At 67.7% G+C, this 52,650-nt stretch carries 35 protein-coding genes and 1 tRNA gene; 20 read left to right on the top strand and 16 right to left on the bottom strand.

The features are described 5' to 3' along the window. From VNF71_00995 to VNF71_00965, 7 genes are all read right to left on the bottom strand, one after another. A partial coding sequence (locus VNF71_00995; protein ID HVA73125.1) for a hypothetical protein occupies positions 1-691 on the bottom strand: 691 nt, incomplete at its 3' end. A 209-nt stretch (positions 692-900) separates the two neighbouring features. Continuing rightward, the gene (locus VNF71_00990) at positions 901-2,478 is read right to left on the bottom strand and encodes a phage major capsid protein (GenBank protein ID HVA73124.1); all 1,578 of its coding nucleotides are present in this window, start codon (positions 2,476-2,478) and stop codon (positions 901-903) included. A 183-nt stretch (positions 2,479-2,661) separates the two neighbouring features. Then, the gene (locus VNF71_00985) at positions 2,662-3,402 is read right to left on the bottom strand and encodes a glycosyltransferase family 2 protein (GenBank protein ID HVA73123.1); all 741 of its coding nucleotides are present in this window, start codon (positions 3,400-3,402) and stop codon (positions 2,662-2,664) included. Positions 3,403-3,964: 562 nt separating this feature from the next. After that, the gene (locus tag VNF71_00980) at positions 3,965-4,117 is read right to left on the bottom strand and encodes a hypothetical protein (GenBank protein ID HVA73122.1); all 153 of its coding nucleotides are present in this window, start codon (positions 4,115-4,117) and stop codon (positions 3,965-3,967) included. A gap of 219 nt (positions 4,118-4,336) precedes the next feature. Continuing rightward, positions 4,337-5,740 carry an AAA family ATPase gene (locus VNF71_00975; protein HVA73121.1) on the bottom strand — a complete coding sequence of 468 codons (1,404 nt, stop codon included), beginning with the start codon at positions 5,738-5,740 and terminating at the stop codon, positions 4,337-4,339. Positions 5,741-5,951: 211 nt separating this feature from the next. Continuing rightward, positions 5,952-6,233 carry a hypothetical protein gene (locus VNF71_00970; protein HVA73120.1) on the bottom strand — a complete coding sequence of 94 codons (282 nt, stop codon included), beginning with the start codon at positions 6,231-6,233 and terminating at the stop codon, positions 5,952-5,954. Continuing rightward, a complete protein-coding gene (locus VNF71_00965; GenBank protein HVA73119.1) occupies positions 6,230-6,445 on the bottom strand; it encodes a hypothetical protein in 216 nt (71 codons plus the stop codon). Before VNF71_00965 ends, VNF71_00970 begins: the two co-directional genes overlap by 4 nt. Positions 6,446-6,525: 80 nt before the next feature. On the opposite strand from VNF71_00965, the gene VNF71_00960 reads away from it, so the two are divergent. Continuing rightward, positions 6,526-7,086, top strand: coding sequence for a hypothetical protein (locus VNF71_00960; protein HVA73118.1), 561 nt, complete (start codon positions 6,526-6,528; stop codon positions 7,084-7,086). Position 7,087: 1 nt separating this feature from the next. Continuing rightward, positions 7,088-8,203, top strand: a complete 1,116-nt coding sequence (locus VNF71_00955) for a site-specific integrase (GenBank protein HVA73117.1) — start codon at positions 7,088-7,090, stop codon at positions 8,201-8,203. A gap of 49 nt (positions 8,204-8,252) precedes the next feature. On the opposite strand, the gene VNF71_00950 is transcribed toward VNF71_00955, so the two are convergent. Beyond that, a tRNA-Val gene (locus VNF71_00950) sits at positions 8,253-8,326 on the bottom strand. 101 nt (positions 8,327-8,427) lie between these two features. On the opposite strand from VNF71_00950, the gene gltB reads away from it, so the two are divergent. From gltB to VNF71_00905, 9 genes are all read left to right on the top strand, one after another. Then, the gene (gltB, locus tag VNF71_00945; GenBank protein HVA73116.1) at positions 8,428-13,038 is read left to right on the top strand and encodes a glutamate synthase large subunit; all 4,611 of its coding nucleotides are present in this window, start codon (positions 8,428-8,430) and stop codon (positions 13,036-13,038) included. Beyond that, positions 13,031-14,497 carry a glutamate synthase subunit beta gene (locus tag VNF71_00940; GenBank protein ID HVA73115.1) on the top strand — a complete coding sequence of 489 codons (1,467 nt, stop codon included), beginning with the start codon at positions 13,031-13,033 and terminating at the stop codon, positions 14,495-14,497. The genes gltB and VNF71_00940 overlap by 8 nt, the downstream gene beginning before the upstream one ends. 180 nt (positions 14,498-14,677) lie before the next feature. Continuing rightward, entirely contained in the window at positions 14,678-15,157 is a 480-nt protein-coding gene (locus VNF71_00935) for a hypothetical protein (GenBank protein ID HVA73114.1), read from the top strand. A 65-nt stretch (positions 15,158-15,222) separates the two neighbouring features. Continuing rightward, a complete protein-coding gene (locus tag VNF71_00930; protein ID HVA73113.1) occupies positions 15,223-15,708 on the top strand; it encodes a hypothetical protein in 486 nt (161 codons plus the stop codon). A gap of 90 nt (positions 15,709-15,798) precedes the next feature. Further along, the gene (locus VNF71_00925) at positions 15,799-17,334 is read left to right on the top strand and encodes a diguanylate cyclase (GenBank protein ID HVA73112.1); all 1,536 of its coding nucleotides are present in this window, start codon (positions 15,799-15,801) and stop codon (positions 17,332-17,334) included. Positions 17,335-17,453: 119 nt separating this feature from the next. Further along, positions 17,454-19,802, top strand: coding sequence for an HAD-IB family phosphatase (locus tag VNF71_00920; protein ID HVA73111.1), 2,349 nt, complete (start codon positions 17,454-17,456; stop codon positions 19,800-19,802). Next, positions 19,799-20,977 (top strand): zinc-binding dehydrogenase, encoded by a 1,179-nt coding sequence (locus tag VNF71_00915; protein HVA73110.1) that lies wholly within the window; start codon positions 19,799-19,801, stop codon positions 20,975-20,977. The genes VNF71_00920 and VNF71_00915 overlap by 4 nt, the downstream gene beginning before the upstream one ends. A gap of 13 nt (positions 20,978-20,990) precedes the next feature. Then, positions 20,991-22,580 (top strand): lactate racemase domain-containing protein, encoded by a 1,590-nt coding sequence (locus VNF71_00910; GenBank protein ID HVA73109.1) that lies wholly within the window; start codon positions 20,991-20,993, stop codon positions 22,578-22,580. Further along, on the top strand, positions 22,580-23,719 hold the full coding sequence (locus VNF71_00905; GenBank protein HVA73108.1) for a lysophospholipid acyltransferase family protein: 1,140 nt from the start codon (positions 22,580-22,582) through the stop codon (positions 23,717-23,719). Before VNF71_00910 ends, VNF71_00905 begins: the two co-directional genes overlap by 1 nt. Positions 23,720-24,122: 403 nt before the next feature. On the opposite strand, the gene VNF71_00900 is transcribed toward VNF71_00905, so the two are convergent. Both VNF71_00900 and VNF71_00895 read right to left on the bottom strand, forming a co-directional pair. Further along, complete coding sequence (locus VNF71_00900; GenBank protein ID HVA73107.1) at positions 24,123-24,779, bottom strand: hypothetical protein; 657 nt, start codon at positions 24,777-24,779, stop codon at positions 24,123-24,125. Positions 24,780-24,847: 68 nt separating this feature from the next. Next, a complete protein-coding gene (locus tag VNF71_00895) occupies positions 24,848-26,263 on the bottom strand; it encodes an HAD-IB family hydrolase (protein HVA73106.1) in 1,416 nt (471 codons plus the stop codon). A 92-nt stretch (positions 26,264-26,355) separates the two neighbouring features. On the opposite strand from VNF71_00895, the gene VNF71_00890 reads away from it, so the two are divergent. Then, positions 26,356-27,267, top strand: a complete 912-nt coding sequence (locus tag VNF71_00890) for a LysR family transcriptional regulator (GenBank protein ID HVA73105.1) — start codon at positions 26,356-26,358, stop codon at positions 27,265-27,267. A 21-nt stretch (positions 27,268-27,288) separates the two neighbouring features. Here VNF71_00890 and acnA read toward each other — a convergent pair whose 3' ends face one another. Beyond that, a complete protein-coding gene (gene acnA / locus VNF71_00885; protein HVA73104.1) occupies positions 27,289-29,964 on the bottom strand; it encodes an aconitate hydratase AcnA in 2,676 nt (891 codons plus the stop codon). A 268-nt stretch (positions 29,965-30,232) separates the two neighbouring features. Between acnA and VNF71_00880 the strand changes: the two genes are divergently transcribed. The 3 genes from VNF71_00880 to VNF71_00870 all read left to right on the top strand — a co-directional run bounded on the left by VNF71_00880 (position 30,233) and on the right by VNF71_00870 (position 35,090). Then, a complete protein-coding gene (locus VNF71_00880) occupies positions 30,233-31,963 on the top strand; it encodes a hypothetical protein (GenBank protein ID HVA73103.1) in 1,731 nt (576 codons plus the stop codon). A 49-nt stretch (positions 31,964-32,012) separates the two neighbouring features. Further along, complete coding sequence (gene aspS / locus VNF71_00875; protein HVA73102.1) at positions 32,013-33,821, top strand: aspartate--tRNA ligase; 1,809 nt, start codon at positions 32,013-32,015, stop codon at positions 33,819-33,821. Positions 33,822-34,169: 348 nt separating this feature from the next. Further along, positions 34,170-35,090 carry a hypothetical protein gene (locus VNF71_00870; protein ID HVA73101.1) on the top strand — a complete coding sequence of 307 codons (921 nt, stop codon included), beginning with the start codon at positions 34,170-34,172 and terminating at the stop codon, positions 35,088-35,090. A gap of 123 nt (positions 35,091-35,213) precedes the next feature. On the opposite strand, the gene VNF71_00865 is transcribed toward VNF71_00870, so the two are convergent. Together VNF71_00865 and VNF71_00860 are read right to left on the bottom strand one after the other, a co-directional pair. Continuing rightward, entirely contained in the window at positions 35,214-35,942 is a 729-nt protein-coding gene (locus VNF71_00865) for a DUF429 domain-containing protein (protein ID HVA73100.1), read from the bottom strand. After that, complete coding sequence (locus VNF71_00860; GenBank protein ID HVA73099.1) at positions 35,942-37,033, bottom strand: PilT/PilU family type 4a pilus ATPase; 1,092 nt, start codon at positions 37,031-37,033, stop codon at positions 35,942-35,944. The genes VNF71_00865 and VNF71_00860 overlap by 1 nt, the downstream gene beginning before the upstream one ends. 713 nt (positions 37,034-37,746) lie before the next feature. On the opposite strand from VNF71_00860, the gene VNF71_00855 reads away from it, so the two are divergent. Next, positions 37,747-38,817 (top strand): trypsin-like peptidase domain-containing protein, encoded by a 1,071-nt coding sequence (locus tag VNF71_00855; protein ID HVA73098.1) that lies wholly within the window; start codon positions 37,747-37,749, stop codon positions 38,815-38,817. Positions 38,818-38,847: 30 nt separating this feature from the next. Then, positions 38,848-39,873 (top strand): GNAT family N-acetyltransferase, encoded by a 1,026-nt coding sequence (locus tag VNF71_00850; GenBank protein ID HVA73097.1) that lies wholly within the window; start codon positions 38,848-38,850, stop codon positions 39,871-39,873. 12 nt (positions 39,874-39,885) lie between these two features. Here VNF71_00850 and VNF71_00845 read toward each other — a convergent pair whose 3' ends face one another. Further along, the gene (locus VNF71_00845) at positions 39,886-42,327 is read right to left on the bottom strand and encodes a sensor domain-containing phosphodiesterase (GenBank protein HVA73096.1); all 2,442 of its coding nucleotides are present in this window, start codon (positions 42,325-42,327) and stop codon (positions 39,886-39,888) included. A gap of 545 nt (positions 42,328-42,872) precedes the next feature. Between VNF71_00845 and VNF71_00840 the strand changes: the two genes are divergently transcribed. Together VNF71_00840 and VNF71_00835 are read left to right on the top strand one after the other, a co-directional pair. Next, positions 42,873-44,111, top strand: coding sequence for an MFS transporter (locus tag VNF71_00840; protein ID HVA73095.1), 1,239 nt, complete (start codon positions 42,873-42,875; stop codon positions 44,109-44,111). 453 nt (positions 44,112-44,564) lie between these two features. Further along, positions 44,565-45,476 (top strand): hypothetical protein, encoded by a 912-nt coding sequence (locus VNF71_00835; protein ID HVA73094.1) that lies wholly within the window; start codon positions 44,565-44,567, stop codon positions 45,474-45,476. A 101-nt stretch (positions 45,477-45,577) separates the two neighbouring features. On the opposite strand, the gene VNF71_00830 is transcribed toward VNF71_00835, so the two are convergent. Together VNF71_00830 and VNF71_00825 are read right to left on the bottom strand one after the other, a co-directional pair. Beyond that, positions 45,578-46,627 (bottom strand): alpha/beta hydrolase, encoded by a 1,050-nt coding sequence (locus VNF71_00830; GenBank protein HVA73093.1) that lies wholly within the window; start codon positions 46,625-46,627, stop codon positions 45,578-45,580. A 43-nt stretch (positions 46,628-46,670) separates the two neighbouring features. Further along, positions 46,671-48,440: an MFS transporter gene (locus VNF71_00825; GenBank protein ID HVA73092.1), complete on the bottom strand. Its 1,770-nt coding sequence runs from the start codon at positions 48,438-48,440 to the stop codon at positions 46,671-46,673. 148 nt (positions 48,441-48,588) lie between these two features. Between VNF71_00825 and VNF71_00820 the strand changes: the two genes are divergently transcribed. Then, positions 48,589-52,407 carry an adenylate/guanylate cyclase domain-containing protein gene (locus VNF71_00820; protein ID HVA73091.1) on the top strand — a complete coding sequence of 1,273 codons (3,819 nt, stop codon included), beginning with the start codon at positions 48,589-48,591 and terminating at the stop codon, positions 52,405-52,407. The last annotated feature ends 243 nt before the right edge of the window (positions 52,408-52,650 follow it).

The following is a 52,650-nucleotide window of genomic DNA, read 5'->3' as shown; positions in this document are numbered from 1 at the left end:
CTTGGGTGGACCCGATGGGGTCACCGAAACGCCAGTACGACGACGCGCCATCGGCGACTACCTGCACCGGGTAGCCGGTGGTCGTGATCTTCGCGCCCTGCAGGACCCGCTGCGCGTCGGTGGCGTGCAACTGCGCGAACGCCGTCACGGTGTCCGGCCACACCGTAGGCCACGCGTTCACGTGCCCGGTGAACCGGTTGTAGGTCACCCCGTCCCACGTAGCGCGGACCTGCACCGGTTTGCGGATCTTGAGCAGGCCGTAGTACGGGCCCGAGGTGCGTTGCGGGTTGAACCGGCCGTCCTCGTCGTTCAGGTCGAGTTCGATGGTGCCGGCCTCGAACTGCGAAAGCTCGTGCTGACGGCCGCGTCGCATCGAATAGCGCATCACCCACGGGGTGATGTCGGTCCACTCGTTCGCCGCGCCCAACGTCCCGGCAGGAGAAGCCACGGTCGTGATGTCCGCGGGGTCATCGAACGCACCGTTGGAAAACCCGACCAGAAACTGCAGGACCGGCGTCGCGACAACAGGGTTGGGCGGCGGACCGTCACCCGCGGCGAGAATCGACGCCACCAGATCCGGCGACAACGCCGGATTCAGACGGGACAGGCGCGCCCACCAATCCGGGAGCTTCTCCCCGCCGACACGGGACCTACCTGCCGCACCCGACTGGTCACCAACAAAGTCGCCCATCAATATCTCCTTTCAAGAAGAGGTTTGGTCGGGCGCGCGCAGCCGCGACAAGGAGACACGGCTACGCGGCCCGACCGGGGCGCCAAGGTCGCACGGGGCCATGCCTGAGCCCGTGCACGACCCGACGCCGTGATTGCCGGTGCGCCCCTTCGGCGCCTGCGCCCGCTGGCAGCCAAGAAGGCGACACCGGCAAACCGTGACCTTCTCAGCTAGCTGTTCGAGAGCAGCCTGAAGGCGTCGGTGTTGACAACGTCGCAACCGATGCGCGCGGTAGCAAGGAATCCCCGGTTACCGCTGGGGCGGCCGCCGTTGCTGAAGTCCGGCACGTTCGGAACGAGTTCGACCTGGAACCCGCCGAGCCTGTTCGCGATGACGAACCTCTTCATCGAGCCGACCACGCAGTAGTTCGCGTTGCCGGTCGTCGAGGTGAGCGCCGGCGCATCCGAAACCGACAAGATCGGCCTTCCGAACAGTCGCCGCTGCCCGCTGTTGGGGTCGACGGTGAAGTCCTGCGGGCCAAGCCCTGCCGTCTCGCTAGGTGCAGACAAGGCGCTGACCCGATCTTCGACGCTGGGGCTCATCACCCACGCGCACGACGGGTCGACGCGGTATCGCTCCGGCAACGCCGACCATGCGGCCCTGAGGTCGACAGCCCCCAACGTGCCGGAGGTCGTCACGGTGACATGAGCCGGCGAGGTGGTCGTGCCCGCCATGCGCGTAAAGACTCCGGTCGGGTCGCTCGAGCCGGAACCGACCGCCGCCCGGTTCGACACGAACTCGGCGTAGGAGTCGGCGAACATTGCCGCGGCGTGGGTCGCCCAATCCGGCTGATCCATGCCGAACTCAACCGAGAACGGCAACCAGTCGGACCCCAGCCAGATCGGGATGGTGTCCGCGCCGGGAGCGGCGAACGTCGGGTCGTCCTCGTCGGCCGCAGCACCTTCCGCTTTGGTCGTGAACCCGGTCGAACCCGCCGTCACACCGCGCCGTGCATTAGTGGTGGTCGTGACGACCTTCGCCAGGCTCAGGATCTGTGAGGTGGCGAGGCCCGAGGTCGGGATTATCGTCGGATCGAGGAAGTACGGCACCGCGTAGCCGCCGTCCGCGTCGGTCTCGCTCATCGCTCGAAGTTCTCCGGCGGCGAACCTTGCGGCCGCGTCCTGGCGGGACCGGTGGGCGAGCGAGGCCTGAAAATCTCTGTAGTCGGTAAGCGCGGCGACCGCCGGCGGACCGAACGCAGGTACGACGTCGGTCATCAGCGACCGCCACGCCTGGAAGTAACCGGGCGAGCCGGTTATCAGAATCCACCTGGCGGCGAGCTTGCCGTCGAGGAGCTGGTCTCTGTTGCGGACGAGCGCGTCGAGCCTGTCGGCGGCCGCGGGCGAAAGGTCCCTCTTCTCAATGTCCATCAGCGCGAGATCTCTCGCCGTGCCATATGACAGGCGGGACGTGTCCTCGGTGAGGATGCCGGAGGCTCGGTCGAGAAACTCCGGGCGGGTCATCCTGCGCACCGGTGCCGGTGCGGATGGTGCCGGTGCAGGTGCCGATGCAGCCGCGGGAACGGTGCGGTTGCGGGTGACGGACCGGCGGGGGTTAGGGTGCGCCTTCTCCCACGCCCGGGACTCCGCGTCCATCTCGTTGCTAATACGCGTTGCCTCCTGCTGGTGCTGGCGGAGGGCCTTCTCATCACACTCGCCATGCGACCGCTTGTATGCCTGAAAGGCTGCTATGCGGCCTAAGAGCGACTGCTGTCGGGCGTGTAGTTGATTCCATTTCGGTGATGCCATCGTCCTGATCTCCTCAGGTGGGGTGACGGTCGCCCCGTCGTCGCACCTTCGGGGTGCGGTCCGTGCTTCCGGCGTTTGCGAGACGCCGCGGGCGGTAGTTGGAAAGTTGCTTCGACAAACCAGGGGCCGGGCGGCGGACTCCTGGGCTCGAGTGTAATCGAACGTGTGTTCGGGGGTGGTGGCTCACCTGCGGTTCGCTATCTCGGCGCGGGCGAAGTCCGATGCGACCTTGGCGAATACCCGTGCCCGCGCGTCCCACTGATCACTGAGGCGCCCGGCCGCTTCGAGCCAACCCTCAGCATCTTCGACATGGCCGAGGGTGGCGGCCGAGACCGCCGCGGCGAGGTGCGGCCACCCGGGAAACGGGCTTACATCGCCGCGGGCAACCGCGCTGGCCGCGATCGCCAGGTTCCGTTCTTGGCTGGCGACGTCGCGCGATGTGCGATGTTTGCGGACGAAGACCTGCGAGACCATCGCGGGCGGTTCGATCGGTGCCCCAACGATCGGCCACGGCACCTCGTGAACCGCCCCGGACCACCTGTACACGCTCTTTCGGAGCAGGGTCGCGCTCGGAATGGGCGGCCCGTCGACCCGCTTGAGGGGCAGGGCGAGCACCGATTGACTGGTGCGCTCCACGGCGTCCCTGAGGGCTTGTGGGTGTCCGTGGACTGTGTCGTCGGCGCTCAGCGAGAGGACCCAATCGGTAGGGCAGGCGTCGAGGGCAGCGTTGCGGGCCCGGGCGAAGTCGTTATTCCAAAAGCCAGCGATGACGGTTGCGCCGGCGGCCCGGGCGATCGAGATGGTCGCATCGGTCGAGCCGGTGTCGTAGACGACGATCTCGTCCACCAAGGGCTTCAGAGACGCCAGGCAGGCTGGCAGCAGCACCTCCTCGTCCCTGGTGATCAGCGATGCGCTAACTGACACGCCGGCGCCCCTGCTGGTGAGGCCAGAGGTCGGGCCCAGATGACCCCCTCCAGACCCGTACGAGAATCCCCAGACCCGTACACAACCTTTTTGCTGACGGTTGACCGGTCAAAGACGGCGCCCCAGCCCGTCGCGAGGCCCACCCCCCGGTCACCGGAGCCGCCCACGGTCGGCAGGAGCCGGGATTGAACAGATTCGACAGAGTTTGTCCCACATGTCACGCTTCACGTCGGAAACCTCCTGCTCGCGGGACACTTCCGGCTGTCCCGGGACTTCGAAATCGTGGGGAGAGAGAAACGACGGATTTGGCAGTCAGGAGCGGTTGCCGTGCCCGTCGCGGTGCCGTCCCCCCCTACGGTCGTGGGTGGGTCGTCGAACGAGTCGGCAGAGCAGGCGCAGCACCACCATGAGCCATCGGCTTGGTAGGTGAGGATGCGGCGTGACGCACAACACGGACAATGTGATGGCCAGCGAACCCCCATCATTTTCGCCGCCCTCTTTCTGTGGGGAATGTCCGGTCGGCGGGTTGTTCCTGCTGGGCGGTGGGAGTGTGAGCGTCCCATCAGTCGCTCGCTTCTCGTTGTGCGGTCGTGGTCATCGGTTCGCCTCGTAGTTGTCTGCGTATCGCTGCGATCCAGCGAAGTGCGGTCTCGGTTCTGGTCTCGGTGTTGTCGTCGTCTTCGATGACTTCACCGAATCTGTCGCGTCGGGTCACGTGGCATCACCTCGCCATGTCTCACCGCAGTTCGCGCAGCGCATGGAGTTGCGGTCATGGAACGGGCCGCGGAGGACTCGGGTCGACCCGCACTTCGAGCAGGTCTGCGACTGGATCCCGGCACTGGTTCCGGTCCCACCCTGTAAGGGTGGTGGGAACCGGTGGGAACCAGTAGTGGTGCCCAGTGGTGCGGAACCGGTGGGAACCAGTGGGAACCGGTCAGAAGACTTGGTCATTATCGGTCCCTTCGGCTCGGTACATGCGACTGTTACGAGGTCCGCTCCGGACTCGAATCCGACCGGCGTTGACGAGTGTCTCGGCGGCAACGGAGACGGTGTTCTTGCGATAGGACTGGCCGCGCGCCTTGAGACTGTCCGTGAGTGTGTTGACCGAACATTCGGCACCCGGTGTCTCGTTGAGCAGTTCGAGGATGGCGTCCGCGCAATGCGTCGGCCCGTTCCACGGTGTTGTGTCGCGGTGGATCTCGGTCGGTGTCCACGGAAACTCGCCTCCGCGTTGTAGCGCTGTAGGCCAGTCGCGTTCGTCGCGCTGTCCGCGCCAGTGACGCAACGCACCGGTTGGTGCGAGGAAGAGTCCGAACTCCGGCCACCTACGCCACAGGCTTGCCCCGTAGGGTCGTTCCTCGGTCCCGTGGGGGGTGTGCGACTCGAGCACGACAGCGCAGCCGTGGCGGGCACGTAGCCGGTCCAGGACGGCAACGACGGACCGCGCGGTTGCCTCCTCGTTCGGATCGCCACCGCTCAACTTGTACGACGGTCCTAGCACCAGCAGTTGCGGCTCCGCTGCGTCGACGAGGGCCTCGAAGCGTGCGGCGGACTTGGCGTCGAGCAGGTCGATATCGGACGTGAACTCGACGAGCAGATTCTCGTCGGCCGGGCTGTCACCGGCCATGCACGCGCGGATCTCGGCGAGCTTGCGCTGACCCAGGGCCTTCGGGTTCTCCGCGTCGACCGTCAGGGTTCTGATCGGGTCCATCGCCTCGAACGTGAACGGGTGGATGCCGCCGGCGCAGAGGACCGCTATCTGCCGGAGCAGGGTCGACTTTCCGCCGCCCTCCGGGCCGGTGAAGATCACCCGGTCTCCCGGCTCGAGCAGGTCGGGGATCAGGTAGCCGCGTCGCGTGAGATCCTCTGCCAGAAACTCTCGTAAGGTCGGCGGAATCGTGATACCCGCGACGGTGCGGCGCAGCCCGTCGAGTTGCGCTATCGCGTCGAGCATCGCTGCGTCGATATCGCCATCGGCGGCGGCTTGTCGAAGGTCGAATCCGATCGCGTCGGCTCGGCGTCGCGCAGCGACCCCCGCGACGATCCCGGCGAACTTCGCGGTGGTCGACGTGGGAGGAGCGTCCGCTACCAGTTCGTTGAGATCGGCCGGCGGGACCGGGACGCCAGCCCGCACAAGTTCGTGTGAGACGATCCTCGCCTCCACCGGATCACCCCGACCATGCAGACGGGTGATCGTCTCGAAGATGTTTCCGTGGTCCGGTTTGTAGAAGTCGCCCCGCTCGCACAGCGCCATCGCGGACGCCACGGCGTCGCGCGACAGCATCATCGCGCCGAGCACGGCCCGCTCGGCTTCGAGGTCATGCGGCGGCGGCGCCATCAGATGCTCGCCTCAGCGAGTGCCCGATGCCACACGTGCTCGGCGACGATCAAAGGAGCGTGCGGGCCGGAAGGGTGCGCTTGACGCCACCGCGCGGCCCACTCAATGCGGCCGAACAGTCGTTCGGTCGTGGTAGATTGGTCCTCGATCCGCCGACCCGCTGATCTGTGAACGACCCCGGTTCTCGCCCGGGGTTGTTCTCTGTCCGGGGTCATATGCCATCCATCTCGTCGAGGACCGCGCGCATCGCAGCGAGGAACTTCTGGTGGTCGATTCGGTCTTGCCGCCACGCGTTGACCAGGTTGAGGACCAGGTCCTCATAGCTCAGGAGAGCAAGCTCAGCTTCGGCGACGACCTCTTCCTCCGGGCTCAGGTCCCGCCTTTCGCGGGCAGCCTTTTCACTCCCCGGTGGCTCGGGTCGCCGTGGTGTGGGGCAAGGTTCTTCTCTTCGCCGGCCGGCGGCACTCGTGGGCAGGTTGTGGGGGCCGATCATCGCCGGGCATCCACGCGGTGGGCCTCGACGTACCCGTCGAGTTCGCTCTGGTCGAAAACGAGCTTGCCGTCGACCTTGAAGAAGGGAATCCGGCGCTCTTGCACGGCGCGGCGCAACCACCGGTCAGTCAGCCAGTCGTTGTCCGCGACCGCTTGGGCGAAGGACTTGTAGCGCCGGCCGGTCGCGTTGGGGAGTGCAGTCGAGGAAGCCATATCCTTACCCTAGCCAGTCCTGGACACTTGCGGACGCTAATGGTTCGCCATTGTCGCTCGTCTGTGTCTATACTGTCGGCATGCCTCCAGATACGAGCGATCGTTACTTCATCGATCTCCCCGATGTCGGCGAGATCGTCGCACTCCCGGGTGGTCACTTCCCGAAACGAGCCACGGCGCTCTACGGCGAGGACGGGCTACATCTAGAAGTAATCGTCGGGGTCCGCGACGAACTTCCCCGCGTTCTGCGGTTGACAGTGATTCCCGACGACGAGGCCGGCGCCATCCTTGCCCCACGGTTGCGGCAGGCACGCTGGCAGCAGATCTTCGAGCGGATCATCGCCCACGCCGGCATGGCGGCGGCCATGCGTCTCCGTCACCTCAGCGACCATCCGCCGGGACCATCGGAACGGACCTTGACCTTCGAGGAGGAGCAAGCCGCCAAGGACGGCGCGGTCGGACCTTACCGGCGCCGGCCGATCACGGACTCCCTGCTGCGCCAGACAGCGGCGATCTACATGGCGAACCGCTACGGCGCCCCGACCAGGGCGGTACACGAGCAGCTTTTCACGTCACACCGGAACGCGACCCGCTGGATCGCTGAGGCCCGCAAGCGCGGCTTCATAACAGAGGAGGACTGAAATGGGGCGCAGAGACTTCGGATCTGTCAGGAAACTCCCGAGCGGCCGTTGGCAGGCGACCTACTTTCACAAGGGCGAGCGCCATACCGGCTCGATGACCTTCGGTGCCAAGGCTGACGCTACGGCGTGGCTCGCGAGCATCGAGACCGACATTCGCCGCGGCGGGTGGGTCGATCCGCGTGCCGGAAAGGTCACCCTGGCCGCGATGCTCGAGCGGTGGTTGGCGTCGAACCCGTCGAAGCGGTCATCGAGCCTCGAGCGGGATCGCTCGATCATCGAGAACCACCTACCCGATGCCTTGACGGCGCGAGCCGTGGCGACGATCGGCCGCGAGGACATTCAGGCTCTAGTCGACACGTGGGCAGAGACCAAGGCGGCCTCGACGGTCGGACGCCAGTATTCGGCCATCCGCGCGGCGTTCTCCTGGGCTGAGGCGTCTGACATCATCACCCGGACCCCTTGCCGGGCGATCCGTCTGCCGAAGGTCGAACTGGTCGACCGTCCCGTCCTGGCCGTAGAGCAGCTTCAGCGGCTCGCAGAGACGTTGGGGCCCGACCAGGCGGCGTTCATGTGGCTCGGGGCTGTCGGCGGGCTCAGGTGGGCTGAGGTGGCTGGCCTGACGGTCGGTACCGTTGTCCTCCCGGCCGGTGTTGTGAAGGTGACAGCCCAACTGCGTCGCGACGGGCGGCTCGGGCCTCCGAAGTCGACAGCCGGGCGCCGGTCACTGGCAGTACCGACATGGCTCGCCGAGGATCTCGCGGCGGTGATCGCCCGTCGTGGGTTGACCGCGGCGGACAGCGAGTCCCTGGTGTTCGTGGACCGAGACGGCGGACCGCTCGATTACACGAACTGGCGCCGGCGCATGTGGGCCAGGGCGACCAAGAAGGCGGGGTTGGTCGGGTTGAAGTTCCACGACCTGCGCTCGATGGCTGCCACGGCACTTGTCGCCCAGGGCGTCGACATCAAGACCGCTCAGACCCGGCTGGGCCATTCGTCGCCTCAGGTGACGCTCGGGATCTACGCCCGGGCGACCGTCGAGGCGGACCGGCTGGCAGCCGAGAAGGTCGGCGCGTTTTTCGGTCCTTCGCGCACGGATCGCGCACGACCCGGAGCTTGACCGTTCCCGGCCCGGGGCCGATATGGGGCCTGACCTGCACCGGGGCGGGTGGGCGCTAGAGGACTCGAACCTCCGACCTCAGCCGTGTGAAGGCTGCGCTCTAACCAGCTGAGCTAAGCGCCCGGTAGGACGCGTCATCATAGACGGGCCCCGAAAGTGGCTCGCCGGGCCGGCGGCGATCGCCTATTCTTGAGTTCCGCAGCAAGGGCCAGCGTCGTCCCTTCGTGCCAGGACCAGTTACATCGATCCCCGGAAGGACGCAGATGGCGTTGCCGCCCTCTTCTAGTCGCCTGCACCCCAAAGGTCTCTACCGGCCCGAGTTCGAGCACGACGCGTGCGGCGTCGCGTTCGTCGTGGACATGCACGGCAGGCGAAGCCACGAAATCATTCGCAAGGGACTGGCCAGCCTGTGCCACCTCGAGCACCGGGGAGCCTCGGGAGCCGAGAGCAACACGGGTGACGGCGCCGGCATCCTGATCCAGGTTCCCGACGCCTTCTACCGGACGCAGGTCGGCTTCGAACTGCCCGAGGCGGGGGCGTACGCCACCGGGATCGCGTTCCTGCCGTCGGAGGCGGCCGAAGCCGAGCGGGCCGTGAGAGAAATCGGCAAGGTCGCCGCGTCCGAGGAGATGACCATCATCGGCTGGCGGGACGTCCCGATCGACGCGAGCGCGCTCGGCACCATCGCGCTGGAAGCGATGCCGTCGATGAAGCAGCTGTTCGTCGCTGCGGCCGGCGGTGCGACGGGACTCGACCTCGAACGACGGGCGTTCATCCTGCGCAAGCGGGTCGAGCACGAGGTCGAAGGCACCTACTTCCCGTCGTTGTCGGGGCGGACAATCGTCTACAAGGGGATGCTCACCGCCCCCCAGGTCGAGACCTTCTTCGTCGACTTGGAGGACGAGCGCCTCGACTCCGCCCTCGCGCTGGTCCATTCCCGCTTCTCGACGAACACCTTCCCGAGCTGGCCGCTCGCGCACCCGTACCGCTACCTCGCGCACAACGGCGAGATCAACACGCTGCAGGGCAACCGCAACTGGATGCGCGCCCGTGAGGCGCTCCTCGAGTCGGACCTGTTCCCCGGCGAACTGTCGCGGGCGTTCCCAATCGTCACGTCGGGTGCGAGCGACTCGGCGAGCTTCGACGAGGTGCTGGAGCTGCTGCACCTCGGCGGCCGGTCGCTTCCTCATGCCGTGCTGATGATGATCCCCGAAGCGTGGGAGAACCACCGCACTATGAGCCCGGCGCGCCGCGCGTTCTACCAATTCCATGCATCGGTCATGGAGCCGTGGGACGGGCCGGCGTCGATCGCGTTCACCGACGGCACCGTGATCGGCGCGGTGCTGGACCGCAACGGGCTTCGCCCCTCCCGTTACTGGGTTACCGACGACGGCCTCGTGGTCATGGCATCAGAAGTCGGGGTGCTGGACATCGAGCCGTCGAAGGTGGTGCAGAGGGGCCGGCTGCAACCGGGGCGGATGTTCCTCGTCGACACCTCCAAGGGGAGGATCGTCGCCGACGACGAGATCAAGGCGGCGCTCGCAGCAGAGCACCCCTACGGCGACTGGCTCGCCGAGAAGCAGATCCACTTCGACGACCTGGCTCTTCGCTTCACGCTGACGCCGCAGCATGCGTCGGTCGTGACACACCAGCGCCTGTTCGGCTACACGACGGAGGAGCTCAAGGTGCTCCTTGCGCCGATGGCCAAGACCGGGTACGAGCCGATCGGGTCGATGGGCACCGACACGCCCATAGCGGTTCTCTCGGACCGGCCGCGGGTCCTCTACGACTACTTCCAGCAACTGTTCGCGCAGGTCACCAACCCGCCGCTCGACGCCATCCGCGAGGAGTTGGTGACCTCCATCGGCAGCACGATCGGGCCGGAGCGCAACCTGCTGGCGCCGGAGCCCGACAGCTGCAACCAGATCGTGATGCCCCAGCCGATCCTCACCAATGAGGAGCTCGCGAAGCTGCTCTATATCAACGAGGACGGGACGCAGCCCGGGTGGAGGTCGTTTGCGATCGACGGCCTGTTCCCCGTCGGCTCGGAGTCACCGGGGGAGGCGATGAGGGAAGCGCTCGACGAAATCTGCGCCCGCGTGAGCGAGGCGATCGACGGCGGAGCGAAGGTGATCGTCCTGTCCGACAGGCACAGTTCGGCCGAGCTCGCGCCGATCCCGGCGCTTCTGCTGGTGAGCGCGGTGCATCACCATCTGATCCAGGAAAAGACACGCACCCGCGTGGGTCTCGTCGTCGAGACGGGAGAGGCCCGCGAGATCCACCACATGGCCCTCCTCCTGGGTTACGGGGCGGCAGCCATCAACCCCTACCTCGCGTTCGACTCGATCACCGAGCTGATCGGGGACGGGGTGCTGGCCGGCGTCACGCCGCGCCAGGCCGCGCGCAACTACGTGCGTGCCTGCGGCAAGGGCATCCTCAAGGTGATGTCCAAGATGGGCATCTCCACCGTCGCTTCCTACACCGGCGCGCAGGTATTCGAAGCGATCGGGCTGTCGCGTGAGCTCGTCGACCGCTACTTCACCGGGACTGTCAGCCGCATCGGCGGGATCGGGCTCGACGAGATCGCAAGGGAGGTTCTCGCGCGGCACGCCAAGGCGTGGCCGGACCGGCCGACGGAGCTCGCCCACCGCGACCTCGAGGTCGGAGGCGAGTACCAGTGGCGACGTGAAGGCGAGTACCACCTGTTCAACCCGACGACAGTCCACAAGCTGCAGCACTCGACCCGCACGCAGCGCTACGACATCTTCAAGCAGTACACCAAGGCCGTCGACGACCAGGCCGCCCATCTCGGGACTCTGCGCGGGCTGTTCCGCGTGAAGTCGGCCGAGGAGCTGGGCCGGACCCCCGTCCCGATCGACGAGGTCGAGCCCGTCTCGTCGATCGTGTCGCGCTTCAACACCGGCGCCATGTCCTACGGGTCCATCTCTGCCGAAGCCCACGAGACGCTCGCCATCGCGATGAACAGGATCGGAGGACGCTCGAACACCGGCGAGGGCGGCGAGGACGCCGACCGCTTCACGCCCGACCCGAACGGGGATCTTCGCAGGAGCGCCATCAAGCAGGTGGCGTCGGGCCGCTTCGGCGTCACCAGCGAGTACCTGGTCAACTCCGACGACATCCAGATCAAGATGGCCCAGGGAGCCAAGCCGGGCGAGGGCGGCCAGCTTCCCGGGCACAAGGTGTACCCGTGGATCGCCCGGACCCGTTACTCGACGCCAGGCGTCGGCCTCATCTCTCCCCCGCCGCACCACGACATCTATTCCATCGAGGACCTGGCGCAGCTGATCTTCGACCTGAAGAACGCCAACGACGCCGCCCGCATCCACGTCAAGCTCGTCGCCGAGGTCGGGGTCGGTACCGTCGCCGCGGGCGTGTCGAAGGCGCACGCCGACGTGGTGCTCATCTCCGGTCACGACGGGGGCACGGGCGCGTCTCCCCTGACCTCGATCAAGCACGCCGGCGCTCCCTGGGAACTCGGTCTCGCCGAGACCCAGCAGACTCTCATGCTCAACAAGCTGCGCGACCGCATCGTCGTGCAGGTGGACGGTCAGCTGAAGACCGGGCGGGACGTAGTGATCGCCGCGCTGCTCGGCGCCGAGGAGTACGGGTTCGCAACCGCTCCGCTGGTCGTGAGCGGTTGCATCATGATGCGCGTCTGCCATCTCGACACGTGCCCCGTCGGTATTGCGACCCAGAACCCGGAGCTGCGCAAGCGCTTCACCGGCCGCCCCGAGTTCGTCGTGACCTTCTTCGAATACATCGCCGAGGAGGTGAGGGAACTCCTCGCCTCGACGGGCTTCCGTTCGCTCGACGAGGTCATCGGGCACCCGGAGCTGATCGACATCGAACAGGCGGTCGACCACTGGAAGGCTCGCGGCCTGGACCTGTCGCCGATACTCGAGGTGCCGGCGGTCGATCCGAATGCCGCCCGCCACTGCGTGAGCTCGCAGGACCACGGTCTCGACCGGGTCCTCGACCGCGAGCTGATCGAGGCGTGCCGGCCGGCGCTCGACGACGCCCGGCCAGTCGTGTTGAAAATGCCGATCCGCAACGTGAACCGCACCACCGGCACCTTGCTCGGCGCGGAGATCTCGCGCCGCTACGGCGGCGCTGGCCTCCCTGACGGAACGATCGATCTCTCCTTCACAGGATCGGCGGGCCAGAGCTTCGGGGCGTTCGTGCCCAGAGGCGTCACCCTGCGACTGGAAGGCGACGCCAACGACTACCTGGGCAAGGGCCTCTCGGGCGGGCGCCTGGTGGTCCGGCCGTCGCCGAAAGCGCCGCCAGGCTTCGTGGCCGAGGAGCAGATCATCGCCGGCAACGTGATCCTGTACGGCGCGACTGCCGGCGAGGCGTTCATCCGCGGTGTCGTCGGCGAGCGCTTCTGCGTACGCAACTCGGGAGCGACCGCGGTGGTCGAGGGGGTCGGCGACCACGGCTGCGAGTACATGACCGGAGGCAGGGTGGTCGTGCTCGGACCGACCGGCAGGAACTTCGGCGCGGGCATGTCCGGAGGCGTCGCCTTCGTGTGGGATCCCCGCGGTGCGTTCGGAGCGAACGTCAACGGCGAGATGGTCGACCTCGAGGACTGCGACGACGAGGATGTCGAGTGGCTCGCCGACGTCCTGCGACGCCACGTGGACGAAACCGGCTCGGCCGTCGGCGCCCGGGTACTGGCGGGCTGGCCGCGGACGGCTTCGGAGTTCGTAAAGGTGATGCCCCGCGACTACAAGCGGGTGCTCGACGCAATGCGCGCCGCGCGGGAGTCGGGAGTACCCGTCGACGACGCAGTGATGGCGGCCGCTCATGGGTAAGCCCACCGGTTTCCTCGAAGCGGGAAGGGAACTCCCCCAGCGGCGGCCCGTACCCGTGCGTCTGCGCGACTGGAAGGAGGTGTACGAGCCGTTCCCGACGGAGCGCCTGCAGACCCAGGCGAGCCGCTGCATGGACTGCGGCATACCGTTCTGCAACGACGGCTGCCCGCTCGGCAACCTCATCCCCGACTGGAACGACCTCGTCTACCGCGACCAGTGGCGCTCGGCCATCGAGAGACTCCACGCCACGAACAACTTCCCCGAATTCACCGGACGGCTCTGCCCGGCGCCCTGCGAAGCGGCTTGCGTGCTGGGGATCAACTCCGATCCGGTGACGATCAAACAGGTCGAGGTGACCATCATCGACCGGGCCTGGGACGAGGGCTGGGTCCAGCCGGTCGTGCCCGAGAAGCAGACGGGCAAACGGGTGGCGGTGATCGGCTCCGGGCCGGCGGGTCTGGCCGCCGCGCAGCAGCTCACGAGGGCCGGCCACTCAGTAACCGTGTACGAGCGCGACGACCGCCCAGGCGGCTTGCTTCGCTACGGGATCCCCGAGTTCAAGATGGAGAAGCGGTTCCTCGACCGCCGGCTCGAGCAGATGGAGGCGGAAGGAACCGCTTTCGTGACCGGCGTATCCGTAGGTCCGGAGACAGGACCGGGTTGTGTGTCGGCCGCGGACGTCCGGTCGTTGCACGACACGGTCGTCATTGCTGTCGGAGCCACCGTGCCGCGCGATCTGCAGATCCCCGGTCGCGAGCTTCGCGGCGTCCACCACGCGATGGAATACCTCCCGCCGGCGAACCGCGCAGTCAACGCGCCTGACCCGGCGTCCGCCACTCCGATCACCGCCACGGGCAAGCGGGTCGTGATCATCGGCGGCGGCGACACGGGGGCGGACTGCCTCGGCACGGCGCACCGCCAGGGCGCCAAGTCGATCCACCAGTTCGAGATCATGCCCCGCCCTCCCGACCTGCGCGACCCATCCACGCCCTGGCCGACCTGGCCGCTGATCTTCCGCACCTCGTCCGCACACGAGGAGGGCGGCGAGAGGGTGTTCGCGGTCAACACGCTCGAGTTCATCGACGACGGCTCGGGGGCGATCCGCGGGTTGCGCGCATGCGAGGTCGAGATGTCGGAGGTCGACGGGCGGCCTCGTTTCGACCCGATCGAGGGCACCGAGTTCGAGCTGGAGTGCGAACTGGTGCTGCTGGCGCTCGGATTCGCGGGTCCGGAGCCGGCGCTCGCGTCAGCGTTCGGAGCGTCGACGACGTCACGGGGGACCATCGCACGGTCGCCGTCTTACGAGACCGACGTCCCTGGTGTGTTCGTGTGCGGCGACGCCGGCAGAGGTCAGAGCCTGATCGTCTGGGCGATCGCCGAGGGCCGCTCCGCAGCCGCGGCGGTGGACCGTTTCCTCGCCGGCGCCACCCTCCTGCCGGCGCCGCTGCCCCAGGCGTAGAGCGGTTCGCTCGACTGGGTGGCCGCGCCCAGCCGCGCTTTTTGCGGGACGGATCCGTTTTGCGGGACGGATCCGTCATCAGACGACGGCTCTGTCCCGCAAAAAAAAGGGCGGATAGGCCGAGTGAGGCGATGCTGCGAACCTTCTTTGGAGCGCTGGGCGCAGCGGTAGCCTGGCGGGGTGGACGAGACGGGTACCGGCAACGGAGACAACGGCGACTCCGGCGACCCGCTGGACCCGCCGGACCCGCTGGAGCCGCTGGAGCCGCTGGACCCGCTGGACGAGTTGGGCGGCGAAGACGAGTTCTACGAGTTCCCCGCCGACGAGGAGGACGGCGAACCGCACACGGCTCTTCCCAGCAAGGTCGAGGCCTGGCGCCGGCGAAGCGCAACCGGCGCGATCCTGACCGGGTTCGCCCTCGGGCTGCAACAGGTCTTCGAACCCAAGAGGGACGAGCCGAGCGTGGTCATGGAGACCTCCGGAGAGCCGCCGCAGGATCTGCCCGTCGAAGCGGACTTCGAATACGGGCGCCCCAAGCAGAGCGTGGTCAATGTCCGGCCATGGCTGCTGCCGGGCAACTCCGGTGACCACCGGACCAAACCTCCCGGCGTTGAACGCCAGCCCGGCGACGGGCACAGCGGCAGCGAGGAGCAGGCTTGAGCGACGGCAGCAGCTCCACGGCGACCAACGGGGCGGGCACCTCGCCACAGGCGAAGCCGAGCACCATGCAGGGCAACGAGTTCCTCTACGGCCACGTCGTGGCCGCCATCCTCATCGCGGTCGCGATCGCGAACTTCTTGATCCGCCACGGAACCGGCGCTCCAACCCACCCCCAAACGACACTCCAGATCATTGGGCTGATCGCGGCGGTTGCCTTGCTGCCGATACTAAGAACGCGCAACCGCTTCATTGCACCATTCGCGGCTGTCATCGCGGCATTTTTCGTGACTTTTCCGCGTGGACCCAATTCGGTGCAATCGATGCACGTCATAGCGATCGTCTTCCCGCTGGTGTACGCGCTGCTCTTGACGCAACGACAGCGAAAAGCCGCAATCGCGCAGGCCAAGGCGGGCGGATCCACAAGACCTCCCGCGCGATCCGCGCGCCGGAAGCGGTCGAAAAAGGATGAAGACGACAGCTCGAATCGCCCCAAGGCGCCCACACCGAATCGCCGCTACACCCCCCCAAAGGCGAAGCGCGCAAAGCGGTAAGACCATCGCCCACAGTGGTTTGCCGGCGTTGTATGGTTGAGCTGCGGAGAGCTTGAGGGGCAAAAGACCCCGATGACGAAAGGGGACCAAGTGCGCGTCGCGTCCGCACCGGCCAGGCCGGGCGGTGAACCAGCGATCGATGGTGGCGGGATCACTGTCGTCGCCGACGCGCGGATCCGTTCGTCCTCGGCAGAGACGAAGCCGCGACTGTGGTACCTCGCGCTTTTCGTGATCCTGCTCGTCCCGGCTGCCGCCATCGCCAGAAACTTCACCTCCCACGCGGGCCAGTCGATCTGGACGCCCACCCTCGGCATCGTGTTCGGAGTCCTCTTCCTGTACGGGCTGCGGTCGGCCCCGATCCTCATCGCCGCGCTGCTCGCGCTCACCGCATCGCCGCTCGGCCACAGCGGCGCCGCTTGGCCATTGGTCCTCGAGGTGGTTGCGGCGGTGATCACCGGCTACGGCTTCGCCGCGGTGACTGCGCGCAAGTTGCGCATCAGACCCTCGTTGCGCAGGTTGTCAGACGCGGTCCTATTGGCAGTCTGCATCGCCGGCGGAACGGCATTGGCGGTCATCTTCGCCCTGCCGCTCGCTGAAGCGACGGGCTACCTGCACTACAACAACTTCGGGAGCGCCTTCGCCGAGACCTTCGCCTCGAGCGCCGCCAGCGCTCTCGCCACGGCTCCGCTCGTCATCCTCGGCGGATGGTGGCTCCGGGAACGCACGGGACGAAGCGACCGTGCGAGCACCGGCACTTCGCGCTGGCTGGTTCCCTTGGCCGAGTACCTCGCGCAGGCCGGCGCCTTCACGGGTCTCGCAATCCTTGCCTTCGCGCAGGGTGGCCGGACGTATTACCCGATGTTGATACCCATCGGGTGGCTCGCGCTCCGACGCGGCATCGCCGGAACCTCGATTGGCGTCGCCGTCGCCACGACCGCGGTGACCGTGGCCGCCCACGTCGAGTCGCTCTCTCCTGGAAAGGTCGAATACCTGGAGGTCTTCATCGCCGTCCTCGCCCTGTGCGGGCTTGTGCTGGGCGCGGCGCAGACAGAACGCATGGACGCCCAGAGGGACGTCGTGGAGAGCAAGCGCGCGCTGGCAGAGAGCGAAGCTCAACTGCGCGTCGCGTACGACCGGCTCAAGGACCAGGCGAACCGCGATCCGCTCACCCGCCTTCCACTGCGGTCGATGTTCGTCGACCGCCTGGTGCAAGCTCAGGCGCGAGCCGTGCGAAGCGGCCGGCACATCGCGGTCCTGTTCCTCGACCTGAACGGCTTCAAGTCGATCAACGACGAGTACGACCATTCCGTCGGTGACCGCGCGATCGTGGTCGTCGCCGACCGCATACGCGGAGCGGTGCGGCCTTCCGACACCCCGGCCCGGCCGTACACGGGCGGAGACGAGTTCCTCGTGCTCTGCGAGGATCTCCCCTCCGCAGAGGAAGCCCACGCCATCGCCGCCCGCATCCGCGAGGCCATCGCCGAGCCGATCACGATTCCGGATATAGGGACATTCCACGTCACGGCGAGCCTCGGGGTGTGCTTCGCGGGGCCGTACGACGATCCCGAGGCGGTAGTGAGCCAGGCGGACCGGGCGATGTTCAGCGCCAAACGGAGCATCGCCTGAGCCCGAAGGGCACTCATCGCGTCACCAACTGGGAGTCTCGGCGGTCACAGACTCGATGACCGCACTCGCTGAGAGCCCATAGCCCGGGATGCCAGACTCCCAGATGGTAGACACACAGGATGCTGCGTGAGGCCCTCGCCGGCCGGCGGATAGCCATCACCGGCGCTACTGGGTTCCTGGGCACCGCCCTGGCCGAGAGGCTTCTTCGCGCAGTTCCGGAGTGCGAGGTGGCGCTGCTCGTGCGTCCCGGACGTCGGGGTGCGTCCGACCGGGTGCGGCGCGAGATCCTGCGCAACAACTGCTTCGACCGGCTGCGCTCCGAGCTCGGTGACCGCTTCGACACGGAGATGGAACGTCGCGTCCACGTGATGGCAGGTGACGTCGGAGTGGACGGCCTCGGTCTCGACGACGCCGGGCGTGACGTGCTGCGCTCGTGCCAGACCGTGATCCATTCAGCCGCGACCGTGAGCTTCGACTCCCCTCTCGACGCCGCCGTCGAGATCAACCTTCTCGGCCCGGTGCGCGTCGCCTCAACGCTCAACGAGCTGCATCCGGGCGGCGGTGAGCTTCCCCACCTCATCGCCGTGTCGACCGCTTACGTCGCCGGAAGCCGCCGCGGGCCAGCGCCCGAAGCGACTCTCCCGGACACACCCTGGTCCGCGGAGGTCGCGTGGAGACCGGAGGTCGATGCAGCACGGCGGGCGAGGGCCGACGCGGACAGCGAAAGCCGCGACCCCAAGATGCTCGCGAGCTTCAAGAGGCGAGCGCGCGGCGAGCTCGGAGCGGCCGGTAGCCCGCTGCTGGCGGGAAAGGCCGAGAGGCTACGCGAGGAATGGGTCAAGGACCGCATGGTCGAGTTCGGCAAGGCGCGTGCACAGGGTCTCGGCTGGCCAGACGCCTACGCCTACACGAAGTCGTTGGGCGAACGGGCGCTGCTCGACACGCGAGGCGCGCTGCCGGTGACCATCGTGCGCCCCTCGATCATCGAGTCGTCGCTCGCCGAACCGGTACCGGGGTGGATCCGGGGGTTCCGCATGGCGGACCCGGTGATCATCTCGTACGCGAAGGGACTGCTCAAGGAGTTCCCCGGGGTGCCCGAGGGCATCATCGACGTGATCCCCGTCGATCTCGTCGTCGCTTCGATCGTGGCGGTCGCAGCGAGAGGTCCGCTCGACGAGCCGGACGTGTTCCACTCCGCGTCGGGCGCGCGCAACCCATTGCGCTACCGCCAACTGGTCGACCTCGTGCGGACCTGGTTCCTCGAGAACCCGCTCGCCGACAGCCAGGACCAGCCCATCATGGTGCCCGAGTGGTCGTTTCCCGGCCGCCGGCGGGTGCAGCACCAGCTCGAGCGCGCCACGCAGGTGCTCGACCGCGCTGAGCGCACCCTCCAGGCGCTGCCCCTGCGGGGCAGGCAGGCGGAGCTGAGCGCGCGGCTGGAAGAGCGGAGAGAGGAGGCGGAACGCGCGCTCTCCTATGTAGAGCTGTACGGGGCGTACACCGAGACCGAGGCGATCTTCTCGGTTGACCGGCTGCTCGACCTGTACGCAAGCCTGCCCGCTGACGACCGCGAGGAGTTCTGCTTCGACCCGGCCGTCATCGACTGGCCGCACTTCTGTCGCGACGTCTACCTCCCCTCGGTCGTGGCGCACGCCCGCGTCCGCCAGGCACCCAAACAGGGAACGGCGACCAGAGCGAAGACCGGCAAGGGGTCGACCGGCATGACCCGCGAGGAGCGCGGGCGAAAGGCGGTGCTCTCCCCCGAGCGGCAGCTCGCGGTGTTCGACCTGGAGAACACTCTCATCGCGTCCAACGTTGTCGACTCGTACTCGTGGCTCGCAACCCGCCACCAAGACGACGCGGACCGCGCCCGGTTCGTGATCAAGACACTGCGGGAGGCGCCGAAGCTGCTGGCGCTGGACCGTACCGACCGCGGGGATTTCCTCCGCTACTTCTACCGACGCTACGAGGGCGCCCCAGTCGACCGCCTCCAACGCGACGGGTGGGAGCTCTTCAGCGACCTGATCCTCACGAAGTCCTTCCCGGCCGGCATCCGGCGGGTGCGCGAGCACCGCGCGCTCGGTCACAAGACGCTCCTGATCACAGGTGCGCTCGACGTCGTAATCGAACCGCTCCGGCCTCTCTTCGACGAGGTGGTCTGCGCAAGCCTCGGCAGGAGGAACGGGCGCTTCACGGGTGAGCTTCTCGAAGCCCCGCCGACCGGCGAGGCGCGGGCGCTGATAATGGCCGACTACGCGCAAGCCAACAGCCTCGACCTCGAGGAGAGCGTCGCGTACGCCGACTCCGCGAGCGACCTTCCGATGCTCGAGGCGGCCGGACATCCCGTCGCGGTGAACCCCGAGACGAAGCTGGCGGCCATCGCCCGCAAGCGCGGTTGGCACGTCGAGCATTGGCCGAAGGCTCCGCAAGGCCCGCGACCGCTCCTGCCCATCGGGCCACGCGCATGAAAGCGCTGCAGATGGAACGCTCGGTCGCGCGTTTCGCCGCCGCTCGTGCTGTCTCGGAGTGGCGCTCAGGCGGTGGTGGACGTGTCGGCCCGCTGCGGCTGGTCGACACGGAGACGCCCGAGCTGCCGGGCACAGGCTGGGAGGTGGTTCGGCCGCGGTTGTCTGGGATATGCGGGAGCGATCTGGCGACGGTGGACGGTCGTTCGTCGCGGTGGTTCGAGCCGATCGTGAGCTTTCCGTTCGTGCCCGGCCACGAGATCGTCGCCGACACGGAGGACGGCCGGCGGGTGGTCGTCGAACCGGTGCTGCACTGCGCGATACGCGCGATAGAGCCCCGCTGCGCCCAGTGCGCGGCGGGCCGGACGAATCACTGCGAGCGCCTCACCACCGGGCACCTGAGCCCGGGCCTGCAGAGCGGGTACTGCGCCGACACGGGCGGGGGCTGGTCCCTAGCGATGGTCGCCCACACGTTGCAGCTGCACGACGTCCCGGTTGACTGGTCCGACCAGGCGGCCGTGATGGTGGAGCCGGTCGCCTGCGCGGTACACGGTGCGCTCAGTGCCCCCGCCGGCGACGAGACGACCGCTGTGGTGATCGGTGCCGGAACTCTCGGCCTGGCGACCATCGCCGCCGTGCGCCGGTTGCGTCCCGACATCGTGTCGTTGATCTCGGTCGCGAAGCACCCCGAGCAACGCCGGCTCGCATCGGAGCTCGGGGCCGCGACCGTCGTCGAGCCCGACGCGCTCAGACGTGCGGTACGGAGGTCCACCGGCGGATGGCTGCTCGACAACGGACAACTCACCGCGGGCGCACCTGTCGTGTTCGACTGCGTCGGAAGCGCGCAGTCTTTGTCCGAATCCTTGGCGGTCGTCGCGCCCGGCGGGACCGTTGTGATGATCGGCATGCCCGGGCACGTCGACGTAGACCTCACAGGGCTCTGGCAGCGCGAAGTCCGCCTTGTCGGCGCCTACGCGTACGGGCCCGAGCCTGCCGCCGGCGGGCGCCACAGCTTCGATCTCTCCATGGAGCTGGTCGACGCGGCGGGTCTCGAGCGGCTCGTAACCGCCACCTACCCCCTCGACCGCTACAGCGACGCCATCGAGCACGCAGCCGCCGCCGGACGGCGTGGCGCCGTCAAGGTCGCGTTCGACATGCGTGACGAGAAGAGAAGATAGGTTTCCCAAGCCCATGCCCCGCCCCGGATTCGTACTCGAAGTCGACAGGTCCACCCCGCCGATCCTCACCTGGCACGGGGAGGGCTTCCGCCTGGAGCGCCTGCCCGCTGGGCGCTCCCGCGTCATCTACGCGCCCGAGCCTCTCGAGCCGCTCGAAGATCCCGACGACGCGATCCGCGACGCCCTGTTGAACCCCCTCGGCGATTCGCAACCGCTGCCGTCACTGCTCTTCCCCGGCATGAAGCTGACGATCGCCTTCGACGACATCTCCCTCCCGCTCCCTCCCATGCGCCGCCCCGACAACAGGCAGCGCGTCATCGAAGCGGTGCTCGACATGGCCGCGCATGCCGGCGTCGACGACGTGGTCCTGATCTGCGCGCTCGCGCTTCACCGGCGCATGACCGAAGCCGAGTTGCGCCACGCCATCGGCGACCGCGTCTACGACGCCTTCGCGCCGCACGGTCTGTTGTTGCAGCACGACGCCGAGGACCCCGACGCGATGGTGCACCTCGGCCAGACCGACCACGGCGAGGACGTCGAGATCAACAGGCGGGCTGCCGAATCCGACCTGCTCGTCTACGTCAACATCAACCTGGTTGCCATGGACGGGGGCCACAAGAGCGTGGCGACTGGTCTCGCCAGCTACCGCAGCCTCCGCCATCACCACAACGTGAAGACGATGCGACACAGCCGGTCGTTTATGGACCAGGAGAAATCCGAGCTTCACTCCTCCAACTGGCGGATGGGCCGGCTGATCGCGGCCGCCGGCGTGAAGGTGTTCCAGATCGAGACGACCCTCAACAACGACACCTTCCCTTCCCAGATGGCCTTCCTGCAAAAGCGAGAGTGGGAGTGGTCGGCCCGGGACAGGGGGCTCTATCTGGCGACGGAGAGATCGCTCGCGATGACTCCGCCCCGTGCCGCCCGGTCGATCTTCCAGTCGATCAAGGCACCACATCAGATGACCGGGGTGAACGCCGGCGAGGTCGAAGCAGTGCACCGCGCGACCACGGAGATGGTGTACCGCCAGCAGTTGGTGCACGTCGAAGGTCAGACCGACATCGCGGTATTCGGCCTGCCTCACCTGTGCCCTTACAACGTCAACTCGATCATGAACCCGATCCTCGTGACGTGCATGGGACTCGGGTACCTCTTCAACCTGTACCGGGGGCAACCCGTCGTGCGCAAGGGCGGTGTCGCGATCCTCTCGCACCCGACGCCGTGGGCCTTCCACCCGGTGCACCACCCGTCGTACATCGACTTCTTCGAAGAGGTCCTCGCGGACACGACCGATCCGGTCGAGATCGAGAAGAACTACGAGGAGCGCTACGCCACAGACGAGTGGTACCGACACCTCTACAGGACCAGCCACGCCTACCACGGGGTGCACCCCTTCTACATGTGGTACTGGGGCGCGCACGCGCTGGAGCACCTCGGGCGTGTGATCATCGTGGGCGGCGAGCCGCGCTCCGTGCGCCGGCTCGGGTTCTCGCCGGCGTCGACTCTCACCGACGCACTCGAGATGGCGAGCGACGTGGTCGGCCGTGACGCCACGATCACCCACCTGCACTGCCCGCCGATCATGCTCGCGGACGTCCACTAATGGCTTCGTCGGGAAGCCGGCGCAGCGGTGCGGCAGGTCGCGGCGGTGTGGCCGGTCGCGGGCTGTCCGGATCGGTCGAGCCGCTGCGGCGGCTGCCCGTCACACCCGAGTCGCTGAGAGCGTTGCGGTCGCGTGTGCGCCTGCCCCGGGCGTCGTCGCTGGCGTTCCCGTTCACCGCGCCTTCCTGGCCGGGGGGAATCGACCGGCCGCCAGTCGAGAAGAACCTGGGGATGGACTATGACAGCGAATGGGCGCGTCGTTATCCGGCGCGATTCGCTCGAGTCCTGGTGCAGGAACTCGTGTCCCGCCCACTCGTCCAGGCGGTCGCCTCGCCGACCGTGGACGGACTGGACCGGATCTCCCATCTCGACGAACCGGTCATCTTCGCGGCGAACCACGTCAGCCATGTCGACGCCCCGCTGATCCTGTCGGTGATCCCCGAACGGTGGCGGCACCGGATGTTCGTGGCGGGCGCCGCCGACTACTTCTTCGACACGCGGGTGAAGGCGACCGTGTTCGCCTTCTTGTTGAACGCGGTCCCGATCGAACGCCAGCGGGCCAGCCGCGAATCGGTCAATCGGGTGGCGTCGCTGCTCGCCGAGGGTTGGAGCCTGCTGATCTTCCCCGAGGGCGGGCGCAGCCCGGACGGGTGGGCACAGCCGCACAGCGCCGGAGCGGCGTGGCTCGGCGCGCGGACCGGGCGGCCGGTAGTGCCGGTCTACGTCTCGGGGACCAGGGACATCCTCCCGAAGGGCGGAAACGTGATCCGGCCGGGACGGACGATCGTGACGTTCGGTCGTCCCTTGCAGGCGCGGGAAGACAGAGGTACTTCCGCGGAGGCCCGCGCGCTGGCCGAACGGCTGGAGCGTGCCGTCGCCGCACTGGCCGACGAGCAGACGACCGACTGGTGGACTGCACGCCGGCGGGCGGCGTCGAACACCACGCCGGCTCTCACCGGCCCCGAGGCGGGGGCGTGGCGGCGGACATGGGCCCTGGGGCGCGGGGCGGGGCGCGACGGCGGGCGTGGGACGGGGCGTGGTGGCGGGCGTGGGACGGGGCTCTCGGGGCTCTCGGGGCTCTCGGGGCTCTCCGGGCGCCGGCGCGGGGGCTCGGGCACCGAGCGCTGGCCGGCGGACTAGGTCGGCGAGCGGCGGACTAGGTCGGCGAGCGGCGGGCGGCGGGCGGCGAACGGCGGGCGGCGAACTGGTGCAGGGTCAGGCCGGGCCCCGGACCAGCGAGGCTGGCCGGCCGGCGGTGGCTCGGGGGAACCTGGCGGGACCTGGCGGGACCTGGCGGGACCTGGCGGGACCCGGCGTGCGGTTCGGTTCCTCAAGAGGACAGAGTTCGGCGCCGGCCACACAAATGGGCCGTCCAGGTCGCGTTGCCTGTCCACTTGCCCCGCTTGGGACGCGCCCTAAAGGGACAGGGTTGCCGGCTGGCAAGCCCTAACGGCTGCGTTCTGTGTCCGCCGGCGGCCCAGGGGCCGGCTTTTCGGGGCGATCGGCGGGTCCCGTCAGGTCCCGGCAGGCCCGTCAGGGCCCGTCAGCGCGCTCCGGCGGATTCCTGGTGCTCGCGGTTCGCCCACCAAGCGGCAGCCGCCGCCAAAACCAGAGTCCCGAGATAACCGAGCAGCGCGGCCAGCGCCGCCAGGATCCCGTGGCCGAAGTTGGCGAGCTCGACCACAGCGCTCATCGCCGCCGACGCCACGGCGGCCGAGCCGGCGAGGACCAGGGCCATAGCGAGCGGGGCACGTAGCGGGCCGAGCCGCGCCGGCGGCAACTCGAAACGGCGGCCCGCCGAGAACAAGGCCACCGCCACGATCGCTCCGAGCACCCAGACGAACGAGCCCGGGGCGAAGATCCGCAAGACCCGCTCCTGGGCCGTGAGGTGATGCCCGTGCTCGAACGCGGCGACCACCGAAGCCACCCAGTAGGCAGCCAGCGCTACCAGGACGCCGGCGGAGGCCAGCATCCACGGCGACTCCTCCCGGAGGTGCGCGGCTGCCGACTGCCACGTCGCTCCGGCCATTGGCAAACGGGTGGCGAGGCCGCTGTCTCGTCCGGCTGGCGAGCCGGCGCCGCCGGCACCGGCGCCGCCGGCGGTTCCGTCGGATGCCGGCGGAGGGGGCGGCGGTTCGGCCAACCAGTGGGCGGCCTCCTCTTCCGCTTCGATCCCGGTGGTCGTCTCGATGTCGGCCATGGGTTGCTCGACCTCCGTTGGTCGGTGCGTGGGCGTCACGGGGTGCCTCGGGGCGGCCCTGTCTGTCTCTACCCGGTTCCGCTCTTCGAGCCTCGCCGGCCCGGCGGATACGTGCGAGCCAGCTCGTCCTCGGTGGGAATCCGGCGGAGCCTTGCCTCAGGCGGGAGCAGCTCGGTGATCGCTTCCATGATCCGTTGGGTGTCAGCTCGGAAATCCGTGCCGGTGAGCCCGGTGACCGGGGGGCCGACCCTCACCCTGACCGTCGGTGGGCGCAGGATGTTGGCGACGTTCGGGAGTCTCGCGGAGCGGGGCCAGACGTGCTCGGTCCCCCACACGCCGAGAGGTATGACCGGGGCTCCCGTCGCCGCGGCCAGGCGCGACACCCCCGTCTTCCCCTTCAGCTCCGGATCGAAGAACGACTCCCCTCTCGGGATGGTCCCCTGCGGCGCGACGATCAGGACCTCGCCGCCTCGCAACGCCTGCTCCGCCGCCTCGTAGGCCTCGCGGCCGGAGCGCTTCCGGTCGACGCAGATCGCGCCGGACGCTTTCATGAGCTCGCCGATGATCGGAGCGTCGAACAACTCCTTTTTGGCGAGTCCCCTGGGATTGCGGCCAGCCTTGAAGACGGCCATCGCATACGCGGCGGTGTCGAAGTAACTGCGATGGTTCGCGGCCACGATCACGCCACCGCGGGCGGGTATGTGATCGGTGCCGGCGATGTCGAAGCGTGCGAACGGGAGGGCGACCTGCTGCAACGCGGTACGCACGACGTCGAGCGGCTCCGCCCCCAGGATCTTCGGCACGCCCGCAGGGCTGTCCAGGTGGACCACCGGCCAGCGGGCGACGGTCGCCGCCGCGTGGAGCCGGTAGTCAGGGTTGACGGCCGTCGGGTGCCCTACGGCCAGCAGCAACGGCAGGTCGTAGAAGCTGTCGGAGTAGCCGTAGCTCTCGCGCAGGTCCACGCCCTCGGCGGATGCCCAACTCCTGACCGCCCTGAGCTTGCCGCCGGCCCATACGAACCCGCCGTCGAAGTTGCCGGTGAAGCGGGCGACTCCATCGGAGTCGGGTCGCGACTCGTAGCGGGTCGCCACTATGGCGTCGAAACCCAACCGCTTGGCGAACGGCTCTATCAACTGGAAGGGAGTCGTGGTGGCGAGCACGAGAACCCGGCCGGCCGAACGATGCGACTCGATGAGTCCGGGCACGTACGGCAGCACCATGCCCTCGAGGTTCTCGGCAGCCTCCTCCGCGGCTTCGGCGACCTCGGCGACCGACCACCCCCGCGCGGCGAGCGCCGCGGCCCTGGCCATCGCCATAGACGGGAGCGTCTCGCCGAACACGTCGTAGAACCGCATGAACAGCGCCTGCCCCGGGACCGACGAGCGTCCTACCAGCCCCTTGGAGAACAGGGCGAGATTGATCGCTGGCGTGCTGGAGGTCCTGAGGAGCGTGCGGTCGAGGTCGAAGATCGCGGCCGTCCTCATGCGAGACGACGCTACCCCCCGCCGGCGCCAGATGGGGCCAAATCGGGACGCTCTCACCAAGAGTTCATCTGGCTGTGCTATCTCTGTAAGCGATGGACCTGCGCCAACTCCAAGCGCTGATAGCGATAGCGGACCACGGGAGCTTCTCGGCTGCAGCGTCCTCCCTGCACACGGTCCAGTCGAACGTCTCCAGCCACGTGGCCCGCCTCGAGCGCGAGCTCGGAGTCCAGCTCGTCGACCGCCAGAGCGGACTGGTCACCGAGGAAGGCGCGGCGGTCGTCGAGCGGGGTCGCAGGGCTCTGTCGGAGATCGAGGCCGCGGTGTCGGACGTCGCAGCGCTACGCGACGAGGTGACGGGCACCGTGCGCATAGGAATGATCGGAACAACCGCCCGTTGGCTCGCACCCCTGCTCCTCGAGGCGGCATCGCAACGACATCCGAAGGTCCGCCTCGTCGTCGGGGACGGGACCTCGGCGACCCTCGAGCCACACCTGGCGTCGGGCTCGCTCGACGCGGCGATAGTGAACCTGCCGCAAGGAAGCCCTGAGCTCGTCGAACACCCCCTGTTCGACGAGGACCTGATACTCGTGTTGCCGAAAGATCACCCGCTCGCCAGCGGACCCAGCGTGCACCTGAACGATCTCGACGGGTTCGAGCTCCTGCTCCCCGCCCCCGGTACGGCGTTCCGTCTCGAGATAGACCAGGCGTGCCGCGACGCCGGCGTGACCCTGATTCCCCGCGCGGAGCTCGACGGGGTGCGGCTGATGGCATCGCTCGCCGTCAAGGGTCTTGGTCCGGCGATCCTGCCCGCAACCGGTGCTACCGAGGGGGTGATGAAGCTCGCCAGGGTCACCATCACCGGGCTACCGAGGCGCAAGGTCGGCATGGTGCTGCGCCGGCGCGGGCGGGCGAGCGCGCCGGCGAAGGCGACGCTCGAGGTGCTCGAGTGGGTGGTCAAGGAGAACCTCGACCCGGCGATGGGGCTCCACCCGCCGGCGCCGTAGTTGTCGGGGCCGGCCGGCCGGTCAGGCTCCGTGTAGTTGGCGCAGAACGTACTGGAGGATGCCGCCGTGGCGGTAGTACTCGGCCTCCTTGGGTGTGTCGATCCGCAGCCGGACGTCGAACTGCTTGCCGGCGGCCGAAACCGACAGCTGGCGCGGCAGCGGTGCACCGTCGGCCAGGCCCTCGAGGCCGGTGACGTCGAACACCTCCTCGCCGGTCAGGCCCAACGACTCGACGTTGTCCCCCTCGGCGAACTGCAACGGCAGGATCCCCATGCCGACGAGGTTCGAACGGTGGATGCGCTCGAAGCTTTCCGCAAGGACCGCCCGCACTCCGAGCAGCGCGGTCCCCTTCGCCGCCCAGTCGCGCGACGAACCCGAGCCGTACTCCTTGCCGGCGAGGATCACCAGCGGAACCCCGTCCGCCTCGTAACGCTTCGCTGCGTCGTAGATGGACATGGTCTCGCCGCTCGGAAGCAGACGGGTGACGCCGCCCTCGGTACCGGGGGCTAGGCGGTTGCGCAGCCGGATGTTGGCGAACGTGCCCCGGATCATCACCTCGTGGTTGCCGCGGCGCGAGCCGTAGGAGTTGAAGTCCGAGGGATCCACTCCCCCGTCGACCAGCCAGCTGCCGGCTGGTCCGTCGCGGCGGATGTTCCCCGCCGGCGAGATGTGGTCGGTGGTGATGCTGTCGCCGAGCACCGCGAGCACGCGCGCGCCGTGCACGTCGGACAGGGGCGCGGGCGTGAGGCCCATGCCCTCGAAGTACGGCGGCTGGCGGACATAGGTGGACGTCGAGTCCCACGCGTACGCGTCGCCAGAGGGGATGTCGAGGTTCTGCCAACGATCGTCGCCTTCGAAGACCGACTCGTACGACCCGCTGAACATCTTCGACTCGATGGAGGACTCGACCACCGACGCGACCTCCGACGCGGAGGGCCAGATGTCGCGCAGGTACACGGGCTTGCCGTCGGGGTCGGTCCCCAACGGATCGCGCACGAGGTCGAAGTCCATCGAACCTACGAGCGCGTACGCGACGACCAGCGGAGGGGACGCGAGGTAGTTCATCCTCACGTCGGGGCTGATGCGTCCTTCGAAGTTGCGGTTGCCGGACAGAACGGAAACCACGGCGAGGTCTCCGTCCGCCACCGCTTTCGATATCTCCGGAAGCAGCGGTCCGCTGTTGCCGATGCAGGTTGTGCAGCCGTAGCCGACCAGGTCGAATCCGAGCTTGTCGAGGTAGGGAACGAGGCCGGCTCGTTGGTAGTAGTCCATGACGACTTTCGACCCGGGTGCGAGCGTTGTCTTCACCCACGGTTTGGACGAAAGCCCCTTCTCCACGGCCTTCTTCGCGAGCAACCCGGCTGCGATCATCACGGAAGGGTTGGACGTGTTCGTGCACGACGTGATCGCCGCGATGACGACGCGGCCGTGGTCCAGCTCGAAGCTCGTCCCATCCGAAAGCGTGACCGGAACCGGGTTCGATGGTGGCGCGCCGGCGCCCTCTTTTCCCAGAACTTTCGAGACGGACGACCGATAACCGCTCTTCGCTTCGTCGAGACGCACCCGATCCTGCGGCCGCGCCGGCCCGGCGAGCGAGGGCACAATGGTCGACAGATCCAGGGTCAGCTTCTCGGAGTATTCCGGCTCGTGCGACGGGTCGTGCCAGAGGCCCTGCTCCTTCGCGTACGCCTCGACGAGCGCGATGCGCTCCGGCGAACGACCGGTCATCTCCATGTAGCGCAGCGTCTCCGCGTCGATCGGGAAGATCGCGCAGGTCGAGCCGTACTCCGGCGACATGTTGCCGATCGTCGCCCGGTTCGCGAGCGGGACGGCCGAAACGCCGTCTCCGTAGAACTCGACGAACTTCCCGACCACGCCGTGCTTGCGCAGTATCTGGGTCACCGTCAGCACGAGGTCGGTCGCGGTGGACCCCTCGGGAAGGGCGCCGGTGAGCTGGAAGCCGACCACGCGAGGGATGAGCATCGACACCGGTTGGCCGAGCATCGCCGCCTCTGCCTCGATGCCGCCGACACCCCAGCCAAGAACGCCGAGGCCGTTGATCATCGTGGTGTGCGAGTCGGTTCCCAGCAGCGTGTCCGGGTACGCCTGCCCGTCGTCGGTCGAGAACACCACGCGGGCGAGGTACTCGAGGTTGACCTGATGGCAGATGCCGGTGTTCGGCGGAACCACCTTCAGCGTGTCGAACGCGCCCTGCCCCCAGCGGAGGAACCGGTAACGCTCTTCGTTGCGGTGGAACTCGAGCTCGGCGTTTCGCTTGAACGCGTCGGGTGTGCCGTAGTAGTCGGCGATGATCGAGTGGTCGATGACGAGCTCGGCGGGGATGAGCGGGTTGACCTTCGACGGGTCGCCGCCGAGCTGGACCATGGCGTCGCGCATCGCGGCCAGGTCGACCACGGCGGGCACGCCGGTGAAGTCCTGCATGAGGATCCGGGCGGGCGCGAAGGCGATCTCGGTGTCGGGCTCGGCCTGGGAGTCCCAGTTCGCCAGCGCCTCTACGTCCCTCGGGTGGACGGTGAGGGCGTCTTCGTGGCGGAGCATGTTTTCGAGGAGGATCTTCAGCGAGTACGGGAGCCTGGCGGCCCGGTCCAGCGCGTCGAGGCGGAAGATCTCGTAGCTGCGCCCGCCGACGGAGAGTTCGGCCCGTGCCCCGAAGCTGTTGTTGCTCTTGCTCGCCATGCGCGACTCCTGTGATGTGACTGTTACGGCCCAGTCTGGCGCAGCGGGCGTTCAGAGGGAAAAAGACCGGCCCGGTCGCGAGCCTTCCGTTTTCGTCCGTTTCGAGAGAATTCTTTAGGTAAAGGTGAAGAATTTCCGGAATGTATAGCCCGTTTAGCTCAGCTTTCGTTGCCCTCGTATAGCCCTGTCAGCTACATTTTTGCGCTCAAGAGGCATAGTCAGCCGTCCGAAAAGGGGCGGCCTCAGGGGCGAAGCTGGGGAGGCTTACGTGAGGAACCCATTGATCAAGGCGACCGCTGGCGGCTTCGCTGCGGCCATCGTTGCTGCGGCCGTCGTCATACCGCCTGCGTCGGCGAGCTCGAGCGCCGCGGTGCCGTTCAGCCAGGCGAACTTCAGCGGATACGCCACCGGTACCGAACTGCACCTCGGCACCACCGCCCTCAACTCACTGGACCAGATCACCGGGGGCAACCTCAGCCCGATCACCGGGCTGAGCATCAACAGCCTCGACCAAGGTTTCTCCGCGGCGTCCACCAACACCGCCGGCCTGACCACGCCCTTGACGTCCGAGCTGCAGACCGTCATCCAGCCTGCGCAGGCGGCCACGACGAAGGCATTCGACGAGGGAGCGGGACTCCAGCTCAACCTCGGGGGCACGACCGGCGCGACGCTCAACAATCTCGCCAACACCGTGCTCGCCGCCGCGAAGCAGGCGATCCCCGCGCCGGCGATCGCGCTCGCCCCGCCGAACATCCCCGGCGTCACCAATCAATCGGCGCTCAGCCTCGATCCGATCGCCAACGCGTCGTCGCTGCTTGGGCAGGCGCAGGCCAACTTCCCGACCGCATCGTGCCCGACGAGCGACATCTCCTACGGCCTCGGCAACCTCACCGCGGCGAACATCCTGACCGGGCTGCCGACGTTGACATCCAGCGGCGTCAACAGCGCGCCGCTCATCAGCACCGCCGGCGACGGCACTTCCGTGTTCTTGTCTAAGTCGCTGACCTCGCTAGTACCCAACGGTGACGGGACCTACGGCATCCAGACGCAGGCGTCGGACATCATCGCTCCGATCACGTTCAACCTGCTCGGCCTGGCGACGTTGGAGATCTCGGTCCAGAGCGCGGGTGGCGTCAACGATCCTGTGACGCTCACCGCCACGACGAGCGGCGAGCCCAGCGTCCCGGCCACCGTCAAGATGTCCACCGACGACATCCTCACCGTCAAACTCACCGCCGCCGGCCAGTCGACCCCGGCCATCGACGAGCAGGTGCCGCTGTCGTCGGTCGCCAGCAACGGCAAGCAGATCCCGCTGTCGATCAGCGGTATCTCCGCTCTGCTCTCCCAGCTGACGCTGCCGCAGCTGACCACGTTCCTCGAGAACACCCTCAACTCGCTGCCGAGCGGTTCCACCCTGAGCAGCGCTCTGAACCAGGTGCTCGGCGTGCTGCAGCCCGTGGTGAGCCCGGTGGAGTCGGCCCTGAACACCGTGACGCCGACGCTGCAGCAGATCATCAGCACCCTCAACGGTGTCATCAACCTGAACCTCGGGGAGATCGACATCGAGACCGTGCCCCACGCCATCGGGGGAGCGTTCGGCTCGTCGCCTGCGACGACCGGCGGGACGGCCGCATCGGGGGCCTTCCAACTGCTCAACATCAAGCTCGGTCTGACGAACAGCTCGATCAACATCCCCCAGCAGGTCGTCAACCAGGTCAACATCCCGCTGACCAGCATCCAGCTCCCGGATATCGCGCTGGCCAACCCGGCTGTCGGCGTGCTCGAGGCGAACTCGAACCAGCAGCAGCCGATCTCGTGCGCGACTGTTCAGGCCCAGAACAACCCGACCCTGCCTACCCCGACGACCGTGCCGCCGAAGCTCCCCTTCACCGGTGGCCCGGGTGGTCTGTGGCAGCCCGTGGTCGGCGTCGGCACCCTCGGCCTGGGCGGCTTCTCGCTGGCCCTCGTCCGCCGGCTCCGCAGGCGCTCCGCGGCATAGGTCCTGAGTCGGGTCCTCCTGCAGGGAGGCATTAGCCTGCCTCCCTGACATGGAGGACACCCGACCGCTGGCCGTGAACAACTACAGAGACGTGAGATGCGGGGCGCTGCGCGCCGGCGATGCCGGGCGCAGCGTTCTGCTTTCCGGGTGGGTCGCGGCAAAGCGCGACCACGGCGGGCTGCTGTTCATCGACCTGCGCGACGCGGGAGGCGTCGAGGCGGGCGGGGTCGTTCAGCTCGTCGCGCACCCCGATTCTCCGGCGTTCGAGATGCTGACGTCGTTGCGCCTGGAAAGCGTCGTGAGCGTCCGCGGCTCGGTGGTGCATCGGCCCGCCGAGACGGTGAACCCCAAGCTCGCGACCGGCGAGGTCGAGGTGACGGTGCAGTCGGTCGACATACTTTCGTCGGCGGACGTGCTGCCGTTCCCGGTCGAGCGCGACACCGACGTGGGTGAGGAGGCGCGGCTTCGTTACCGCTATTTGGACATGCGCAGGGGCCCGCTGGTCGAACGGCTGGCGGCGCGAGCGCGCCTGGCGACCGTCGTCCGGGAACATCTGTCGTCACGGGGCTTCCTCGAGGTGCAGACGCCGATCCTCACCGCGTCCTCGCCTGAAGGGGCGCGCGACTTCCTGGTGCCGAGCCGGCTGTACCCCGGCGAGTTCTACGCGCTCCCCCAGGCCCCCCAGCAGTTCAAGCAGCTGCTGATGGTCGGAGGCGTCGAGCGCTACTTCCAGATCGCCCCGTGCTTCCGCGACGAGGCGAGCCGTGCGGATCGCAGCCCCGGCGAGTTCTACCAGATCGACCTCGAGATGGCCTTCGCGACCCAGGAGGACGTGTTCGAGGAAGTCGAGCTGCTGATGAACCGGGTGGTGGAGGAATGCTCGACGAAGAAGGCGGTGGGGTCGTTTGCGAGGCTGGCATTCGCTGACGTGGTGGCGAGGTACGGGACGGACAAGCCGGACCTGCGGTTCGGCTTGGAGATAGAGGACGTGAGCGCGGCGCTGGGCGGCCGCACCGAACTACCGATCTTCGCCGAGGCGCCGTCTGCCGGGCGTTCGATCAGAGCGCTGCGCGCGCCTGGGGGCGCTTCGCGTCCGCGCAAGTGGTTCGACGAGTTCGCGGATTCCGCACGTAAGGCCGGCGCCATCGGCGCGTGGCTGCAACTGGACCCCGACGGCCGTCGAGGATCGCTGTCCAAGAAGCTGACCGACGAAGAGGCCGAGGTTCTGTCGTCGGCGGTGGAGGCCGAGGCAGGAGACGCCGTGCTGGTGGTCGTAGGGCCGGCCGACGCGGCATCTTCGGTCCTCGGTGAGCGGCGCAGCGCCTTGGGCCGGGAGCTCGGACTGGGAGACCCCGACGCGCTGTCTTTTTGCTGGGTGGTGGACTTCCCCATGTTCGAACCGGACGCGGACAACGGTGGGTGGCAGTTCTCGCACAACCCGTTCTCGATGCCGCAGGGCGGCCTCGAGGCGCTGCGGTCCTCCGATCCCGGCGACGTGCTGGCATTCCAATACGACCTCGTGTGCAACGGCGTCGAGCTGTCGTCGGGCGCCGTCCGCAACCACCTTCCCGAGGTGATGGAGGCGGCGTTCGAGATAGCGGGGTACGGTCCCGAGCGGGTGAGGGAGTCGTTTCCGGCGTTGTGGAACGCCTTCCACTACGGTCCGCCGCCCCACGCCGGTATCGCCCCCGGCTTCGACCGGCTGCTGATGCTGCTGGAGGATCAGGCGAACCTGCGCGAGGTGATCGCGTTTCCTTTGAATCAGGGGGCCAGGGACCTCCTCATGGGCGCGCCGAGCGAGGTCCTGCCCTCGCAGCTCGCCGAGTTGCACCTTCGGGTCGTGCCGCCGGCGGATTAGGGGGCGGGGCGCCGGCGCCGGCGCCGGCGGGTTAGAGGGCGGGGCGGCGCCGGCGGGTTTTAGAGGGCGGGGCGCCGGCGCCGGCGGGTTTTTGCGGGACACAGGCGTCATCTCACGACGGCTACGTCCCTCAAAACAGGACCGTCCCTCAAAAGTCAGATTGAAATATCACGAGAGTCGTGATTGCGCTGCCCGAGATGTCGGGGGGTCTGCGCCCGGCCCGCCGGCGCGACTCCGCTCGCGGCCGTCGCGCGTCGCTGGTAGGTTCGCCCCGGGTCTCCTCATATCGGGGTTTCGGACCCACCCCCGCAGTGCCAAATCAGCACGACAGCGTGGAGGTGGAGCCGAATGTACGAACCGATCCGGGTTTCCGGCTGGCAACAGTTGGCCGAAGAGCTGCTAGAGACCCTCGGGGACGAGGTGCGCGACCAGGGGGTCCCGACCTGGGTCAGGGTCTTCGACGACGATGACGAGGAGTCGGGTTTCGCTGTGGACGCGAGCAGCGAACCTCAGGCGCTGCTCGGTTGGACGGCGCCGCCCGAGTGCGTCGCCGTCGGGGTTGTCGCCACCGGGCGACTCCGGGTCGACCCTTCCGCGGCCGGCGGCTGGTCGGGTGACGGGCGCAGCTTCGGCGACGTCTACCAGGACCTCGCCCAGATAGAGGGGTCGCGGATCCGGATGTGCTGCGTCGTGGGTCGATCCGGTGACGTGGGATGGCACCTGGAGGGCCCGCATGGCGTCCGCGGCACCTCGGCGCCCGAGGCTGGCCGGCTGCTGGACTGCCTCAAGCGCTGCCTGGGTCTGGCCACGCCGCCTCCCCCGGAGCCGGCTGCAGAGTTGCACGCGGCCGCCTGGATCGCGTCCGTGCTGGAGGCGGCGATGGAATCACCGAGGCCTCTGACGTGGTCCGACGTGACCCGCCTCCACCCCTTGGCCAGGCTTCTCGCGGGCGACCTGGGCGGACCCACGGGCGGCGAGGACGCCGAGGACGGCGTGGAGGGCGACGTGGAGAAGCCGGACGAGCTTGCCGACATGATCCGCATCGCGGCCAACGCCTGGTCCTGGCCGGAGATCCGCGCCCAGGCCGCCGGCGGCAACCTCGAAGGGCTCGTCGACGCGCGGATGGCGGCGTGGATGGACGACGGCATGTTCGCCAGGTGGCTGCTGTCCCTGGTGCCCCCCGTGGAGCAGCTGATCGGAGCGGTGCGCGCATACCTGGTGCCGTCTGCGGCGGCTCGCTTGGAGAACGCGGTGGCGCCGGGCGTGTAGGAGGGAACCTCACGCCAAGACGACCACGGGCCGGCCTGCTGGTATTGCAGGCCGGCCCGCCGGCCGGAGCAAACCCGGGGCCCCGCTGGCTCCGGGTCTGAGGGCTGCCCCCTCAGATCTTGCCTAGAAGACGATGTCCATTCGCACTCCGTCCTCGTCCCATACGGGAGGATCCGCAGCCCGTGAGATGGCGTGAGCGATCACGCGACGGGCGGTCCACAGGTCCGACAGGGCGTCGACGAGCTTGTCCTCGCGCACCCCGCGGGGCCGTTCGGCGAGCACGCGCTCCGCACCGGGCAGCTTGTGGACGAGAAGTTCGATCCGCTCCTGGCGGCCCAAAATGGTGCGGCGCCCGTAGGTGAGATCCTTGCCGTCGTTCATCTGCCGGAACGACAACTCGGGGTTCACCTCCCAGACGGCTCGCTGGCGCCAGGACTGCACCTCGCGGATCGACTCTGTGGCCTTCGAAAGCGACCGCCAGCGGACGATGTCGACGCTGGGGTCGATCCGCTGTGCCTCCTCGAGGCTGGTCGCCTCGAGAAGCGCCTTCGACGGCGCCCGGACTGCCGCAGCGCGGCGGCGACCGAGCAACTCACGGGCGGTGGTGTCGCAGGAGCGGTCCTCGTTGGGCTTCTCCTGGGTGCCTACTGGAGCGTGCAGCGCCACAACGCTGAACGACGGCCGGTAATCCAACACCTCCGCCAGGCTTCCGAGCACGTATGCGGGCTGGGGAGCCAGAGATATCCCCTGCAGGTTCCCGGGGGCGACGAGCCACCCGCCGCTCACGGGCTCGACGCCGGCGAGGATTTGGTAGGGCAGCGCTGAGCGCTGCCCTACCGGCCCGCTGGGCATCACGCCGCGCCGTCGACCGGCACCGGCTGCGGTCTCGGCTTAGGGATGTCCTGCGGGTAAAGGCTGGCGTCGACTGCAGTTTGGTAGTCGATGACGCCGGCCTGGATCAGCTCCGTGAGGGCCGTCTCGAGAGTCTGCATGCCGTCGGCCTTGTGGGTCGCGACGACGTTGCGCAGCTGGCGGGTCTTGCCTTCACGGACGAGGTTGCGTACGGCGGGGATGCCGACCATCAGTTCGTAGGCGGCGACCAGGCCGTGGCCAATCTTCGGCACGAGGCGCTGGTAGAGCACCGCGAGCAGGGTGCCGGCGAGCTGAAGCTGGATCTGTGGTCGGCGGTCGGCGGGGAAGACGTCGATGATCCGGTCGATGGCCTGGGCCGAGTCGTTGGTGTGAAGCGTGGTGATGACCAGGTGACCGGTCTCGGCGATCGTCAGGGCTGCGGCGATGCTCTCGAGGTCGCGCATCTCGCCGACGAGTACGACATCGGGGTCCTCGCGCAGGACCGACCTGAGCGCGGCGTCGAAGGACTCGGTGTCGGAGCCCACCTCACGCTGCGAAACCGCCGACATATGGTTGTCGTGGAGGTACTCGATCGGGTCTTCGATGGTGACGATGTGGCAGGCACGGTTGTGGTTCAGGACGTCGATCATGGAAGCCATCGACGTCGACTTGCCCGACCCGGTCGGCCCGGTCACCAGGATGAGGCCGCTCGGGTTGCGCAGGATGCCCGACAGCACTGGTGGTAGGCCGAGCTCGACCGGACTCGGGATCTCCATCGGGATGCGCCTCAACGACAGAGAGCACGCCCCGCGCTGGTAGAACGCGTTCGCACGGATGCGTGCCTTGTTCCGCCACGAGAAGGAGAAGTCGACCTCCCGGCCGAGGTGGACCCTGTCGCCGTACTGGTCCTTGATCTGCGCCCGGGCGATCGCCTCGATCTCCTCCCCGGAGAGGGGCTCCGCGTCCTCGAGCGGCGCCAGCCGCCCGTCGACCCGCAGCAGGGGTGCCGCTCCGTCGGTGAGAAGGATGTCCGTCCCTTCGCGCTCGTGCAGCACCGAAAGCCAAGCGTCAAGACGGGGTTCAACGGCCATGTGCCAATCATCGAGCAGGGCCGTCATAGGGCCCGCAACGGTCCATCAACCGATACACAACTGCTGAGTAGGTTGGGAAAACGCCGGGTCAGGGCATTTGGTGCTGGCAGGAGCGCTCAGTTCGGGGTCGCCGTCCTCCGCCTGCCGTAAGTTTCAGGGCGGTTTCATAGAATGCTCAGCTAGACGCCGTTTACTGGCTTCGAAGAGCGGCCAATCCATCTACCTGCTGGCCGGCGAGGATCATGGACGACACACACGAACCAGGTACGAACGGCGAGCACCAGCCTGGCGGCGGCGCGGCGGAGGAGCCGGTGGCCGGCGCTTCACCTTGGAGCAGCGGCGGAGAATGGAATCCCCCTCCCCCTGCCTCGCCGTCACCCCCATGGGAACCGCGCCCCGGAGCAGGGAGCGACGCGCCCGGTGGTTGGACCCCGGGCGGCTGGGGCGGACCCGGAGGAGGTCCCCAGTCCGGTTTGTGGGGCGGGACTCCCCGAGGCTGGACCCCACCGTCGGGCCCCGGGTCGCCCGGGGGTGGCTCGGCCGGTGGCGGAGCCCCTGGAGGCTGGGGAGCCGCCCCGGGCGGTTGGGGTGGCGACTGGGCCGGTGGCCCCGCAGGCCCCCACTCCCCGAGCGGGTGGGCGACCCCGTGGGGTCGTCCAGGGCCTTCCCGCCCGCGCCAGACGCTCCCCGGGGCAGTCATAGCGCTTCTCCTCGTGGTCGCGGTGCTCGTCGGTCTGGGGATCGGGCACGGGGTCTGGAAATCCACCGCGAACCCGTCGCCGGCGGGATCAGGGAGTGCGCTTGCACCCTCGGGTGTCGGGAACTCCGGCAACTCCGGCCAGGGCGGGAGCATCGACCCCGCCTCCGTCGCGGCCAAGGTCAGCCCCGCACTGGTGGACATCAACACGTCGCTCAGCTACCAGCACGACCAGGCTGCCGGGACGGGCATCGTCCTCACCTCCGACGGGGTCGTGCTGACCAACAATCACGTCATATCAGGCGCTACCTCCATCTCGGCGACCGACGTGGGCAACGGGAAGACCTACCCGGCGGACGTCGTGGGCTACGACCGCACCCACGACATCGCAGTCATCAAGCTGCGCGGTGCCTCAGATCTGCAGAAGGCCGAGATCGGCAACTCGGACAAGGTGTCCATTGGTGACGGCGTCGTCGGTCTCGGAAACGCCGGCGGGGTCGGGGGGCCACCGAGCAGCGCCGAAGGCACCGTCACCGGGTTGAACCGGTCGATCACGGCCAGCGACGAGGGGAACGGAACCACCGAGCAGCTCATGGGGCTCATCGAGACCAACGCCAACATCCAGCCGGGTGACTCGGGTGGCGCGCTGGTCAACTCGTCCGGTCAGGTCGTCGGGATGGACACGGCGGCGTCCGCCGGGTTCTCCTTCCAGACGCAGGGGAACCAGGGATTCGCCATCCCGATCAACCAGGCGATGTCGATCGCCGGGCAGATCCGGTCGGGCCAAGAGAGCTCGACGGTCCACATCGGTCCGACAGCGTTCCTCGGTGTCCTGGTCGACACCCGGGCGTCGTCGCAGGGAGCGACTCTGAGCGGTGTGGTACCGAGCGGTCCCGCCGCCCAGGCCGGTCTGCAAAGCGGTGACACGATCGTCTCCCTCGGCGGGAAGAACGTGGACTCTCCAAACACGCTGACTGCCCTCGTCGGCCAGTACCACCCCGGACAGAGTGTCGCCATCGGCTGGCTCGACGCTTCGGGGCAGAACCATCAGGCGTCGATCACACTGGCGAACGGACCGGCCGCCTAGGGTGACCGCCGGCTCGACCGCTCCGGCCGGATGAGCTCTCCGGTCGACCCGGCGCGCCTGGCGTCCCTGCCGATCCTCGAAGGCGCGACGATTACGGAACTAGCCCCTGCCGCCAGGCGCATGTGGTGGCGGGAGGCACAAGCCGGAGAGGTGCTCCTGCGCGAAGGTGAACCGGGCGACACGTTCGGGCTGCTCGTCGAAGGCGCGGTCGCCGTCACCAGGCGGTCGACTCGACCGGGGGCGGGCGCCGAGCCACACCACCTCGCCGACGCGAACCCCGGTTCGATCCTGGGCGAACTGTCAGTCCTGCGGGGCGGATTGCGCGTGGCGACCCTCACCGCGACCGCTCCTTCGTTGCTGGCGGTGGGCGACCGGGCTGCGCTCGACCTGCTCATGTCCGTGCCAGCCGTGCGAGACCGACTCGGGCGGCTCGCGAGTGCCCGGCTTGCCCGCGACCTGAGACCGGTGCCAGCCACGCTGAAAGACGGGACCCCGGTCTGGATCCGCCCGCTGCTCCCGCAAGACCGCGCAGTCTTCCGATCCGTCGTGGCGCACTTCTCGCAGGACTCTCTCAGGCGCCGGTTCTTCTCCGTCGGCACGCCGTCAGAAGCCACCATCGAGTACCTGACAGACATCGACTACATCGACCACTTCGCATGGGTGGTGCTGGATGCCACCGAGCCGCACGAGGGCCTCGCGTCGGCGCGGTTCGTCCGGACGAACACACACGATCTCGCGGAGGTGGCGTTCGGCACCGCTGAGTCGCATCACGGTCGCGGCCTCGCCACTCTGCTCCTCGGCGCGATAGGAGTAGCCGCCGTCGAAGCGGGAGTGAGCAGGTTGGTCGCTCACGTCCTCGACGACAACGTGCCCATGCGGGCGGTGTTCGCCAAGGCCGGCGCGACGACCGTGTTCGAGGAGCCGGGAGTCCTAAGGGTGACGATGGCCAGCGAGGCGGCTGCATCCGTCCTGCCCAATGCCACCCGGGATCTTCTGGCGGCTGCCGTGCACGACATCGTCACGGCTGCGTCTTTGGCCCTGGCCCAGCCGGTCTGAGCCGGAAGCAGGTCAAGCGCCCTGCGAGACGCTCCAGAGGTGGCGCACGGGTGCAAGGCGCGAGGACTCACGGCTGTGCAGCCAGAGCCGGCACTCCTCGGCCGGGATCGGCGGGGACAGGTAGTAGCCCTGCGCCTGGTCGCATCCGAGCTCCGCGAGGCGTTCCCAGGTGCTGAGATCTTCGACGCCTTCGGCGACCACAACGTGCCCCAGATTGCGGGCCAGTTCGATCGTCGCGCGCACGATGGCCTCGTCCTTGGATTCGGCGCACATGTGCATGACGAACGAGCGGTCGATCTTGACGGTCGTCACCGGAAGCCGCTGCAGGCGCGATAGCGAGGAGTAGCCGGTGCCGTAGTCGTCGATCGCGATCTTGACGCCGAGCTCAGCGAGGCTCTCGAGCACCTTCTCGGACCGTTCGGGCTCCAGCATGATGGAGGACTCGGTGATCTCCAGGGTGAGAGTGCCCGGTCGGACCCGAAGATCCTCGAGCATCTGCCGCAGCCGTGAGACCAACCCGCCGTCGAGGAGGCTGCGCGCCGAGAGGTTCACGGCTACGTGGAAGTCGTAGCCGTCCTCGTGCCACTTGCGCAGCTGGCGCAGCGCCTTGTCGAGCACCCACCACGTGAGCTCCCCGATGATGCCGGTCTGCTCGGCGACGGGGATGAACTCATTGGGGCTGACGCTGCCGTAATGGTCGTGGCGCCAGCGAAGCAGTGCCTCGAAGCCGCGGACGTCGCCCGAACGGAGGTCAGCGACCGGCTGGTAGTAGACCTCGAGCTCGTCGGCCGCGATGGCCCTGCGCAGCTCGGTGGCGAGCTGCAGCCGGCGGGTGGTGTTGTGGTCGATGGACGGGTCGTACGTCACCAGGCCCCGATGCGACCGCTTCGCCTCGTACATCGCGACCTCGGCCCGCTTGAGAAGCGACGTGGGGTCGGTGCCGTGCAGAGGCGCGAGTGCGAGGCCGGCGCTCGCCCGCATTTCGAGGACGACGCCGCCGACGGAGATCGGGGACGCCACCGAGGAGATGGCAGCCTCGGCGGCCCGGATGACCTCGTCCGTCGATGAGGCCAGCGGGATCAGAATGGCGAACTCGTCGCCGCCCAGCCGAGCGGCCAGGCGGGTGTCGGCCGAAGGGCCGCGTACCCGGCGCGCGGTCTCCTGGAGAATCTCGTCGCCGATGTGGTGACCGAGCGTGTCGTTGATCTCCTTGAAGCCGTCGAGGTCCATGAGCACGACGGCGAGAAGCTCGTTCCTCTGCCTGCGCTCCAGGCCCGACTGCAGCCAGTTGGTGAAAGAGGACCGGTTGGCGAGCCCGGTCAGCTTGTCGTGGCGGGCCTCGTACTCGCGCAGGTCCATCTCGGACCGCAGCTTGTCGAGGCGGCGGCTACTCGTGAGGGCGGTGCCCATGTTGGCCGCAAGTGCCTCGAGGAGCCGCTGGTCCTCGCCGTCGAAGGTAGCAAGGCGACCTTCGCGGTCACCGAGCACCAACGCCCCCGAGCGGCCGTCACCGAACTCGAGGCGAGCGGCGAGAAGGTCGCCGAGGCCGAGGATGACAGCGAGGGGCGTGGGCTTCCCCCGCGGGATCAGAAGCGACGACCCTTCTTGGAGCAGGACCTGCAGCTCCGAGGGCATCTCGATCGGCGAACGCGATATGCGCCCCGACGCTTCGACCTCGTAGCGCACGTACACCGAGCCTTCGCCCTCGGGGAGGTAGGCGCCCGCGTACTGGCAGTGCAGCAAGCTCTTGGATTCCTCGAGCGCGTTCGACAAGAGCTCCCGCGCGTCGTCCGATCCCGAGAGCCGCATGGTGAAGCCGTAAAGCTTCTGGAGATCGGCGAAACGGTTGTGGATCTTGTTGGCCTTGCGGTACCAGACGGCGATGGCGAGACCGAGGCCTGCGAGGAGAATCAGAGCCCACGGTTGGATCCATGCCAGGGTCACCGCGAGGATCCCCAGCCCGGCGTTCAGAGGAAGGAACACCGCGTACTGGGTGCCCATACTCTTCAGGTAACTGACCTCTGGCACCCCAGTACTCAGCGTCACCACACCGAGGACTATCACGAATGTGACGGCCTCGAAAAGGAACATGAGACCAATCAACGCCGGCCAGGTGGAGACGTGATCGGGAGACGACCCACCAATCATCGGATGCAACGCCAACAGGGTTAGGGATGCGGCCAGGACGGAGCTGGCGGCGTTGAACAGTGTCCTGTTCGGAGTCCAGCGAAGCTTGTAAGCAGCGACGCCGATCGCCAGCATCTGGGCAAGCAACAAGGTTGAAGGGGTGGTGGTAATCGCGCCGAGGACCAAAACCAGGCTGAGAAGATCCTGGCTCATGGTCTGGTTGCCGATGTGGAATTGGACCGGGAAGACCAGCGAAAGGGCGAGCGCAACGGCGATCGCCGGCCAAGGCACCAGCGGGTGAATGTGCAGTGGTTGGACCGTGCTCACTGCTAAGTACCCGAGTACTCCGGCTGCTACGCAGACCGCCGCGATGTACGACCAGACGCGCACCTGACCCGGCCGGGGCCGGGCCTCCTCGCTGCGACTGTCCGGTTGGGTAGTGCTCAATTGCCCCTCCCGCCCCTTGGCGCGGATTCGGGTCATGTATCGGCCCGATAAAACTAGGCCTTCACCAATTTCTTATCAACGACGTCACAACAATCCCTTTCACGCCGTTTTCTTGCTATCTGCCCCCTGGAAAAACCGGAAGTCAACCCTTACCCTCAGTGGTGGCAGGCAACACCCACAGCTGAGCACGGAAGGGAGGTGTCCCGACCAAATGACCCGCAAGTCTTGGACTTGGGGCTGAGGTCTGCCTAGTTGGCAGACCCCAGCACCCCTTTGCTGAGCACGGTCCGGCGCTGGCAGGCAACTGACCGTGGTATCCCAAATCAAACAATCGGCCCGGCCGGCGACGACCTTGAGACATATGTCGACGCCGGTCGGGCTTTATTCGGCGGAAGCACCAAACAAGAGGATCCACGCAGACCCCCATGCATTACCCACCGAGGCTGGAAAGTCGCTTCTGGCGTGTATGGACCGCCGCGGGTACCTCGTCGCTCGGCGACGGCATGGTCCTCGTCGGCTTTCCCCTCCTGGCCCTGAACTTCACCCACAACGCCGTGCTGATTGCCGGCGTCGCGATCGCGGGCGCCGTCCCGGCCCTACTCGTCGCGCTGCCGGCGGGAACCCTCGCCGACCGGACGAACCGGCGCCGCCTGCTGGTCGGGCTCGAGCTTGTCCGTTTCTCGATCCTGGCGGCCTTCGGAGTGGCGATCCTGCGCGGTTGGGACAGCCTGCCGATGCTGTACGCGGCGGTGTTCCTCCTGCGCGGCCTGAGCGTGGTGTTCGACATCACCGCCAGTGCGACCCTCCCCTCCATCGTGAAGCCGCGGCTTCTGGTCAAGGCGAATGCCAACCTGCTCACGGTGCAGACAGTCGCCCAGGAAATCGCCGGGCAGGCACTGGGGGGAATCCTGTTCGCCGCGACCGCGGCGCTTCCATTCATCGCGGACGCGGCGACGTTCGCTGCTTCGGCCGGCATGTTGAACCGGGCGGTTCCGGACAACCGGTCGGTAGGCACAAACACCTCCTTCGGGGCGGACCTGCGCGACGGTCTTCGATGGTTCGCAAGGCTTCCGTTGCTGCGCATGCTCACAGGACTCATCGCGTCCTTCGCCTTCTGCCAGGCGCTCGTCCTGGGAGTGATCGTGCTCTACGCCACACAAGACCTTCACATGACGAGGTCAGGCTTCGGACTGCTCCTCGGCGTCAGCGCCGTCGGCACGGCCATAGCTGCGGTGGCCGCCAACCAGATCCACGCACGCCTCGGAAGCGGGTGGAGCATCATCGCGGCAGGCTTGGCGGCGAGCGCCGCGTATCCGGTGATGTCGATCACCCACTCCCCGGTGACCGCCGGCGGCGCCCTGGCGCTCGAAGCGGCGGGGGTCGTCGTGGGAAACATCTCCGCCAGGTCGTTGCGCCAGGCGATCGTCCCGCCCGACCTCCAAGGCAGGGTGGCGAGCTCCTACCAGATGGCAGTGCTCACGGCCATCCCGTTGGGAAGCCTGCTCGGCGGAATCATGGTCGGCGAGATCGGCGTGAGAGAGACGTTTCTCGTCGCGGGCCTCCTCCAGGTGGCGATCCTCGCGGTGACAGCTCCGCGGCTGCTGGCGAGCATGCGCCGTCAGGCAAAGGTCATTTCGGACGCCCCGACCGTCGCGGCTGCCTGAAACACCCGTTTTCCACCACGCCCCGTGGAGCCGCGCGCGCAGTAAGCGCATGGGCTCCATCTTTTTCCCAAAAAGGTCGAATCCGGGCATGATTTCGGACATTTGTGGGGAAGCAATAGATGTCGGAGGTCCAAGAAAGGGCCGGGGCGGCATCGGCCGCCTCTACGTGAGGGACACACAGAGAGGAGGCCCAGATTGCGGATAGGCAGATGGAGTGCCGTCGTGGGGGCGGCGCTGCTAATGGGTATCCCGGCTGCCGCGGAGGCATCGACCGGGACAACCAGTACACAGACCACAACACCCACTGCGCAGACCCCAACAGCGCCGAACACGTCGACGACACAGCCGACGACGACCAAGACCAGCAGCACCCAAACATCTACGACCCGTACGGCGAGCAGCACTTCGACGCAGACCACCCCGGCACCGGGAGGTACTGCCGAGGCGTACGCGTTGAACCTCGCCAATATCCTCGCCATCAGCCACACAAAGGCGAGCGCTTCGGGAAGCGGAACCTCTTCGACCGCTGATCCTCTCGAACTCGGGGGGAGCGTTCCCTCGACGCAGTTCGGCGGAACGCAGAACGGTAACGGGAACAGCAAGGGAGCACTTCTCGATACCGGGCCGAGCAGCCAGTTCCGGTTGGCCCTCACCCCCTGGTCGGCGACCAACAGCCAGTCGTCGAGCGGGAGCACGGCCAGCGCGGTGTCCGACATCGTGCTGCTCGACCTGGGCGACCCGTCGACCTCGCAGTCGGCGAGCCTTCGGGTCCTGCAGTCGAAGTCCGACGCCAGTTGGACGCCGGCCGCCAGCTCCGGCAGCTCCTCCGCCGACGGGGCAATCCTCAACGCCGGTGGACCGAGCGGCCTGACCATAGACCTGCTCCACTCCGAGAGCAGCTCGTCCGGTGCCGGCAGCAGCTACCTCGTTTCGATCAACGGCACCCCGATCGGCAGCAGCAGCCAGGTCAACGGACAATGCGCCCTGACGATCCCGAGCCTGCTGTCGCTCAGCTGCGTCACCTCCTCCGGCGGCGTCGCGGGCACCGTTACGTCATCCGCCGGCGAGGTGCTGAGCGCGACCGTACTGCCGAACACCCCGGCGACCCAGCAGCTCGACGTGGTCAAGTCCACCACGGTCACCAACTCCGCTCCAACCGTGAGCTCGGGTAGCGGCAATGGCGCTCTCACGAGCCCGACGACCGCCCCACCTGCGGGCAACACGGGTCAAGCCGCGCCGGCGTCGTCGGGGGCGCTCGCCTTCACCGGCCTCGACATCGGAGGCCTCGTGGCACTCGCGCTGGCCCTCGGCCTGGGTGGTGTGGGACTCGTCTGGTGGTCGCGCCGGAAGACGTCCATCGTCTAACCAATCGAGTCAAGTGATCGAAGGGCGGCGCCGGCTTCCGGCGCCGCCCTCTTTTGCCTACGCGGCAGAGCCTCTGGTGAGATGGACCGGAAAGACGCGCGTCAGACGACGAAGCCGGAGGTGGGGTCGGGCAGCGCAGGCGCGGAATGGTCGACGCGCACGGCAGCCCCGGGGGTGGCCTCGAGGGGTCCGGGGTCGCTAGGTCCCTGCCGCTCGAGGGAGTGCAGGAGGGCTTCGGCGAAGGCGTCGGGGCGGTCGTTTTGCAGGTAGTGGTTCGCGGCCGGGACGATCCACAATTCGTTCGAACCTGGCTTCTTTTGCAGGTAGTGCTCCCATACGTGCATTGCCACACGGGGGGGCGACACGGTGTCGCAGATTCCCCAGATCACGGTTGAAGGAACTTCGCTCGCGGCCAGCGACTGCAGCCAAATGACTTCGTGTTCAGCACGTTCTCGCAGGTACTGGACGGTGTCGTGGAGGACGGAGATACCGTCGTTGTGGGCGAGGGTCGCAGCGAGCGCTTCGACCGTCGGGTCGCCGGGTGGTCTCTGCGGCGTGAACGTGGTGTTGCCCATCCCGGCCGCCAGCATTGCGGGCGTCATGACCTCCAAGACCTGCTTGGCGCGATCTGGGTCGAGAATGAGCTTTTGGAACGTCGTGAGATTCGCGAGCGGGAGGAAGATGTTGCCGTTGCTGAGCACGAGGTGCTCGATGGTGACGCCCGCTGGGTCTTCGCCTCGGGACAGGTTGTGGTGCATCAGGAGGGCGACGCTGTCACCGCGGTCGTGGGCGACCACGCGGCATTTCGATGCTGCAAGGACGTTCCTGAGGTGATGGACAAGAAGGCCGGCGTCGACTTCGAGGCTGTACGGCCAGTCCGGTGGCTTGCCGGAGAACCCGTAGCCGGGGAAGTCCAGCGCGCAGACCCGGTAGTCCTCGGCAAGCCGGTCGATCACGTCGTACCAGTCGATGCTGCTCGTCGGGAAGCCGTGGACCAACAGCAATAGCGGAGCGTCGGGCCGCCCAGCCTCGACGTGGAAGATGTCGATCGACTTTCCCGCCGCCTTGCCCGAGACGGGCTCCCACCTGTAGAGCGACCCGCGCTCGAGCCACTCCCGCGCTCGATCGTCAGCCGGCGTCAACGAAGACACGAACGCACTGTAGACATGCCGCCCGCGGCTCTCCTACCGGACTCTACGCATCGGTCGAGGCCGACACCGGCTTTCCGCTCTCCTCGTGATCCACCTGTGCGGACACCTTGTCGAGGGCCGCGTCGGTGATGTCCAGCACCGTGCTCGACGGATGCGTGAGCGACAGGCGGGTCCGGGCACCCTCGAGCAGCGACGGCGACGCACTGAGGTTCGTCAGCGCGTCGATGAAGTCGCTCCCGTCAATTTGCAGCAGGGAGCAGTCAGTTGTGGCGGTCACCGTCGCGGTGCGCGGCACGTGCCCCAGGAGCCCGATCTCGCCGAAGTAGCTCCCCGAGTTGAGCGTGCGGAGCCAACGAGCCTCGACACCCTGCTCCCCCACTGCGGTCACATCGAGTTGACCCTCGACGACCACGTAGAAGGCATCCGCAGTCTGGCCCTCGACCACCACCGGCGTGCCCGCCGGTACGTTCAGCTCTTTCGAGGCACCAGCGAGCCCCTCGAGGCTGGACCGAGAAGCGGCAGCGAAGAGATCCATGCGCTCCAAGATGGCGACGCGAGGGGCGAGGAGCACAGCCCGGGCTCCGGCAACGCGGTCCAACGCGACCAGCCGGGGAAGCGCCAACATGCACAGAGCCGGTACCCCGACTCCGTACACGATGAGCGTCGTGTGCAGACCCGCGTCAAGCACGACCGGTGTGATGAGGGCGCCGATGCTGATCGCCGCCAGCACCAACGCGAAGAACACACCGAAAACGCGAGCCACCATCTCCTTGGGAACCGACCGCTGCAGCGCGGTGATCGCCAGGGTGTCCACGACCAACGTTCCCGCCCCGCGGACGACCTGAAGAACGAAAGCGACTCCCGGCTGGTGGACGAATACGAGAAAAGCGGTAGGAAGGCAATACACGGTTATCCCGCCGATGATGGCGGGCGCCAGCCGGGGATTCCGAGCGAGGCGGTTCACCAAACCCGCACCCACGACGCCGCCCACTCCCAGGCCGGCGAGGAGATATCCGTACCCGCTGGAGCCTGTGTGCAACTGCTCGGTCGAGATCGGTACGAACAGGACCGTGTCGGTGCCGTAGACGAAGCTAGCCAGGACGCTGAACACCACGAAGATCGCCACAGTGGTGGTGGACACGACCGCCCGGAACCCTTCGACCATCTGGCGCAACGGGCCGGCACGCCCGCCGTCGGTCACATCGCTCGGGCGACTCCTCACTCCCATCGTCGAAACGATCAGCGCGGCCACTCCGAAGCTGGCCGCGTTCACGACCACCGCGAGGCTCGGACCGCCCACCGCCACCAAGCCGGCGCCGATCGCGGGGCCCAGAACGATGACCAGGTTGTCGACGACCCCGCTCAACGCGTTGGCGGCGGCCAGATCGTCCTCATCGGTCACTTGCGGGATCACCGCGGGTACCGCAGGGATGTACGCGGTCAACACGATGGCGGTCGCGGCAGCCAAAGCGACGGCGACGCCCACGGGCGCATGCCGCCACATCGCCAGCGCCAGGCCTGACTGCAAGGTGAGTGCAACCACGTTGAGAACGATCATCAGGCGAACCCGCTCGAACCGCTCCGCGATCACCCCGCCGTAAGCACTGAAGATCAGCGACGGAACGAATCGAGCCAACGCCCCTATCGCAACCCAGGACGTCGAATGAGTCTCCTCGAACAGGAACACGGCCAGCGCGACGGCGTACGCCCACGAGCCGGTTGACGACACAACCTGGCTGGAGAGAAGGCGACGAAGATCTCGCGAGCGGAGAGCAGATCGGTAGCCACTCGCCTGACCGGTCTTGGCCGTCATCGGATCCCCCTATTTGCCCCTCGGCGGATCGTACAACCGGCCGGTACCCCCTGCAACCAACCGGTCCCACATCGAGCTATGAAGACGTTACTGTCTCTTGCTCAGGCAATTCTGCGAACCTCTTTGGGCAAGAGCCGGTGGCCGAACAGTGACAGGGCGCGACGAGACGATCCTTTCGCCGTACGTAGCGGCACTTGCCACGCGTTGGCTGGCAGAGACTCCTGAGGACAGGGCCAGGATCCTCGAGGGCACGCTTGCCTTCGTCGACATCTCTGGTTTCACCCGTTTGACCGAAATGCTCGCGGGACGCGGCAAGGCCGGCGCGGAGGAGCTGACCGGCTACCTCGACGCCAGCTTCGCCGCGCTCTTGGACCTGGCTTACGCGAACGGCGGGGAACTCGTGAAGTGGGGAGGCGATGCCGTCCTTCTCTGGTACAGCGGAGAGGAACACGCGGCGCGCGCGGCCGACGCGGCGTGGCGAATGCAGCGGACGATGCGGCGAATCGGTCGCCTTCAGACCTCCGCGGGCCGCGCAACATTGCGCATGTCGGTCGGGATACACAGCGGCACCTTCCACTTCTTCTCAGTGGGGTCCCTGCACAGGGAACTGATCGTCACCGGCCCGGCGGCCTCTCTTACCGCCCACCTCGAGTCGGTGGCCGAGGCCGGAGAGATAGTGATCAGCCCCGACACGGCCCGGCAGCTCGACCCGAGAACGGTTGGACCAGGCAAGCAGGACGGCCTTCTGCTCGCCGCTGCGCCATCGGTACGCGCACGCGAGGTTCAGAGGTCAGCGGCTGTCCCGGCGGGGCCGCCCAGTGGGTGCCTCCCTGCGGTGCTCCGCGAGTTCCTTCTCGCTGCTCCGATCGAGAGCGAACACCGCCAGGTCGCAGTAGCGTTCGTCGAGTTCTCGGGAGTCGACGACCTCCTCGCGTGCGAAAGCCTGGAATCCGTCGCCGACGTCTTGGACCAAGTCCTGACCCGAGTCCAAGAGACGAGTGCTCGTCACGGTGTGACCTTCTGGGAGACGGACATCGCCGAAGACGGCGGCAAGATCATGCTGGTGGCCGGGGCGCCGACCGCCGGCGAGGACGACGCGGGCGCCCTCCTCGCCAGTGTCCGGGACGTCGTGGATGCGATCGGGCGCCTTCGCATCCGAGTGGGAGTCAACTACGGGCGTGTCTTCACCGGGGGATTCGGACCTTCCTACCGGCGCACGTACTCGGCGAAGGGTGACGCGATCAACCTGGCGGCACGCCTGATGGGTCGGGCGGGGGCAGGCGAGGTGTACGCCTCCGAAGCAGTGATCCAACGCAGCCGGCTCGGCTTCGTGACGGAAGAGCTCGAGCCATTCCTCGTGAAGGGCAAGGAGCACCCCGTGCGTGCTAGCCGGGTGTTCGCCGCGCTCTCCGGACGGCGAGCTGTCACGCACATGGGACCCGCGCTGGCAGGGCGTGAGAAGGAGATGCTCTTCCTTGTCGATCGCCTCGACGCCGCGACCACAGGACGCGGATCATGTGTCGAGTTGGTGGGACCTGCAGGTATCGGCAAGTCACGCCTAGTAGAAGAGGTCCGCTCCCGCGCTGCGGGCCACCGGGTGGTGGACGTGGTGTGCGACGAGTTCCACTCGTTGAACCCTCACACCTCCATCGGAGCACTGGTACGCGAGATCCTCGACATCGATTCAGAGGCGGATGAGGTCACGCGCGGGTTGCAGTTGGAGGCGACGGTACGCCGCCTCGCGCCCCACCTCCTACCTCTTGTGCCACTGCTCGCTCCGGTAATCGGGGCGGACGCAGAACCGACCCCGGAGACGCGGGTCCTCGACGACAGGTTCCGCCAGGAGCGCCTGGCAGACACCCTGGTCCAACTCCTGTCAGCAGGATTGCCGGGGCCGGCTCTCATCGTGGCCGAGGACGCGCAATGGATGGACGACGCGAGCGCGTCTCTCTTCCGGCGACTCCTCTCCGCTGCGACCCAACGTTCGTGGTTGGTGCTCGTGGCACGACGACCTGTCGAACGCGGTTTGGATCTCGGTGATCTTCCTGATGTCGAACGCCTGCAAGTGGGGCCCCTGGGTTCAGGCGCCGTCACACAACTGCTCCGATCGGTGACAGCGGAAATCCCGCTCGTGCCGCATTTGCGGGAGACGATCGCTGATCGCAGCGGGGGCAATCCCCTTTTCCTCCTCGAGTTGGTTGGGGCCGGCCAGCAGTCGGGGTTCGACAAGGCGATGCCCGACTCGGTCGAAGGCGTCTTCGCAGCGCAGATCGACCAGCTGCCTCCTGAGGACCGGCGGATCCTGCGGATCGCTTCCGTCTTCGGGAAGCAGGTGGACGTCGAAGCCCTGCGCGAGCTGGCCGGCACCGAGCTTGACATCTCAACGCTCATGGGAGACTTCTTCACCGCCGATGGGCGTGGGTTGGTCGGCTTCCGGCACAGCATGCTGCGTGACGCCGCCTATGAAGGACTGCCCTTCGCTCGGAGGCGCGAACTGCACGCCAGGGCCGGTGAGATCCTCGAAGGCCGGGCCGGTGAGAGCACCGCCGAAATCGCCGGCGTGCTCGCAATCCACTTCGAGCAGGCCGGTGAACATCCCTCTGCATGGAAATACGCCCGCGTCGCAGCCGAACGGGCCCGCTCCGTGCACGCCCCGCTCGAGGCAGCCACGTTCTACGAACATGCACTGCGTGCCGGGCGGGCAGTACGCGACATCCCCCCCGGCGAACTCCTCGAAGTCGCTGAGGCTCTAGGCGACGCCCATACCCACCTGGGCCAGTTCACGCTCGCGGAACAGTCCTTCCGTCATGCCCGTCGATGGGCACAGACCCCCGTCGGAGCCGCCAGGCTCCAATTCAAGAGGGCGCTCGCGACAGACCGATCCGGCAACTACCGCAAGACCCTTCAATTGCTATCACTCGCCGACCGCAGCCTCGGGCAAGGCGATTCATCGGCCCTGTTACGGATGCGGGCGGAGATCCGAGCTCAATACGGTCTGGTTCGCCACAGGCAGGGCAAAGGGCCCGATGCCGTGCGCCTTCTGCGCGAAGCAGTGAAGTGGGCGACCGAGGCAGACGCAGGTGACGTTCTCGCGAACACCCTGCTTTATCTGGACATCGCCGAGCTGACGGCTGGCATGTCCGGAGACGGGAGCCATGCGCGGCGTGCCCTCTCCATCCAGACGAGCTTGGGCGACAACCCGTGGCTGGAGGCCAGGGCGCTCAACCAGCTCGGGATCCGGGCGTACTTCTCCGGGCGCTGGTCGGAAGCCGTGCGCTACTACTCGCAATCCAGGGACGCCTGCAACCGCGCCGGCGACCGCTGGACGGCTGCGGTCGAGTCGGCCAACATCGCCGAGGTACTTGCCGACCAGGGTTACCTGACGGAAGCGCAACCAGTCCTCGAAGAAGCACTAGAGACGTACAGAGCCGCCGGGACCGCGACCTTCGTGGCCGACGGCACCCGCCTCCTGGGCCGGCTCGCGGCCCGGCGCGGAGACCCCGAGTTGAGCCGGCAACTCCTGGCGGCAGCCCGCGGCATCTACGAGTCGGACGGCGAGTCACTGCAGGTGATACTCACCGATGCCATGCTCGCCGAAGCCCTTCTACGCGCGGGCGAACCCGACGCAGCGGCCGAGCTCGCCCGGCGCGTCCTAACAAACGCGAACTCCCTCCCCGGCCGCCATCTCGTGGTGCCGCTCGCTCAGAGGGTGCTCGGAGTAGCGCTCCGTTCGCTCGGCTTGGATGCTGCCCAGGCTCGCCAGGCGCTCGCAGAGAGCATCGCGGTCGCCCGGCGTCACGACGCCCGGTACGAGTTGGCACTGTCCCTGCAGGCGGTGAGCGACCTGTGGCCGACAGACCTGACAGATGACGAATCCGACGAGCGCGACGCCTTGTTCCGTGAACTCGGCGTCATCGAATCGGCACGAGCGCTCGTGATGAGCGGCTTACCAGAAGCTGTCGTCTGAAAGGAGCTGAGCCACGGCTACGTACGGCTCGTCGGCGGTCGCTGCAGGGTCAGTCGCCTATCGGTGAGGGAGTCGATCGTGGTGAGCGAGATGAGCCAGGCGTCTAGGCGGCGTTGCCGTACTCGAGCTGCTTCAAGGCGGCAATGCGTTCGGCGATCGGAGGATGGGTGTCGAATAGGTGATGGAACCAGCTCTCGTGGTGCTGGAGCGGGTCGTCGATACACATGGCCGCGGTGGCGTGGT

Source organism: Acidimicrobiales bacterium (assembly GCA_035533095.1).
Classification (GTDB): Bacteria; Actinomycetota; Acidimicrobiia; order Acidimicrobiales; family Palsa-688; genus DATLUM01.
The sequence above is the reverse complement of the archived record's forward strand: the minus strand, read 5'-3'. Positions and strand labels throughout refer to the sequence as shown.

Coding starts and splice junctions, on each gene's coding strand:
- VNF71_00850 (HVA73097.1), top strand. CDS start 38,848: ATGAGCTCTCCGGTCGACCCGGCGCGCCTGGCGTCCCTGCCGATCCTC.
- VNF71_00895 (HVA73106.1), bottom strand. CDS start 26,263: ATGAGGACGGCCGCGATCTTCGACCTCGACCGCACGCTCCTCAGGACC.
- VNF71_00825 (HVA73092.1), bottom strand. CDS start 48,440: ATGACGGCCAAGACCGGTCAGGCGAGTGGCTACCGATCTGCTCTCCGC.
- VNF71_00975 (HVA73121.1), bottom strand. CDS start 5,740: ATGGCGCCGCCGCCGCATGACCTCGAAGCCGAGCGGGCCGTGCTCGGC.
- VNF71_00915 (HVA73110.1), top strand. CDS start 19,799: ATGAAAGCGCTGCAGATGGAACGCTCGGTCGCGCGTTTCGCCGCCGCT.
- VNF71_00870 (HVA73101.1), top strand. CDS start 34,170: ATGTACGAACCGATCCGGGTTTCCGGCTGGCAACAGTTGGCCGAAGAG.
- VNF71_00840 (HVA73095.1), top strand. CDS start 42,873: ATGCATTACCCACCGAGGCTGGAAAGTCGCTTCTGGCGTGTATGGACC.
- VNF71_00890 (HVA73105.1), top strand. CDS start 26,356: ATGGACCTGCGCCAACTCCAAGCGCTGATAGCGATAGCGGACCACGGG.
- VNF71_00930 (HVA73113.1), top strand. CDS start 15,223: ATGCAGGGCAACGAGTTCCTCTACGGCCACGTCGTGGCCGCCATCCTC.
- VNF71_00955 (HVA73117.1), top strand. CDS start 7,088: ATGGGGCGCAGAGACTTCGGATCTGTCAGGAAACTCCCGAGCGGCCGT.
- VNF71_00965 (HVA73119.1), bottom strand. CDS start 6,445: ATGGCTTCCTCGACTGCACTCCCCAACGCGACCGGCCGGCGCTACAAG.
- VNF71_00905 (HVA73108.1), top strand. CDS start 22,580: ATGGCTTCGTCGGGAAGCCGGCGCAGCGGTGCGGCAGGTCGCGGCGGT.
- VNF71_00910 (HVA73109.1), top strand. CDS start 20,991: ATGCCCCGCCCCGGATTCGTACTCGAAGTCGACAGGTCCACCCCGCCG.
- VNF71_00940 (HVA73115.1), top strand. CDS start 13,031: ATGGGTAAGCCCACCGGTTTCCTCGAAGCGGGAAGGGAACTCCCCCAG.
- VNF71_00865 (HVA73100.1), bottom strand. CDS start 35,942: ATGCCCAGCGGGCCGGTAGGGCAGCGCTCAGCGCTGCCCTACCAAATC.
- VNF71_00900 (HVA73107.1), bottom strand. CDS start 24,779: ATGGCCGACATCGAGACGACCACCGGGATCGAAGCGGAAGAGGAGGCC.
- aspS (HVA73102.1), top strand. CDS start 32,013: ATGGAGGACACCCGACCGCTGGCCGTGAACAACTACAGAGACGTGAGA.
- acnA (HVA73104.1), bottom strand. CDS start 29,964: ATGGCGAGCAAGAGCAACAACAGCTTCGGGGCACGGGCCGAACTCTCC.
- VNF71_00990 (HVA73124.1), bottom strand. CDS start 2,478: ATGGCATCACCGAAATGGAATCAACTACACGCCCGACAGCAGTCGCTC.
- VNF71_00920 (HVA73111.1), top strand. CDS start 17,454: ATGCTGCGTGAGGCCCTCGCCGGCCGGCGGATAGCCATCACCGGCGCT.
- VNF71_00860 (HVA73099.1), bottom strand. CDS start 37,033: ATGGCCGTTGAACCCCGTCTTGACGCTTGGCTTTCGGTGCTGCACGAG.
- VNF71_00970 (HVA73120.1), bottom strand. CDS start 6,233: ATGATCGGCCCCCACAACCTGCCCACGAGTGCCGCCGGCCGGCGAAGA.
- VNF71_00960 (HVA73118.1), top strand. CDS start 6,526: ATGCCTCCAGATACGAGCGATCGTTACTTCATCGATCTCCCCGATGTC.